Source organism: Kitasatospora sp. NPDC004745 (genome assembly GCF_042873275.1).
GTDB lineage: Bacteria > Actinomycetota > Actinomycetes > Streptomycetales > Streptomycetaceae > Kitasatospora.
Genome location: NZ_JBIALK010000013.1, coordinates 163,523 through 209,202, shown reverse-complemented (window position 1 = coordinate 209,202; position 45,680 = coordinate 163,523). Strand labels below are relative to the sequence as shown.

Below are 45,680 nucleotides of genomic sequence, written 5' to 3'. Positions count from 1 at the left end.
GGGGGGGTGGTGGGGGGGGGGGCCGGCGCCGGGGCGGGGGGGGCGGGGCCGCCGGGCGGCGGGCCGGGGGGGGGGGCCCGCCCCCCCCCCCCCCCGCCCCCCACCCCGCCGCGCCCCCGCGCGCACCCCGCCGTACCCCGCGCACCCCGCACCCCCGACCCGACCGCACGAGGCCCCGATGAGCACCGCCGTCGTCCTGTTCACCCAGGACCTCCGCCTGCACGACAACCCCGCCCTGCACGCCGCCCGCACCCGCGCCGACCAGGTCGTCCCGCTGTTCGTGCGCGACCCCGCCGTCGACCGGGCCGGCTTCGCCGCCCCCAACCGCCAGGCCTTCCTCGCCGACGCCCTCGCCGACCTCGACCGCGCCCTGCGCGCCGCCGGCTCCCGCCTCGTCCTGCGCCACGGCGACCCCGCCGAACAGACCGCCCGCCTGGCCACCGAATGCGGCGCCGACACCGTCCACGCCAACGCCGGCGTCTCCGCCTTCGCCACCCGCCGCGAACACGCCCTGCGCCGCGCCCTCGGCGAACGCCTCCACCTGCACGACGGCGCGCTCACCGTCGTCCCGCCCGGCCGCGTCACCCCCGCCGGCCGCGACCACTACGCCGTCTTCACCCCCTACCACCGCGCCTGGCAGCAGGCCGTCCGGCGCACCGTCCTGCCCGCCCCGCGCACCCTCACCACCCCCGACGGCCCCGCCAGCGACCCGCTGCCCACCGCCCCCGCCGGCACCTCACCCGGCCTGCCTCCCGGCGGCGAGAGCGCCGCCCGCCGCCGCCTGCACACCTGGGACCCGACCCCCTACGCCGACCTGCACGACGACCTCGCCGCCGACGCCACCTCCCGCCTCTCGCCCTACCTGCACTTCGGCTGCCTGTCCGCCACCGAGGTCCTGCACCACACCGCCCGCTCCGACACCCCCGGCGCCGCCGCCCTGATCCGCCAACTCGCCTGGCGCGACTTCCACCACCAGGTCCTCGCCGCCCGCCCCGACACCGCCCACCACGACTACCGCCCCCGCCCCTACGCCTGGTACGACGACGAACACGAACTGCGGGCCTGGCGCGAGGGCCGCACCGGCTACCCGATCATCGACGCCGCCATGCGCCAACTCGCCCACGAGGGCTGGATGCACAACCGCGCCCGCCTGCTCACCGCCTCCTTCCTCACCAAGACCCTGCGCCACGACTGGCGCCCCGGCGCCGACCACTTCCTCTCCCTGCTCGTCGACGGCGACGTCGCCAACAACCAGCTCAACTGGCAGTGGGCCGCCGGCACCGGCACCGACACCCGCCCCAACCGCGTCCTCAACCCGCTGCGCCAGGCCGACCGCTACGACCCCGACGGCGCCTACGTGCGCCGCTGGCTGCCCGAACTCGCCGACATCCCCGGCCGCGCCGTCCACCGCCCCTGGGACCTCGCCCACCGCCCCGCCGGCTACCCGGCCCCGCTGCTGCCCCCCGACGCCCTCACCGCCCGCATGCACGAAACCGCCTGAGCCCCGGCCGCCCCGGCCGGCTGCCGGTCATCGAAGGCCGCCGCCCCTTGGCGGGAGGAGACCAGGGCGATGGTCCGCCACAACTGATTCCCGTCCCGGGAACCAGCACCGTCGCTTGATCGTCCCTGATGACATGCCGTCAGTTCTCATTCTCGGAATCGACCCGCACGCGGTGCCCGGCATGGACGGGGCCGTCATCCGTGCGGCCCTCGACCAGGAGCTGACACGGTTCGGCGGCCACGCCATCGACGCGTCCATGGCGCTCATCGCGTTGGACGAGTCGGCCGAGTCCACGATGGTCACCGCACTGTCCGAGCGCGAGTGGGACGTCGTCGTCATCGGCGGCGGAATCCGCAAGCCGGAACCACTTCTGCCGCTGTTCGAGCAGGTCGTGAATCTGGTCCGGCGGCATGCGCCGAAGGCCGCGATCGCCTTCAACACCAGCGGAGGCGACAGCTTCGAAGCGGCCAAGCGGTGGCTGTGAACCCGGGCTCGGCTGACACGTCGACGTAGGGAGCCCGAGCCCCGGTGCCCGCACCAGCGCGCCAGCGGTCTGCCGGTGGCACGCGGCGATGGCGGCCGCCGTGTTCTCGGGCCCCACGTGACCTCCTCCTCGGTCCTGGCGTCGTGGCGGGCGAGTTCCCGGGCCCGGAAGGCAGTGGCCCGGACCCGGCCGAAACGCCCTGGGATCCGACGCCGACTACCGCCCCGGCGCGCGCAGGTCTGCGCCGTTCGGGGGTCTCCCGGTGGCCCGCGCGGTGTGCGCTGCCCGATCGTGGGGATGGCGTCGTGCCCGCGGCGCCTTCGCAGGACGGGAGACCGAGATGCCGAAGTACCTGGTCCGGGCCGGCTACACCGCTCAGGGCGCCGCGGGGTTGCTCGCCGACGGCGGTACGGGCCGGGTGGAGGCAGTCCGCAGGGTCGTCGCCTCCTGCGGGGGCACGCTGGAGTGGCTGGCTTTCGCCTTCGGCGAGACGGACCTGTACTGCGTGATCGAGCTGCCGGACGAGGAGTCGATGGCGGCCGTCTCGATGACGGTCCGGGCCAGCGGCGCCCTGCAGTCCAGCGTGGTCCAGCTGCTCACCCCGGAGCAGATCGACACGGCGGCCCGGCGGACGGTCGACTTCCGGGCGCCCGGCGCCTGACCACCTCCACGCCGGGGCTGCGCCGCTCGGGGCCGCCCGGCGAACCGGTGGCCTCCGCCCCGGCAGGCGCCCGGCATCGCACGGGCAGCCGGGTCGGGCCTCGCCCGCCATCACGCACCGACTCGTCAGCCGTCCGTGCGTCTGGTCCACTCGGTGGTGCCCGGGGGGTAGTCGTAGCCGGGGCGGTTGACGTCGGCGCTGGTGCGGAAGGGGGTGCCGCGGTTGTCGATGTGGGTGGTGCCGCGGCGGGTGCCGCTGGACCAGTCGAGGGTGAGGTCCCACCGGACGTCGTGCGCCTTGGTGTGGGCGGTCACGTAGAAGACCTCGGGGTCGGACTTGCTGACCTTGTAGGGGAAGTCGCGCTGGCCGCCCTTGACGGTGATCACGGGGCTTCCCCGGTCGAGGTCGATGTCGAAGGACTTGGTGTCGACCACGCCGCCGCAGCCGACGCCCATCGAGTAGTCGTTCCAGGCGAGCGGGGCGCCCTTGGCCGTGACGCGCACGTGCAGGGCCTCCAGGACGACGGTGTCCGCTCCGGTGCCCTGGACGGTGAGGGCGATCTCCTGTTCGCCGGAGGAGACCGCGCCGTAGGCGGCGGCCCAGCGCGGGGCGTCGCGCTCGGGCGCGGGCGGGCCGACGTGGGCGGGGGTGCTGTCGACGAGGAAGTGCTGGCTGCACGGGTCGTCGTAGACGTAGGGGCGGACGCCGACGGTGAGGGGCGTGGGCGCGTCGGTGGTCGGGGTGGCGGTCGGGGTGGCGGTCGGGGTGGCGGTCGGGGTGGTCGTCGGGGTGACGGGTGCCGCGGGGGTGGGGGAGACGGGGGTGGGGGAGACGGGGGTGGGGGAGACGGGGGTGGGGGAGACGGGGAGGGGTGTCTCGGGTGGGGCCGGCGCGGCCGTCGTCGCCGGCGTGGCGGCGGTGGTCCGACGGTCGGTCGCACCGTCGTCGTCGCCGCGGAGGGCGGGGCGCGCGACGATCACCGCCGTGGTCAGCAGGACGACGGCCACGGTGGAGGCGATCAGGGCGCCACGGCGGCGGCGCGGCGGTGCGGGCGGTGCCGGGTCCGCCGCCGTCGCGGTGACCGGCTCGCCGTCCGTGAACGGCACGGGCGGTGCGGGCGGTGCTGGTGCTTCCGTGGGGCCCGGGGCGTCCGGGGTCGGTTCCGGGGTCGGCTCCGGGGCCCGGTCCGTCCGGCGTGATCGGGCCGCGTCCGCCAGGATCCAGCTCCGGTGCAGTTCCACCAGCTCGTCCGGGGTCGCCCGGCACACCCGTGCGAAGCGCTCCGCCGACACGTACTCGTTGGGCAGCGCCGTGCCGTTGCAGTAGCGGTGCAGCGTGGACGTGCTCGTGTGCAGCCGCTTGGCCAGCGTCCCGTAGCTCAGCCCCGAACGGGCCTTCAGTTCGCTCAGCAGCCGCGCGAACTCCGCCGTCTCCGCGGCCCCCGTGCCCTCCACGACCTGCCCCCTTCGTCCCCCGGCGCCTCCCGGGCGTCCCGTTCCGGCGTTCCAGGCCCGTTCCACTCCCGCTGGTCAGAGCCCTGTTCGCCGTTCCACCCTACTCATCATGGCGTCAGGCGTAGCGGCCGGGACGGATCACCGCGCAAGCTTCGGCCATCCCACCGAACGCCCACCGAAAGGGGCCGGACCGTGTCCGTCCGCACCTCACGCACCCGTCTGATCACCGCCGCCGCGGGCGTCGCGCTCGCCGCCCTCTCGATGAGCGCGTGCGACGACAGCGGGGACATCGCGACGGCGACCGGCCCGACGCTGAAGGCCGCCGCCTCGCCCACGGCCGCGGGGGCCGGGACCACCGCCGGTGCCCCGGCCCCCGCCCCCGCGGGCGGGACCCCGGCCCCCGTGCCCCCGTCCGCCGCCCCGAAGCCCGCCCCCGCCACCACCGCCCCCGCCACCACCGCGCCCGCCACCACCGCGCCCGCCCCCGCCACCACCGCGCCCCCGGCCGTGCCGAAGAGCCCCGCCCCCGCCCCCGCCGCCGGGAAGCCGGGCGTCTGCGAGGGCTCCACCACCAAGACCGTCGCCGCCCCGCTGAACCGCCCCGTGAACCACATGCTGCTCACCGTCACCAACACGGGCTCCGGCACCTGTTACCTCTACGGCTACCCGGCGGTGCGCTTCGGCGAGGCGCAGGCCGTGCCCCCGGTCATCGAGGACTCCAAGCCGCAGGCCGTCGTCACGCTCAAGCCCGGCGAGTCCGGCTACGCCTCCGTCAACCTGTCCTCCACCGACGGCGGCAACGGCGCGCACGGCCACACCGTGACGTCCCTGGCGGTCTCCTTCCACGGCCCGTCCGGCAACGAGAGCGTCGGCGCGGCCGCCCACCCGGCGCTGCCCGCGGGCGGCAGCTACGTGGACGACTCCCTCAAGGTCACCTACTGGCAGCAGTCGATGGACGACGCCGTCTCCTGGTGACACCGCCACCACCCGGGCCCGACGGCAGCCCGCCAGGCGGCAGCCCGAGGACCCCCGGCGACCCGACAGCCCGCAGCACCCGGCCCGAAGCAGGAAGCAGGTACCCGCCGTGCACACCGCCACCCGCAGCCTCGCCCGTCTCCTGGTCGTCTACGTCGGCACGGCCTTCAGGGTCCTCTTCCTCGGCGGGCCGGACGACCCGGAACTCTCCCGGGAGGCCGGCGTCACCCGGCGCTGAGGCGCTCCCCGGCCCCCTGGCGCAGCCCCCGGCCCCCCGGCCCCCGGCCCCCCGGCCCCCGGCCCCCCGGCCCCCGGCCCCCGGCCCCCGGCCCCCGGCCCCCGGTCTCCCGGCCCCCGGTCTCCCGGGCGTCGGGCACCTGGCACAGGGTCAGTCCACCCGCCGGTCGGCGAGGGCGGCGACCCGGGTGAAGTACGCGCGCAGGAGCGCCTCGTCGCCGGGCGGGATCCGGGAGGACGGGCAGCGGGAGACCCGGAAGGCCTGCCGGTCGGTGCCGTAGAGGGCGGCGTCCGGATCGTGCACGACGCCGACGAACAGCTCGCCGGGCTTGCCCGGCTTCCGGTAGTGCACCAGCGCCCCGAGCCAGCGCAGCGGGACCCGGAAGCCGGCCTCGGCCGAGTCCAGGCGGAACAGCTCGAACACCCCGCGGTCCACGCGCAGGTGGAGGTTGTCGTAGTCGAGCGTGAGCGGGTCCATGAGGAGAACATAGGCGCGACGGCCGCCCCGCGTCCCCGTTACGGGGTTGTCCGGCGCAGGGACAGCACCGTGACGTCGTCGCGGCGCCGGCCCCCGCTCCAGTGCCGGGCGGCGCCGTCCAGGGCCTGCGGCAGCAGGGAGGCCGCGGTCGTGCCCAGGGCGGTCAGGCCCTCCTCGACGGGGTAGAACTCGCCGTCGCGGTCCTGGGCCTCGGTGATCCCGTCGGTCAGCAGCACCAGCACGCCGTCCTCGGGCAGCGCGAACCACTGCACGGTGCGCACCTCCCCGGCCAGTTCGGCCAGCCCCAGCGGCACCCCGGCGGCCAGGTCCACCGTCTCCACCCGGCCTCGGTGCAGCAGGTAGGGGGCCAGGTGGCCGCAGTTGACGGCCTGCACCTCGGGGCCGCGCTCCAGGCCGAGCACGGTCGCGGTGACGAACCGTTCGCTCTCCCCGGCCTGCGCCGCGTAGGCGTTGTGCCGTTGCACGGCGGCCTCCAGGGAGTCGGCGACGGCGGTCAGCGCGGCCTCGCGGAACGCCGCCTCGCGGAAGGCGCTCAGCACCGCGAAGCCCGCCCCGATCGCGGGCAGGCCCTTGCCCTGGACGTCGCCCACCAGCACCCGCGTGCCGTACGGGGTGTCGGCGACGTCGTACAGGTCGCCGCCGACCATGGCGTCCTCCTCCACCGGCCGGTACAGCCCGAACACCTGGACGTCCGGGGTGAGCACCGGCAGCGGGCGCAGCAGCTGGCGCTGCAGGGCGACGGCGCTCTGGCGCATCCGGAACAGCTGCCGCTCGCGCCCCATCCGCCGTGCGCACAGGGCCACCAGCGCGGCCTCGGCGCCCAGCACCGCCACCAGCGTCCCGGCCCGGGCCTCCAGCGAGGTCGGCGGGAACAGCACCGTGCTGACGGCCACCACGACGGCCACCCACACGGACACGGCGATCGTCTGCGCGAGGGTGCCCAGGCCGGCCAGCAGCGCGGGCAGGAACACCAGCAGCAGCACCAGCCGGGCGCTGGTCCCGGTCGCGGCCTGCGCCAGCAGCACCACGGCGGTGGAGGCCAGCACCCCCAGCACCACCGTCCGGTTGCCCGGCGCCCGTGCCTCGGCCTCGGCGCCGTACCCGTCCGCGCTACCGCCCACCCCGCCGCCCTCTCGCCGCCGCACCATCCTCCCAGGCATACCGGCGCCCCCGGCGGGCCGCCAACGGAACCCGCCTGTCCGGGCGAGCGCGGCCCCGGGGCCGGGCGGGGCCCGGGGCGGGTCCGGGTGCACCGCCGCGCGGCCCGCCCCCGTACGGGCCGCGCGGCGGTGTCCAGGCTCCCGGAGTGCCCACGGCGCTCAGCGCGCTCAGGCCCCCGGGGCGCGCCGGCCCAGACGCAGGTGGACGACGCAGGCCTGCACCCCCGCGGCCACCAGCACCGAGGGCGGCACCGCCCACGGCAGCAGGCCGGCCCACGCCAGCGGGGTCAGGACCAGCGCGCACAGCCCGAGCACGGGCAGCGCGGACAGCAGGGCGACGCGCAGGCGCACACCGCTCGGCATGACGCCGCGGGAGGTGACGCCGCGGGGCGGGAGACGGTCGGGTGCGGCGGCCGACGGCCGCGGTGCGGCGCTCATCGGGCCCTGCGGGCCTGGTCGAGGAACTCGCCCAGCTGCGCCCACTCGCCGGCGGGGGCGTCGGGGGTGCCGGAGAGGGCGGCCGGGTCCTCGCGCCAGGCGGTGCGCACCGCGGTGGACAGGGTGGCGTCGCCGCCGCTGAAGAGACGGCCGAGTTCGTCGAGGCGGTCGGCGATGCGCCGCACCCGCGGGTCGGTGGGCGGGGCTCCGGCGGTGCGCAGGGCTTCGGCGCGCCGGTAGAGCTGGGGCCACTCGACCTCCAGCAGGTAGTGGGTGGCCGGGCCGAGTGCGGCGGCGTGGTCCCGCAGGGCCTGCAGCTGGTCGTCGTCGAGGTGGCGGCGCAGGGCCTGTTCGGCGCCGGGGCCGGTGGAGGGGCCGGTGGCGCCGATGGCCTGGAGCAGGCGCAGCAGGGCGGCGGTGTCGGGGCGGCGTTCGGCGGTGAGTTCGGTGTGCAGGTGGGCGAGGCGCTCGTGCAGGTCCTGCAGGTGGGCGAGGGCGGTCTCGGTGGCGGTGAGGTGTTCGCGCACCAGCCGCACGGGGTCGACGCCGGCGTCCAGGCAGGTGCCGATGGTGTCCAGGCCCAGGCCCAGGCGGCGCAGGGCGAGGATCTGGTAGAGGCGGACGACGTCCTGCTCGGTGTAGGAGCGGTGCCCGGAGGAGGTGCGGCGGGACGGCTGGAGCAGGCCGATCTGGTCCCAGTGGTGCAGGGTGCGTACGGTCAGGCCGCTCGCCTCGGCGAGCGGGCCGACCTTCCAGGTCTGTTCGGTGGGCATGGCACGAGGATTCCTCCTGACGCCGCGTGAGGTGCAAGTCGGCGGGGTGCGGGGCGGGCGTGCGGGCGGGTTCCGGTGGGTCCTGGTGGGTCCGGGTGCGGGCGTCCGGCCCGGGGTTCAGGCGTGGGCGGGGGTGTAGTCGGGCAGGTCGATGTCGCCGGCCTTGGCGAACTGGGCGGCCATGATCGCGCGCAGCGGCCAGCGGCCCATCCAGCGCATGGAGGCGGCGCGCAGGCGGATCATCAGGGCGCTGTCGGGTGCGTAGCCGTGGAGGCCGCCGGGCGGCAGCTCCTGGGCGCGGGTGACGTAGGGGCGCATCAGGTCCTCGTAGCGGGCGTAGGCGGTGCGGTGGTCGCCGCGGGCTGAGGCGAGCTCGCCGGCGAGCAGGTAGGCGCCGACGAGGCCGAGGCTGGTGCCGAGGCCGGTGAGGGGGCTGGGGCTGTACCCGGCGTCGCCGAGCAGGGCGACGCGGCCGCGGCTGTAGCGCTCGAGGTGGATCTGGCCGAAGGAGTCGAAGGCGAAGTCGTCGGCCTCGCGCATGCCGGCCAGCAGCCGGTCGACCTCCCAGCCGGCACCGGCGAAGCGTTCGGTGAGCAGGCGCTGCTGGGCGGCGGTGTCGTGGCGGTCGTGGACCAGCGGGGCGCAGCGGAAGCCGAGGGAGGCCTTGACCTCGCCGGGCAGCCGGCCGGGGCGGGCGCCGGCGACCAGGCCGCCGGGGGCGTTGTACATCAGGAACCAGCCGTCGAGGTCGATCCGCGGGTCCCGGACGGTGAACCAGGCGTGGTAGCCGCCGAGCGGGCGGTAGTGGTCGCCCCCGGGGCCGAAGGCGAGGCGGCGCACGACGGAGTGCAGGCCGTCGGCGCCGATGACCAGGGAGAAGCGGCGGGCGGGGGCGTTCTCGAAGGTGACGGTGACGCCGTCGGCGTCCTCGGCGAGCGCGGTGACGGTGTCGCCGTAGCGGTACTCGACGTCGTCGGCGGTGGCCCGGTGCAGGAGGTCGGCGAGGTCGCCGCGCAGGATCTCGATCTCGGAGACGATGCCCTCGCCCTCGAAGAGTTCGACGGGCATGCGGGCGGTGAGCCGGCCGCGGCGGTCGACCAGGCCGAGGCCGCGCTGGTCGACGCTCAGGGCGCGGGCCTGGTCCAGCAGGCCCATCCGTTCGACGACGGTGCGCCCGGCGCCGCGCAGGTCGACGGCCTGCCCGCCGGGGCGGGGGGCGGGGGCGCGCTCGACGACGGTGGGGGTGAAGCCGTGGCGGCGCAGCCAGTAGGCGAGGGCGGGGCCGGCGATGCCGGCGCCGGAGATGAGGATGTCGGTGTTCTCCATGCCTCGGAATGTACGGCGTACGCGTCGGGCTCAACAAGCCCTGTAGTGCGGGTTTTTGGAATTGATGCACTAGTGCACTAGGGCGGTTGGGCGGCCGCCGGGGGAGCCCACGGCGGCCCCGGCGGCTACCGGCGGGGCCTTCCCGCAGGTCGCGGCCGCGCCCGGCACGGGGGCGGCGCGGCGAGGTGCACTAGTGCTCCTGCGGCGGGGCGCGGGTCCGCCCTGGCGGATGTCCGTCCTGCGGCAGACCGGGGCGTCGAGGCGGCCGGGCCGGGCCCGCGACGGCCTCGCCGAGCGCGCACTTGAGGGCGGCGACGTCCGCGACGAACCGGCCCTTCAGGTGGCAGGCGCTGCCCGCGGGCGGGCCGGGAACGGGCGAGGTCAGCCGCGGCCACTCCTGCCGCCCGCCGGGGGGCGAGCGCGCCCGCGCGTTGCGCTCGGCCGCGGCGCCCCCCGTACGCCTCCCGGACCGCGCGGGCGGCCGACGGCGGCCGGTCGGCCGGGCCCTCGCGCAGGGTCAGGTCGACCAGGGCGCCGCCGAGCACGGACGGGTCGAACCGCACGTCGTCCTCTCGCCGAACCGTGAAAACCGGGCCCGACGATATGCCGGGCGCGGCAGCGGCGGCGAGGGCTTTATCGGCAGCCCCGGGGGCGCGGGTCAGCCGCCCGGCTCAGCCGGCCGGGGCAGGGGCAGGGGCCGGGGGAGCGGACCGCGGGGCGCGGGCGGCCTCCTGGGCGGCCATCACCTCGTCGCCGTGCTCGAAGGCCCAGGCGCCGAACGCGTCGATCGGGGCCAGCAGCGTGCGCCCCAGCCCGGTGAGCCCGTACTCGACCCGGGGCGGCGCGCCCGGGTGCGGGCGCCGCTCGACCAGCCCGTTGAACTCCAGCCGCCGCAGGGTCTCGGTGAGGACCTTGGAACTGATCCCCCCGATCCGCGCCCGCAGCTCGACCGGGCGGGCCGGGCCGTCGCGCAGCGCCCACAGCAGTACGGCGTTCCAGGTGTTGGAGAGCAGGTCGAAGGCGAGGCGGGCGCGGCAGTCGGCGAGGAAGGCATCGGTCACGTACCAGATGGTGCCCGACCGGCCTCCTAGCGTGGAACGGACGGTCGGCGCCGGACCGGGCCAACGGCCCCGGCCGGCACGGGAGAAGAGGACACACGCGATGGAGATCGGCGTACTGGGAACCGGCAACATGGCCGACGCGCTCGCCACCCACTGGGCGCGCGCCAGGCACCGGGTGACCATCGGCGGGCGGGACGCGCAGCGGGCCGAAAGGCTCGCCGCCCGCATCGGCCACGGCGCGCGGGCGGCCGGTCTGCGCGAGGCGGCGGCCTGCGGCGAGGCGGTGCTGGCCGCACTGCCCTTCGGGGCGGGGGCCGAGGTGGTGCGGGAGCTGAGCCCGGAGCTGGCGGGCCGGGTGCTGATCGACTGCGCCAACCCGGTCGGGCCGGGCTTTCGCCTGCTGACGCAGGGCGGCCCCTCGGCCGCGCAGCGGCTGGCCGCGGCGGCGCCGCACGCCCGCGTCGTCAAGGCCTTCAACCTCTGCCACGAGGACGTCTGGCGGATGCGGCCGCCGGTGTTCGACGGCCGGCGGCTGGCCGTGCCGCTGTGCGGGGACGACGAGGCGGCCCTGGCGTGCGTGCGCGAGCTGGTCGTGGACGCGGGCTGCGAACCCGTCTCCGGCGGCGGCCTCGAACGGGCTGCGCTCCTGGAGGCGACGGCCGCGCTGTTCATCGCGCTGTGGGTCGGCGAGGGGGCGGACGTGCAGGCGATCGCGCCGCCGCTGGCGTACGCGACCGGGCCGGGAGCCGGGGGGGGGCGGCGGACGGCGGTGACCGGTCCGGGGGTGATCGGGGGTGACCGGCAGGTGGTCGGTGGGTGGTTGCATCCCGCGGGCTGCGCTGGCAAGTGATCGTCCGGCCGATTCGGGCCCGGCCCGGCGGGCCGGCGCGGCCGGGCGGCGGCCGGTGCGGAGGTGAACGCCCGGTCCGTCGAAGCGGGTGGGCCACGCCGCTTGACGCCATCGAATCTGGTGGTCCAGACCACCAGGGGAGCCTGGGTCAGTGCTCTCAACTCCCCTGGTGGGAGGTGGATGTGGCGGAGCGTCCGACCGCCTCCGACTCCGGTGATCGACTGTTTCCTGCCAAATTGGTCTCGACCATTGCCTCGAATCCGGGATTCCGGAAGGCTCACAGCCGCAACGCCGGGAGCGGACCCCGGCGTTCTCGTCAGAGGGAGGAAGACACCGACATGGCACTGCGCAAAGCGGTTTCCACCATGGCCCTGGCCGGACTGCTCACCGTCGCGGGCGGCCTGATGGCCGCCCCCGCCGCCCAGGCGTCCACCACGAGGACCACCGGATACACCTACATCGGCATGTACCCGAGCGGCGCCGCCTGCGAGGCCGCCGGCCGCGCCTACGTGACCCGCGGGGAGGCCGTCAGCTACTTCTGCGACGTCGCCCCCAACACGGCCCGCCTCTCGGTCTGGTTCTACTGACCGGTCCGGACGCCGGGCGGGCCGGGCCGCGCCGCCCGGCGTCAAACCGGCGGGCGGCTACCCGCCCGCCCGGCGTCGGTCCGGCGCCGACAACCCGCCCGCCCGGCGTCCGCCGGCGTCGGAAGCACCGCCGTCAGAGCTCCAGCGCGCCGATCTCGCGCACCGTCCCGGCGAGCGCCCGGACCAGGTCGTTCTCGGCGTCGCTGCGCCACACCAGCGCGTACGAGAGCGTCCCCATGTCGGGCACCGGCAGCCAGAGCACGTCGGACATCGACCAGTGGCGGGTGACGTGCGCCGGGAAGGGGTGGACGATCTCCCCGGTGCCGACCAGGTGGATCAGCTCGTCCGGGCCGGTGACCGGCTCGATGCGCTCGATCGTCCGGCCCCGCGGCGTGTGGAAGGACAGGTAGCCGTCCTCCCAGTAGTCGGGCATGTCGGGGGCGGTGGCGTGGGCGAAGTCGGCCAGCGCCTCGAAGGGGACGCAGTCGCGGCCGGCGAGTTCGTGGTCGGCGGCGACGGCCAGGACGCGGCGGTCGCGCAGCAGGACCGGACCGACCGTGAGATCGGACTCCTCCACCGGCAGCCAGGAGACCAGCACGTCCATGTCGCCCTCGCGCAGCCGGGCGAACGGGTCGATGAACGGCGCCCGGCGCAGCTGCAGCTCCCACTGCGGATGGCGGGAGCGGAAGGCCCGCCAGTAGCCGTGCAGGTCGGGCACGTTGAAGGGCAGCATGCCCACGCGCAGCCGCTCCGTCTTGCCGCGCACGGCCAGCCGGGCCCGCTCCAGGCTCGCGCGCAGATCCGCGTAGACCGGTTGCAGATCGGCGCGCAGCTGGTGGCCCAGCGGCGTCAACCGGACCTGGCGGCGGTTGGAGCGGTCGAACAGCAGGCCACCGAGCTGTCTCTCCTGACGGCCGATCACCTGGCTGACACGCGCCTGGGTGAGGTGCAGTCTGGCGGCGGCCCGGCCGAAGTGCAGCTCCTCGGCCAGGGTCAGAAAGACCTCGATGTCGCGTATCTCCATGGGCCGGCGGCCTCCCGTCATAAGCCTGAGTGATGGGATCCTACGGATCTTCGGCCTTGATGATCACTGCGGGTGGCCGGAAGATCGACGGTAGGGCCGACACCCGGCGACCGCGGACCAAGCCCGGCCGCGGGCCCGGGACTTCACCGCCCCACGCCCGCCCATGCCCGCCCGATCCAGGACAGGAGCGCACCACCCGTGCACACCGCCGACACCGCCGCCGAGGCCCCCGCCGGCACCACCGGCCGCATCTGGCTCATCACCGGTGCCAGCCGCGGCCTCGGCCACGCCTTCGCCCGCGCCGCGCTCGCCGCCGGCGACCGCGTCGCCCTCGTCGCCCGCACCCTCGCCCCGCTCGAGGAGCTCGCCGCCGCCCACCCCGGCCGCGTCCTGCCCCTGCAGGCGGACCTGACCGACCGCGCCGCGGCGTTCGCCGCCGTCACCGCCGCCGCCGACCACTACGGACGGCTCGACATCGTCGTCAACAACGCCGGAATGCTCTCCATGGGCATGGTCGAGGAGTTCACCGAGGCCGAGGCCCGGGCCCAACTCGACATCAACTTCTTCGGCGCACTGTGGATCAGCCAGGCCGTCATGCCCGTCCTGCGCCGCCAGGGCGCCGGCCACCTCGTCCAGGTCTCCAGCATCGCCGCCCTCGGCGGCTTCCCCAGCACCGGCCTCTACAGCGCCAGCAAGTTCGCCCTCGAGGGCCTCAGCGAGGCCCTCGCCACGGAGGCGGCCGCCTTCGGCGCCAAGGTCAGCATCATCCAGCCCGGCGGCTACTGGACCGACCTCTACACCGCCATGCACAGCACCACCCCCCTCGACGCCTACGCCCCGCTGCGCGAGGAACTCGCCAAGCAGTTCGCCGAGGGCTCCGTCGACAGCGACCCCGAGCTCGCCGCCACCGCCCTGCTCGCACTCGTCGACAGCGACCGGCCGCCGCTGCGCCTGCTCCTCGGCAGCATGGTCTACGACCTCGCGTTCGACATCGCCCGCACCCGGATGGAGACCTGGGCGGCATGGGAGCCGGTCAGCCGCGCCGCGGAGCGGGCGACCGCCGCACCGGGGACCGCCGCACCGGGGACCGCCGCACCGGGGACCGCCGCACCGGCGGACCGTGCGCCGGCGGACGGACCGGTGGCGGACCGCACCGGGGCCTGATCAGGGGGGCGCAGCATGTCGTTCCGCACCACGTCCGAGGTCGTCCACCGCTTCAACCGGGCCTTCATCGAGCACGACGCCTCGCTGCTCGCCGACCTGGTCGCCGAGGACTGCGTGGCCGAGGCCACCTGGCCCGCCCCCGACGGGACCCGCTACGAGGGGCGCGCCGCGTGCCTGGCGCTGTGGCGGGCGCTCGCCGAGGACCGCACGTGGCGGTTCGAGCCGGAGGCGGTGGTGATCACCGGTGAACGGGCGACGGTCCGCTGGCGCCACCACTACGGCGACGGCCCCGGCGACACGGTGCGCCGCGTCCACCTCACGCTGGTCCGGGACGGGCTGATCGTCGAGTGCCTGGGCTACAGCAAGTCCCCGGACGGCAGTTGAGCCTTCCGCCCCGGCCCCCGCCCCGCCCCCAGGGCCGGGGCGGGGGCCGGGCGGGTGCGAGGATGCGGGGGTGTACCGGTACCTGAGCGTCCGCTCGGACGCCCGCCACCGCGCGGGTGTGCCGGCCTGCGTGCTGGTGGAGCACCTGGACGCGGCGCCCGGCCTGCGCAGGAGCGACGCGGCCTGCTACCTGGCCGCCGACGGCCACCACTGGCTCAGCGTGGTCCTCGCCGCCTGCGACGACGCCGGGAACCACGCCGTCCACGAAGGCCGGGTGGCCGACCGGATCAACCTGGTCGAGCTGATCTGCTCCTCGGCCGACGGCCGCCCCGGCCACGACGCCGCACTCGCCCGGGCCACGGGGGTCGCCGACCTCCTCGGCTGGGAGGTGGTCGACTCCGACACCGGTGAACTCCTGCACGGTGGCGGCCCGTCGGCCGTCGCCGCCGCCGCGGCGGTCCCCGCGCAGGCCGTCGCCGCCGCGGCACGGTGCACCGCCGGCTGCCCGACCTGTTCGGGTGTCGACGGCGCGGCTGGGTCCGGATCCTGAGCGGACGCAAGGCTGACGGCAGTGCAGGGGACGCGGACCACGGCACGATCGGCGGCGGCTACGCCGACTACCTCCTGCGCCCGGACGCGCGGATCGAGCAGGCCCTCACCGCGGCCCCTGGGTACGGCCCGCACCGTGGTCGACCTCGGTGCCGGGGACGGGTCCTGCGAGTCGCCGGCGTTCGAGGTGACGGCGGTCGAGCCGTCGGCGTGACCTCCGTCCCGGCCCGACTCCGCCGGGCCGGTCTCACTGCGCCGTCCGACGCCGTCCCCTCAACTCGGCGAGCCAGAGCCGCACCTGCGCGTCGTCGTGGAGGTAGCAGCCGTGGCCCGCACCCGCGGGAAGGTCGATTCCGTGCAGCAGGCCCAGCGCCCACCAGGAAAGGTCGTCCCATCCCAGCTCGTCCCGCTTCACCCACCCCGCGGCCCAGCGGTCGACTTCGTCCCGGGTGCGGCGGCCCTCGACGAGTCCGACGAAACGGTCTTCGATCTCGTCGAGGTCCGGCTGGGGAACGGTGCTCACGGCCCGACCGTACACGCAGGGCGGACGGCGCCTGATGCGGCACCAGCGCTGTGGGTGCGCGTCGTGGCGCGCGCTCTCCGCCCGCGGCCGGCCGGTCCGCGGAGTCCGTCGATCCCGGCCGTGCGGGCCTCGGGGGCGAGCCCCCCGGGGGCCGGTCCGCCGTCGTGCAGCGGCCGCCGGGCGGCGGGAGGCGGTCGGGCGCGTCATCGCAGGTGACAAACCCGGCGACGCCGGCGGCCGTCGCCGGGATACTGGTCGCCCATGAATGAGGTCGAAGTCGTCGTCGCCCATTCCGAGCGCGCGACCCTGCGCATCGGCGACGTGTTCCTGAAGGTGGACGCCGATCAGGCGCGCATCGACACCGAGGTCGAGGTGTTGTCCCTCGCGCCGGTTCCGACCCCGCAGGTCCTGTGGCGCAAACCGCACGTCCTCGCGATCGCCGCGGTCCCGGGGGCGACGCTCGGGCGCCTCGGCGGGCCGTCGACCGGGTCGCCGGCGGCGTGGGCCGCGGCGGGCGCCGCCATCCGGCGGCTGCACGACGCACCGCCGCCGCCCTGGCAGGGCCGGGCCGGCCGCAGCGCGGTCGCGCTGGCGGCCGAACTCGACGAGGAGTGCGGGGCGCTCGTGACGAGCGGCCTGCTGCCCGCCGACCTGGTCACCCGCAACCGCCGGATCGCCGAGGCCGCGCTCCGGCCGCGGACCGCGGCGTTCACGCACGGCGACCTGCAGATCGCCCACGTCTTCGTCGACGGCGACGAGGTCACCGGCATCATCGACTGGTCCGAGGCGGGCCGGGGCGACGCCCTGTCCGACCTGGCCACCTTCACGCTCGGACACGAGGAGCGCCTCGACGACGTCCTCGCCGGCTACGGCACCGACGTCGATCGCGACGTGATCCGCGCGTGGTGGTCGTTGCGAAGCCTGCTGGTGGTCCGCTGGCTGAGCGAGCACGGCTTCGACCCGTTCGCACCGGGCTGTGAGGTCGACGTGCTGAAGTCCCGGATGTGAGGGGCCCGGGCCGGAGCCGTCCCCGCGCGGACGCGGCCGGAGCCGAGCGCTGCGCGGGAGACGTCCGGCAGGTCCGCGGCCCGCGGCCCGGACAGCGGCAGCCCGGCACGGGAGTCCTACGCGCCGTCGGGCAGCGGGGTCCGCTCGGGCCGGTCCTGCGCCGTCGTGGCCGTCGCGGCCGTCGCGGTCGGTTCGGCCGGGGCGGGGGCCGGGCGGCGGGTGCGCAGCGCCCAGGCGGCGACCGGCGGTCCGGCTGCGCCCAGGGCGGCGAAGAACACGCCGAGCAGCAGCCAGCCCGCCTGCCCGAGCCCGAGGACCGCCGTGGTGAGGACCAGCGGGGCCAGCGCCTGTCCGGCGTTGAAGCCGACCCCGAGGAAGCCCTGGTACTGCCCCTGGGCGTGGTCGGGGGCCAGGCCGAAGCCGAGCGCGTAGCCGCCCGAGGACTCCCACACCTCTCCGAGGCTGTGCACGACCACGGCGAGGACGGCGAGCCCCGGCGCGACCCAGACCGGAACGTCCGCCGTCAGGGCCATCAACGGGCAGCTGACCAGGAAGAGCAGCCCGGCGAGGCGCAGCGCCCGGCCGCCCTGGCCCGGGGTCTCCACCCGGGAGCCGATCCTGCTCTGCAGCAGCACGCACACCCCGCTGCTGACGGCGTTGACCGCCGCCACCGTCCAGCGGGGCGCGTCGGTGTGGGCGGAGAGCCAGATCGGCAGGAGCAGGGAGACGGTCTGGTACTGCAGGCCCATCGCGCCGTAGAGCGCGACGAAGGTCAGGTAGGGCCGGTCGGACAGGACGGCCGCGTGGTGGTGCTCCTCGGGCCGGGGCAGCGGCCGGTAGTTCGGGACGCCGCGCAGGGCGATCAGGGCGGCGCAGGCGAAGCTGGCGGCGTTGGCGAGGATGAGCGCGGTGTACGCCTGGCGGGTGCCGACCGACACGGCGACGGCGGCGCCGAGGGTGCCCGTCACCACGCCGAGGTTGACGAAGGTGCGCAGCTTCGCGCGGAAGGCGGCCGGGTGGTCCCCGCCGGCGCGGGCGACGAGCGCTCCGCCCGCGGCCCCGCCCGCCGTCGCCGCCAGGCGGTCCAGGGTGGCGATGAGCGTGAACGTGCCCCAGTCGTGGATGAGGACGAACGCGGCCATCGTCGCGGCCTGCAGGACGACGGCCGTCAGCCAGACGGTGCGCGGTCCGTACCGGTCGGCCAGGTTCCCGGCCGGGACCCCGGCCAGCAGCCCGACCAGCCCGGCGACGGTGAGGCCGACCCCGACCTGCGCGGCGGGCAGGTGCACCACCAGGGTGAAGTAGAGCACCGCGGCGGTGTTGAACAGCCCGTTGCCCACCCGGCTGACGAAGCTCGCGACGATCAGGGCGCGCTGCGGACCACCCGGCCCCAGCACGCCGGACATCCGTGACCCGGCGCTCTTCATGATCATGTCGAACAGGCTAACAGCGGCCCCCCGGGGCCCTTTTCGAACGGGGGCCGTCCGGGCCGCACCGTGCGGAGGTGTGCATTCACCGCACGGCGAGCGGGAGTTGGGGAAGGAATGCTCCATGGCGAAGCTCAGGCGCAACCGGTTCACCGGGCCGCCGATGATGTTCACGCTGCTGGCGGGGATGACGGCGCTGGGTGTCGCGGGGTTCGTGCTGCTGCTCGTCCACGGGGCGGGCGTCTGGGCCGTCGTCGGGATGGCCGCCGCCGTTGTGCTGGCCCTGGCCGGGGTGCTCGGCGCGCTGTTGCTGGCCATGATCCTCGACGGGTTCAAGAACAACCTGCGCTGAGCGGTCCGACGGGGTCGGGTCAAGGCGCCGGGAGCGGGTGCCCGTACACGGGAAGTCGGCCCGGCCGACTTTCCGCGCCCCCGCCACCGCCCGCCGGACGGCCCCCGGGGGCGTCACAGTGCGCTGTGGGCCAGGCGGATCAGGCCGCTGCGCATCCGCTGCTCGCCGAGTTCGGGCAGGAGCGCGGCGACGTGGTCGGCGGCCAGGGCGGCGAGCAGGGCGTGGGCGGTCTGGCCGGGGTCGGGGGCGGTGGCGAGCAGGATCGCCAGGTGGCGGTGCCAGAACCGGTAGGCCCCGATGCGGTAGCGGGCGCCGGGGGTGGCGGTCTCGGACATCCGGACCAGCGCCAGGTGCTCCAGCAGGTAGTCGAAGTACGCGTCGATGAACGCGGTCAGGCGCTCGGGTGCCGGGGCTCCGGGGCCGAGCGGCGGCGGCCCGTGCAGGATCCCCTCCTGGAGGACGCGCTCGCGGGCGTCCAGGAGGGCGACGGCGAGCCCCGACTTGTCGCCGAAGCGGCGGAACAGGGTGCCCTTGCCGACGCCGGCGGCCGCGGCGATCTGGTCCATGGACACGGCCTCGACGCCCAGTTCGGCGAAGAGCCCGGCGGCGGCGTCCAGGACCGCGGCCCGGTTGCGGGCCGCGTCGGCGCGTTCCTTGGGCGGCGGGGTGCGCAGCAGGTCGAGGGGGATTGCAGAACCGGACTGCGGTCCGTTACTGTCGTGAGCCATAAGAGGACTGTAGTCCGATTCCTTCGGAGGTAGCGACATGACCGCACTCATCACCCGTGACGACCTGGCCGCGGCGATCGAAGCCGACACCGTCACCGTCGTCGACGCGCTCGGCGGCGCCTACTACGACCAGCAGCACCTGCCCGGCGCGCTGGCCCTCGTCCTCGCCGACGTGGACGCCCAGGCCCCCGCGCTGCTGCCCGACCTCGACGCCGCGATCGTCACCTACTGCTCCAACCCCGCGTGCCCCAACAGCGGACAGGTCGCCGACCGGCTGACCGCCCTCGGCTACCGCAACGTGCGCAAGTACCGCGAGGGCATCCAGGACTGGGTCGAGGCGGGCCTGCCGGTCGAGACCGCCTGAGCCGGAGCGGGGCGGGAGGGTGGGGCGTGGGGCCGGAGGCGGGGGAGCGGGAAGTCGCCCCCGCCGACTTCCCGCTCCCCGCAGCGCCGGAGCGGCCAGTGCCGGGTCGCCCGGGCCGTTCGCTCCGGCCGTCCCGGGATCAGCCCGGCAGCCGGCTGCTGCAGCCCGACAGCCAGTCGCCCAGCTCGCCGTGCAGCGGGTCGTCGGCGCCCTCGGCCTCGCCCCGGCCACCGCCAGCCAGCACGCCAGCATCCTGGCCGAGGCCGGACTGACCGCCAAGGAGCGCCGGGGCGGCACGGTGGTGCACCACCTCACCCTGCTGGGCGAGGTCCTGCTGCGCGGCGGGATCACGGACGCCGCGCAGAGCGCGTCACGCCAGCTGGCGGGCGGCGGCGAGGGCTGAGGCGGGCCCCAGGGGCTTCCGGCGGAGCCACCCGGCGGGCTTCAGTTCCACGGCTCCCGGTGGGGGTCCTCGCCCAGCACCCGCGCGGCGGCCTCGCACAGGTCCGCGCCGAAGAGCTGGTTGCTGCCCCACTTGGAGCCCCACAGCTCGGACGCGGCCTCGGCCACGGCACGCCAGCTGTACTCCTCGTCGACCCGCCACGTCCGGATCCGGGCGGCCATCTCCGGGGTGAGCGTCGCCGGATCCACGATGCTGTGCGTCATGGCGCCGACCCTAGCGCCCGTCGGTGCCCGGCCGTCCGCCACCGGGCCGTCCGTGCCCGTTCCCGGCCGTCCGGCGAACTGGCCGGGCCTCCTGCGGCGTCTCCGCCACCTGCGGACGTGCACAAGCAACGAACCATGCGAGGAGCCCAGACGATGCCCCACCCCGGATCCGCCTCCGCCGAGGTCCCCGCCTACCTCCCCGGCATCGCCCGCGCCTTCCCCGCGGTCTCCTGCCTCGTCACCGACCCGGACGGGCGCATCCTGCTCGTCCGCAGCTTCAACCGTGAGCCGTGGGGCTGCCCCGGCGGCGTCATCGACCCCGGCGAGACCCCCGAACAGGCCGCGGAGCGGGAGCTCCTGGAGGAGACGGGGCTGCGCTTGAGCGCCGGGCGGCTGCTCCACATCGCCTGGGCCAGCGGCGACGGCAGTGACCTGCCGAACATGCCGGGCGTCCAGTTCTACTTCGACCTGGGCACCGTCCCGCTTCCCCACCCGCCGCTGCGCCTCCAGCCGGACGAGATCCGCGACGCCGCCTGGGTCGCCCCCGCCGACCTCCCCGCCTACACGGGCGCCCTGCGCCTCTCCCGGCTGCGCGCCGCCCTGGCCGCCCGCGCCGGCGGCGAGGTCCGCGTCCTCTCGGCCACCCGCGCCGAGCTGGCCGCGGACGCGGCGGCCTACGCCGCGACGCTGCGCACCGGGCCCGTCGGGCGCACCGAGTCCGCCGGGTAGGGCAGTCGGTGGCCCTGACCGGCCGGGTCGTCCGGCCGGCTCCTCACCCCTGCCCGGTGATCATCTCGAGCACGGCCCGCGCCGTGTTCCACCTGCCCGGCGGCCCAGGCACCGATGTCGGCAGCGGCGCCGCGGCGCCGCTGCCGACGTGCCGCTGCCGGCGTGCCGCGCCGTCAGCGGAAATGCTTCGCTGCGGCGGGGCCTGGTCGGGCACCATCGGCGGATGGGCATGTTGGATGCAGTCGCAGGCAGAGTCGCCGGCGGGGCGACCGTGGAGTTCCGACCGAGTGGCTCCTCGATGGTTCCCTTGATACGCAGTCGGCAACAGGTGGTCGTCGCGCCGGTCGACCCGTCGAAGCTGGACGTCGGAGACATCGTTCTCGCGCGGGTCGCCGGGACCGTGTACTTGCATGTGGTGTCGGCGGTGGACCAGTCCCGGAAGCGGGTGCAGATCAGCAACAACCGGGGACGCGTCAACGGCTGGACCAGCCATGACCGTGTCTTCGGCATCTGTCTGGCGGTCGAGGGTGCGACCCGGGCCGGGGCGGCGGGAAAGACGCTCGGGGTCACCCCTCCGGCAGCTCCCGGGCAGAAGCCCTCCTCGCACAAGCCGAATTGACGGTGTGTCCCCCAGCCGGTCGTCCACGCCCCGCGACCGGATGTCCGCGCTGCACACGGTGGTCGTCGACGCCTCGCCGGAGACCGCGGTGTTTGCCGGCGCCCCTCCGGAGCGGAAGCCCAGGACAGCTGCCCGCCACCTGCCGAACGACGGCATGCCCGGCCTCGGGCTATCCGGTGGGCGTTCGCTGCCTGCGCCAGCGGTCCCGGTGGAAGATCGGTTCGACGGCGACGACGCAGAACGCGTGCATGGGCCGGTCGGTGCGCCCGGGGTCGAAGAAGCCGACCATGTCGCCGAGGAAGCTCTCGCCGTGCCGGTGGACGTGGGGGTCCTGGGCGACGCGGTCGCCGACCGCGGTGAGCCAGTCGCCGATCCAGAACAGGACTTCGGCGCGGGCGGTGATGACGATCGTCCCGGCGCGCTCGGCGAATCGGGCGGGATGGCGATCGGCTCGGCGACGGACGTCGTCGGGACGGTCCGGAGCCCGTGCCGCCGGGGCGGTCACGCTCAACGGCGCCGAGCCACGGCGCATCCTGTGCCGCAGGTCGGGCCAGTCGGAAAGCCGCAGCCCCGTGTCCTCACGGGCCAGCAGCACGGGCAGCGGACGGGTGTCGCCGCCGGCCGGGGCCGTCGGTCGGGCGCCCGGCGGGACCGGGATGTGGATCGCGCTGTGCGAGCTCGCCGCGGCGACGCGGAACAAGGCACCGAGCCGAAGGAGATCGGCGCGGCTCACGCGCAGATACCCGACGTGGTGGTCGGGAGGGTGGACGAAAGTGTTGCGGAGCATGGGGCCGGTGCTCAGGATCCGGCTGAGACCGGATCCGGGATCGGCGACAGGATGGCTCGTGACCTGCAACCGCATCCGGCCTTCATCAACCCTCATGCGCGAGGTACGACACGCACGCCGGGCGTCGGCGACGGAGATCTCCGTAGGCATGGGAGTGATCATGACCGCCGACCGCCCGCCACCGCCAACGGGTTTACCGGCCCCCGCGCGAGGCCGGGCGCCCGGGGGAGCGCGGGAAGTCGGCGGGACCGACTTCCCGTGCAGCGGGGTGGAGCCGGCGGGCGGTGCGCTGCGCTGCGCCCGGGGGAGGGCTTCAGCTCGCCGGCTGCGGGTGGCCGCGGTGCGCGGTCCACTCGGGGGCCAGGACGGCCATCGTGTGGGCGTCGATCCATGCGCCGTCCCAGCACAGCGCGTCGCGCCGGGTGCCCTCGCGGACGAAACCGAGCTTCTCGTAGACGTGGTGGGCCCGCAGGTTGAAGGCGAAGACCTCCAGTTCGACCCGGTGCACGCCGACGGCCTCGAAGGCGTGGGCGAGGACGAGCCGGCTCGCCTCGGTGCCCAGCCCGCGGCCGAAGGAGCGGCGGTCGAACAGGCTGATCCGGAACGAGCAGGAACGGTTGCGGGCGTCGAGCTCCGACAGCACGACCTCGCCGACACAGGTGCCGGTGGCCCGTTCGACGATCGCCAGGTCCAGCCGATCGGCGTGCTCGGCCCGGGAGCCGTACCAGCGTTCCAGCGTTTCGAGGCCGAAGACCTCGTGGGTGCCGGTCAGCCGATCCGTTTCGGGGTCGGCAGCCACCGCGACCAGTGCGTCGGCCGTGCAGACCGGACGCAGGACCACGCGCTCGCCGGCGAGCGTCGGCTTCTCGGCGAAGGAGATCTCCGTAGACATGGCGACGATCATGACCGCCACCCGCCCGCCACCGCCAACCCGTTTACCGGCCCTCGCGCCAGGCCGGCGTCCTGGTCGAGCGTGACGAGCGGGCGGCGTGACGAGCGGGCGGCGTGACGAGGCCGCTCACGCAGGGGCAGGCAGGTCGATCCGCGCGAGCTTGGCCGGGTCGACCACTGCCGTGATGGCGGTGATCCGGCCGTCGGTGACGGTGAACGCGAGGACCGAGAGCGGGGTGCCGTCCTCGCGCCAGGAGAGGACGCCGGGACGGCCGTCCACGAGCGCCGCCCGGCCCAGGGCGGCCGCGCCGGCGGCCAGCTGCGCGCCGGCGGCGACCTTGGTGGCGCCGAGGGTGACGACCACGCCGCCGGGGGTGTCGATGGTGAGCCTCACCTCGGGGTCGAGCACGCGGAGCAGACCGTCGAAGTCGCCACCGCGGGCAGCCGCCAGGAAGGCGTCGACCACCTCGCGCTGTTCCCGGCCCGCGCGGGTCGGCCGCTCGGTCGCCCGAACCTTCCGGCGGGCACGGCTGGCGAGCATCTTGGCGGCGTCGGTGGACTTGCCGAGGATGCGCCCGATCTCCTCGAACGGCACCGCGAACAGGTCGTGCAGCACGAACGCCAGCCGCTCGCCGGGCCGGAGAGAGTCGAGGACGACCAGGAGTGCGAGCCCGAGCGAGTCGGCGAGCACCGCGTCGTCGTCCGGGGCGGGGGCGTCGTCGAGCGTGACCACGAGTTCGGGCAGCCGGTCGTCGTAGGACGCCTCTGGGCGGGTCCGGCGCGAGCGCAGGACGTCGAGGCTGATCCGGCCGACCACGGTGGTCAGCCAGCCGGAGAGGTTCTCGATGACCGCCGCGTCCTGGCGGGAGAGTCGCAGCCACGCTTCCTGGACCACGTCCTCGGCGTCGGCGTGCGAGCCGAGCACGCGGTGGGCGACCGCGCGCAGCCGGTCGCGCTGGGACTCGAACGCCTGGGCCACCGGGTCCGTCGAGCCGGTCTCGAACATGTTGTTACCTTCCCCGAATCCGTTCCGTCATGGGTGATGACGGGTCCGGACGGGCCCGGGTAACCGCTGAAGGAGCAGGACTGATGGAACCACGCCTCAAGGGTGCGATGAACCCCGACCTGATGACCGCGATCCAGCACCTCCACAAGGCGATAGCCGCCGGAGGTGTCGACCGGCGCCTCCTGTCGCTGGTCCACCTGCGCGCCAGTCAGATCAATGGCTGTGCGCCGTGCGTGTTCGCCACCGTCTCGGGCGCGAAGAAGGCCGGGGAGACGGACGAGCGGCTGCACCACGTGGTCGCGTGGCGCGAGACGCCGTTCTTCACCGACGAGGAGCGGGCGGCGCTCGCGCTGACCGAGGCCGCCACCCGCATCCAGGACGGCGCCCCCGGTGTGACCGACGAGATCTGGGATGCCGCCGCCGACCACTTCACCGGGGAGCAGCTGAACGCGATCATCCTGGAGATCGCCATGACCGGCTTCTTCAACCGGATCAACCACACGATCCGGGAACAGGCCGGCAGGAGCTGGTGAGCCCACCAGGGCGTCGTCCACGGGGGACGACGCCCTGGTGGCCGGCCGGCGCGGCGAGGGCCACGAAACCGGTGACCAGCGGGGCCCGTTTGAGGGGGAAGTCGGCGAGGCCGACTTCCCCCTCATGGAGCAGGGGAGGCGGGGCGGCGGGATCGCAGGCGCGGCAGGCGACTTCGCCGCCTGAGCTGGGTGGTGCGGCGGATTCGCGCAAGCTCAGGTGGAATCGGACCGGATGGTGTGGCGGACGAGCCGCTGGTGCTGCTTGAGACGGGCAGAGCATCGTCCGGCCACCCCCGGAGCGCGCCGCCCGGGGAGTCGCTCCCGTGTTGCTCAGCAGATGAACGGGCAGGAACGTGCTTGCAGGGACGGTGGAATGAGTGTGGCTCCGCACCCTTTGGGCTGCGGAGCCACACTCATCGTGGTGCCGGCCGGATTCCGCCGGTTGCCAGCCGCTGCGCTGGAGGACCTTTCAGTCCCTGTGCGGTCAGGCGTACTCAGTGACCCAGCGCTGCTCGGTGGGGTAGTCGGACGCGCAGCGCCAGAGGGTGAGGTAGGTGCCGTTGGCGTGGCTGCCGCCCTTGTTCGTCAGGCAGCGGTAGTCCGGGCCCGAGTAAGTGGTCCAGGTCCAGCCGGTGTCGAGGCCGAACTGCTGCGGGTAGTTGGTACCGCTGTAGTCGCAGTCCCACAGCGTCAGGACGGCGCCGTCGGTCTCGTAGCCGTTGCCGTACGGGGTCAGACACTTACCGCTCGCCCGGTTCACGAGCCGATAGCCGGGGCCGGCCACCTGCACGTCCCACTGCTGCAGAGGCGAACCGGTGCAGTCCCACAGGGTGATGATGGTTCCGTTGGAGGTGCCGTTGCCCTTGGGGGTGGCGCACTTCCCCGAGTACTTGTTCTGCAGGGTCCGCCAGTCCGCGGCGCTGGCCTGCGGGGCGATCGAGACGTTCATGACGACCGCGGCCAGGAGGGCCGCGAAGACAGCAAGAATGGACTTACGCATAATCAACTTTCCTGAGCGGAGCACACGGTACGCCCCATGTCCGGCCGTGGGCAGGCCGTCGGGCTCGACGGCCTGCGGCCAAGATCAAGTAAAACACCTGGCATCGTTGAAGGTTGTGCCCGAAACGATCACCGTTCCGTAACGACTCCATTGCCGCACGAGGGCGTAGCGGCGCTGGTCAGAGGCATGTTGAACCCGGGCCTGACGACTGTCGGGTCATCAGCTTCTCTGTCACCGCGAGCACTGTGAACGGCGAACGCACCAGTACGCATGTCCGGCTGATCACCACTCTGCTCGATCCCGATCGCCATCCGGCCGCGGACCTGGCAGCCCTTCACCATGAGCTGTGGGAGGCCGAGACGGCCTGCTTCGGCATGACGAGGCCCTGGTGTCCCACCTCGCCGCCCCGTGGGTGGGGCGGCGAGGCGGGTGTTGCTGTCAGTGGGCGTCGAACTCGCCGGTGTGGACGGCGGTGACGAAGGACTGCCATGCGTCGGCGGTGAAGGTGAGGGCGGGGCCGTCGGGGTCCTTGGAGTCGCGGATGGGCATGACGCTGGTGTAGCCGTCGGCGACCTCGACGCAGCCGTTTGACCCACCGCTGTAGGTGCTCTTGCGCCAGGTTGTGGGGTGGGTGTCGTTCATCCGGTGCCCTCCTGATCGAGCGTTGCTGAGGCTCACATCACGGTAGGGCCGGGAGTGGGAAGTCGGCGAGACCGACTTCCCACTCCTCACCAGACCCGCTGGCGAGCCGTGAATGCGCCCCACCTCGTCGCTCTCGTCCGAGCCGGAGCCCACTTCGAACGCGGCTATCTCGTGGAACGGTCGAACACGACCGCAGTATGAAGCATGAACAGGGTGGCGGACCTGCCTCGAAGTTGGAGATCATCCGATCATGTCGGATGACACGCCAGGACAGGACCTCCCAGCCGGCTTCGGGTTCCGGCCGTATCGGGGTGAGGAGGACCACGGTCCCATGGCCGCGGTGCGGCTGGGATGTGTCGAACGGGACGGGGTCGACACCCGTTCGGTTGTGGAAGGGCTCCCGACAGCGGCCGAGATCGCCGAGGCCTCTGCCAAGCTGGACGAGCCGTCCGAGAACCAGGTCCTGGTGGTACGCGACGGGAGCGTCGTCGGCTACTCGACGATCCGGTGGTGGCAGGAGCGGGACGATACGTGGCTTTACCTGCACCGCGGTTACCTCTTGCCCGAGCATCGCGACCAGGGCATCGGGTCAGCCATGCTGCGCTGGGCCGAAGAGCGGATCGGCCGGCTCACCGAAGACCATGGCACGGCTCGGACTGCAGTGATCGGTGCGAACGCCATGGTCTCCGAGCAGGACGCCACGGCGCTTCTGCTCGCAGCCGGCTACCGACGTGTCTTCAGCCTGGTCGAGCTGGAGCTGGGCGATCTGCAGCAGTTGCCCGAACGAGGCAGCGAACTCCCGGCCGGGATACGGACGGGGCCGATCGGGACCGGCCACTACCGCGCGGCCTGGAGGACGGTCGTCGAGTCGTACGCGGAAACCGGTTTCACTCAGAAATGGACCTTCCAGGACTTCGTCGACACCGCCGACCCGGCATGCTGGAGGGCTGCCTGGAGGGGGCAGGAGATGCTCGGCGTGGCCCTGTGCTCCATCCGCAACCACGACCACACCGTGGGCGAGGTGGAAGAGCTGAGCGTCCGAACGGACCAGCGACGCCTCGGAATCGGCCGGATCCTGCTGCTGGAAGGGCTGCGAAGCCTTCGCGAGCAGGGTGCAACGACGGCCAGGCTGTACACGGGCACGGCAAATCCCCACCGGTCCTACGATCTTTACGAGAGCGTGGGGTTCCGGAGACAGAACGAGTATGTCCGCTACCGCAAGCCACTCGCTTGATCGACCAGCCGTTGGACTGTCCGGTCGATCCACACTTGTCGTCGGCCATGTCATGCCCTCCTGCGCCATCCAGAGCTACCCCTGCCCAGGCTTCCCACTCCGGCGGTGGCTTGCCGGTTCAGTCGAACTCGCCGGTGCGGACGGCGGCGAGGAAGGAGCGCCAGGCGTCGGCGGTGAAGGTGAGGGCCGGGCCGTTGGGGTCTTTGGAGTCGCGGACCGGGACGGTGGCGGGGAGGCCGTTGGCCACCTCAATGCACTCACCGCCCTGGCCGCTGTGGGTGCTCTTGCGCCAGGTGGTGGGGTGGGTGTCGTTCATCCGGTGCCCTCCTGAACGAGTGTTGCTGAGCTCACATCACGGTAGGGCTGGGAGTGGGAAGTCGGCGAGACCGACTTCAGGGGTAGACCGCGAGCACCTCGCGGTCGTGGCCGGCCTTGAGGTTCATGTGGTGGGTGTCGGACCAGACCACTCGTTCACCAACCTTGAGGTAGAGACGGCCGTTGGGGGAGAAGCCTGGTGCCGTGCTGCCGTTTGCCCTGGTCGGGTTGAACCTGCTGGGGGAGTTCAGATCGCCTCGCCGCCCCGTGGGTGGGGCGGCGAGGTGGGTGTTGCTGTCAGTGGGCGTCGAACTCGCCGGTGCGGACGGCGGTGACGAAGGACTGCCAGGCGTCGGCATGGAAAAGGAGGGCAGGGCCGTGGGGATCCTTGGAGTCGCGGACAGGGACGATGTTTTGGTAGCCGTCTGCGACTTCGACGCACTGGCCGCCTTGTCCGCTGCGCGTGCTCTTGCGCCAGCGGGCGCTGGATAGGTCAAGATGCACTTTCAAATTCCTTCCGTACTATGCGGATCAGCTCAAGTGACGCGGCCAGCGGCAGCGCCTCGGCTTGCAGCCGATCGTAGTCTCTGGCCCAGCCTGCCAGGGTTTCGGCATCTCGCTCGAGAAAACCGCGCTGGTGGCTCTCCGAATACCCGAGCAACGAGCGGTTCGGCATCGTCAGCAGGGTTACCGGGTGAGCGAACGGTCGACTCTCCCCAAGGCCGATCGGGGCCACCTGGATGGTCATGTTTGGGCGGCCGGCTAGTTCTTCCAGGTGTGCCAACTGGTTGGCCATCACGGTCGGCCCGCCGACTGGGCGTCGCAAGCTCCATTCGTCTAGCACAGCCTGGACGAAGGGGGGCGAGGACTGGTTGAGCCGCTCCTGCCGGGCGAGGAGAAAGCGCATGCGCTCGTCGGCCTGCTGCTGCGTAACTGTCCCCCGTCTCACGGGTGCTTGCTCGTATGCGGCTGCGTAGTTTGGAGTCTGAAGCAGTCCTGCAACTACTCCGATCTCGAACAGCCGGACCGTAGTGGCCTCCGCCTCCCGCTCGGCGTACTCGGGGAAACCTTCTATGAGGATGCTGTGTTCGAGCTGGTCAAGCATGAGGGCGAGCGTGCCACCGGTGGTGAGGTACTCGTCCACGACCTCCACGAACCGACGGCTCGGCGGGCGGATGCCGCGCTCGATGCTGGAGATGTAGGCGCCGGAGTAGGAGATGGCCTCTCCGAGCTCCGTCTGGGTCAGGCCGCGTGCCTCGCGTGAGCGGCGGAGCTGGATCCCGAGGGCCGCATAGGGAGATGACGTGGGATCAAGATCCTTACGGTTCATGATGCTTCCCAACTGAACCATGCTGAACTGGCGACTTCAGATCCTTCCCTGCGAGGGGGTCGTTCCGCAACCATTTTCCACACAGAGCGTGAAAGATCGGCTGCGGAAGGTTATTCCCATGACGCATGACCAAGTGCCCGAGCTGCACGGCTACGGGGTTCGGTGGGACCCCGAGGGGCGGTGTTACCGGGTGCGGAACGAGATGACGGGGGAGTGGCTGTGCCAGGACTCCGGCGGGTTGAAGGGGTTCTCCTCCTTCACGGATGCCTGGAGTGCCTGGCGGGTGTTCGAGGTGCACAAGCGGCCGGGGGAGCACTGATGTCGACCCTCTCCCGCGTGACCGCCGACCAGCGGCGCCAGGCCGCCGACGCCCTGGACGACCTGACCACCGTGCTCGCCCTGGGCGGGGTGACGTTGCCCTCCGCTGAGGTGGACTGGGAGTACGGGCGCCGCACCGGCTGCTACCTGGTCGCTCTGGGGGCGGCCCGGGCGTCCGAGGTGCTGCGCATCGTCGACCTGCTGCGCAAGGGGCTGCGCTACGAGCGCCTGACGTATGACGACTGACCTCCTCGCCCGCCTGCTCTGGTGGGCCTGCTTCGCCCTGCTCCTGCTGTTCGTCGCCCTGAGGAAATGACCCCCTGATGCGCGATCCCCGCCTCCTCGCCAAGCCGCCCGTGTGCCGGCTCGGCTGCCTCGCCCTCGTCCGCAACCTGCGCGGCGACGTCCTGCTCGTCGACCCCGACTACCTGGACGGCATGATCCTCCCGGGCGGCCCGGCCCGGCCCAACGAGCCCCCGCACCTGGCCGCCGCCCGCCACCTGCACCACGACACCGGCCTGACCCTGAACCTGACCGCCGTCCTCGCCGTCGACTTCACCCCCGCCGACCGCCACCTGGAACGCCTCGCCCTGGTCTTCGACGGCGGCACCGTCACCACCGAGCGCCTCACCGTCCCGCCCCGCCACCGCAGCGCCCTGCTCGGCGCCCGCTTCGTCCCCGTGCGCCGCCTGCCCGACACCATGGCCCCCGCCCAGGCCGCCCGCCTCACGGAGGCCCTCTCCGGACGCTCCCTCCCCCTCCTCCAACTCGGTCAGCGGGCCGCCTGAAGGGCGTGCAGGAGGTCCTCGCCCAGGGCTTGGCCGGTGGCCGACTCGTCGGGCAGCCCGTAGTCGCGGTACCAGTCCGCCGGTGCCTCCGGGTGCGGGCCGCTGACGCCGACCCGCCCGGACCCGTACGGGGCGACGACGGCCGCGGCGCGCTCGTTGCCGTAGCGGGCGAGGACGTCCACGCCCGGGCCGTCGACGTCGAAGTACGGGCCGTCCTGGAAGTACATCCGCTGCGGGCGGCCGCGCCAGACGACGGCGACGAGGTGGTCCCGGTCGTCGGTGACGGTGGCGCCCGGAGTGCGGATGTACTGGCCGGAGTCGCCGGGCAGCAGGTCGTAGCCCGGGTCGCCGGCCAGGTAGCCGCCCATGCACAGCCCCAGGTAGCGGCCGCCGGCGCGGACGTAGTCGCGCACCAGGTCCGGGGTGAAGCCCGGCTCCTGGCGCAGCAGGCGCCAGGCGGTGCCGACCTCCTGGCCGTTGGTGCCGCCGGGTTGGGCGTACAGGGCGGCGTGGTCGAGCGCGCCGGGGCCGAAGTGCAGGTGCTCCTGCGGCCCGATGTAGTGCACGGCGTAGCCGTCGTGCTCCAGCAGCTGCCGGGCGGCCTCGGGGCAGCCGTCGCAGGCGGCCGGGCCGCGGTAGACGAGGGCGAGCGGGCGCCCGCCCAGGTCACCGGCGGGGTCGTCGTCCGTGCCGTCCGCGGAGGACTCGGGGGAGGCCGAGGAAGCCGGGGCGGCCGGGGCCGGTGGCGCGGGGGAGGAGCTGCACGCCGAGGCCGTGAACACCGCCACCGCCACCGCCAGGGCCGCCGCTGCCCGTCGAATCCGCCTCATCGCCCGCGCGCCCCCCCACCGTCGACACCCCTGGCCCTGCCGCGGCACGCGGTGTCGACCGCATGCCGACGGCGACGCTACGGGCCGTCCGGGGTGCCGTGCACATCCGCGGCCACGGACGGGTGACGGGCGGGCCCGCCGGCCCCGGGCGGCTACCCGGTGGCGAGCGTGCGCAGGGCGCTCGCAGCGCGTCGGCCTCGGCCGGCGGCAGCGCCGCGAGGAAGCCGCGGTCGGCCTTCGTCCGCACACGCTCGGCCCGGCGCAGCAGTCCCCTTCCCTGCGTGGTGAGTCGGACGATGGTGCGGCGCCGGCCGGACGGGCTGCGCCAGCGCTGCGCCCAGCCCCTCGACCCGCTGCGGAACTGAAGGCCGCAGCGCGCGGCTGTCGACGAGGGGGTGGGTCACGTTCGGCGCCGGGCGGCGGCAGGGGGTCAGCGCGGGCAGCGGGCAGGGGTCAGCGCGGGCAGGTGGTGTCCGCGGCGGGCAGGGCGCCGGTCACCAGGTAGGCGTCGACGGCCTGTTGGGCGCACGGGCTGTAGCCGCCGAGGTAGAGGCCGTGGGTGCGGCCGGGGACGGTGACCAGGCGCGAGCCGTGCAGGCGGGCGTGCATGGCGAGGGCCTCTGGGTAGGTGGTGTGGGTGTCGCCGGTGGACTGGATCTGCAGGGCGGGCACGGCGTTGTCCACCGTCACCGGGGTCTCCCGGGGCGCCTGCGGCCAGAACGCGCACGGCGTCGGGCCGTTGTAGACCGGGCCGAAGACCGGCTGGGAGGCGCGGGAGCGCTCGACGGCGGCGCGGTACCACTGCGGGTCGCGCGGCATGGCGACGTCGTCGCACAGGACGGCCATCGCGGAGGCCAGGTCGAGGTCCGCGCCGACGACACGCGGCTGGAAGACGACGGTCAGCAGCTCGTGCAGCCCGGGCGTGACCTGCACCGGCTTGCCGTCCGCGGCGTCGAGGAGCTGGCGCAGCACGGCGGCGTAGTCGGCGCCGTCGCGGTCGTCGCCCTGGCAGACGGTGAGCAGCACCGGCAGCAGGCGGCCGTCGACCCGGAAGCCGTCGACGGCTATCGGTGCGGCCTCGGCGCGTCGCACCAGGTTCTCGACGGTGGCGCGTACGGCGGCCGGGGTGGCGCCGAGGCCGTACTCGCCGTGGCGGGGGGCGGCCCAGGCGGCGAAGTCGTCGAGGGCCCGCTCGTGGGCGGGGCCCATGTCCTGGAACATCCGGATGCCGTAGCGGGCGGGGTCGGGGGCGCTGTCGAGGACCAGCCGGTCGACGCGGCCCGGGAACATCTGCGCGTACACCGCGCCCAGCAGCGAGCCGTAGGACTGCCCGAACCAGGAGGTGCGCCGCTCGCCGAGGGCGGCGCGCACGAGGTCGACGTCGCGGGCGATGTTGCGGGTGGTGAGGTGGGGCAGCAGGTCGGGGTACTTCGCCCAGCAGGCGTCGGCGTCGTTCTTCGCCAGGCGCAGGCTCTCCTCGAAACCGGACTGGTCGGTGCCCACCGAGCGCAGCCAACTGCCGCGCTCCAGGCCGCAGTCCAGGGCTCCGCTGGCGCCGGTGCCCCGGGTGTCCATGCCGATGACGTCGTAGGCGGCGGCCACCTCGGGCGCGGCCCGGGACAGCAGCGCGGCGGGCATGTCCAGGCCGCGGCTGCCGGGGCCGCCGGGGTTGGTCTGCAGGATGCCGCGGCGTTCGGCCGGGTCGGTGGCCCGGATCCGGGAGATCGCGAGGTCGAGGGTGCGGCCCCGGGGTGCGCGGTAGTCGAGCGGGACCTTGAGGGTGGCGCATTCGGTGCCGCTGGCGGCGAGCCCGGGATCCGCGCAGGTGGCCCAGGTGATCGGCTGGTGGCGGTAGGCGGCGAGTCCGTCGGGGCCGGTGACCTCACCGGGGGCGCTGTCGGCGGTGCTGTCGGGGGCCCCGTCACTGTCGGGGGCGGTCCCGGGATCGTCCGCGCGGGCCCCGGGTGGGGCGGCGGACTGCTGCGGGGCCGTGGACCGCTGCGGGGCGGCGGGCGCCGGTGCCGCCGTGGCGGCGAGGAGGGCGGCCGTGGACAGGGCGAGGGCGGCGAGTGCCGTGCGGTGTCTCATGCCGCCACCCTAGGTTCCCGCAGGTGTCGCTGATTGACCGTCAGTTGACGCCGAGGCGTCCGGAGATGGGCATCGCGGCGTGGGCGAGGAGGGCGAGCTGGATCCGGTTGCTGGTGCCGGTCTTGGCCCGGATGCGACGCAGGTAGGTGTCGACGGTGTGCGGGCTGAGCTCCAGGCGGCGGGCGATCGCGCCGTAGGTGGCGCCCTGGGTGAGGAGCTCCAGGACCTGGCACTCGCGCTGGCTCAGCCCGGCGATGGCGGAGGCGGCGGGGGCCGGCGCGGTGGGCGCGGCGGGTGCGGCGGGTGCGGGCGCGGTGGCGAAGGACGGGGTGGTGACGGGCATGTCGGAGCCTCTCTGCCGCGGGCGGGCCGGGACGGACCAGGACGGACCAGGACGGAACGGGACGGGACGAGCCGGGGCGGGCCGGGGAAGGCGGCCGGTCGGGGTGGGCCCGACCGGCCGGCGGCGCCACGTGCGCCGGGGGCGTCACATGATCGGCTTGCAGAGCGGGGTGTGGCAGCTGCCGCCCCAGGAGGTGTCCGCGATGTTCTTGGTGGCGCCGGGCGGCTGGAGCACCGGCGACGGCTGGGCCGACCCGACCGCCGGCCGGGTGTCCGTCGCCGCCGCGGCCGAGGCGGAGGCCGCGCCGCCGACCGCGGCGGTGAGCAGTCCGGCGAGCAGGGCGGTGGCGGCGACGAAACGCTTCAAGGGGTCCTCCAGGACGCGACAGGGGAGCGGGCGGCGGGCCGGGAGCCGTGATCGGCGGGGCCCGGCGGCCTGTGAACTAGCATGACGATCAAGGGCCGCCCGCGCCATCGATCGGGGCCCCACCGACAGCACTGGCAGCAAGATGACCGGGGGACGGAAGTGGACGTTTCACCCCAGACCCCGCCGCATCCGCCCCGGTCGGCCGCCACGGGCACGGGCCCGGGCGTCGGCCCAGGCCCAGGCCCCGGCGCCCTGGACGGGGCGGTACCGGCAGCCCTGCCCGTCCCCGTTCCCGTTCCCGTTCCTGTTCCCGCGCCGGCTCCCGAGCCGGCCGACGGTGCCGCCTACGCCTGGGTGCTGGAACACGGCAGCCTGGACGCGGCCGCCCTCGCCGCCCACCTCACCGGCCTCGGCCTGGACCCCGACGGCGCCGCACCCGCCCTCGAACGCCTCCTGGCCTGGCAGCTGGTCCACCGCGACCCCGACGATCCGCGCCTGGGCCGGGCCGTCGCCCCCGAGGCCGCGATGGCCGCCCTGGCCGCCCCCGTCGAGGCCGCCGTCCGGCGCAGCCGCGCCGAACTGGCCCACCGCCAGGCCCTGGTGGCCGGCTTCCTGCCGGTCCACCGGCAGACCGTCGCGGGCGGGAACGCCGCCGCGGACGGGCCCGCCATCCGCGCCGCCGGCGGGAACGCCGCCGCCGCCGACGCCCCCGGCGCGGACGACCCCCCGCAGCTGCAGGTCATCGCGACCCTGCCGGAGGTCCGCGCCGCCCTGGACCGCGCCTCCGCCGAGTGCCGCAGCGAGGTCCTCACCAGCCAGCCCGGTGGCGGCTCCCGCGTCCCCGCCGCGATGGAGGACGCGCTGCGGCGCGACCGCGTCCTGCTCGCCCGAGGAGTGCGGATGCGCACCCTCTACCACCACACCGCCCGCTTCAACGGCCCCAGCCAGGCCTACGTGGAGGCGGCCACCGCGCTCGGCGCGGAGTACCGCACCGCCCACGAGCTGTTCGGCCGGCTCATCGTCTTCGACCGCGAGCTCGCCTTCCTGCCCCTGGACGACGGCTCGTGGGGCGCCCTGGTGGTGCGTCAGGAAGCCCTGGTTGCGTACCTGTGCGAGATCTTCGAGCAGACGTGGACGCTGGCCAGGCCGTTCGCCGAGGCGGCCGAGGACGGCTTCGGGCAGGTCGCCCAGGAGCTCGACCAGACCATCGTGCGGATGCTCGCCGCCGGCCTGAAGGACGAGGCGATCGCCCGCCGGCTGGGCATGTCGCTGCGCACGGCCCGCCGCCACATCGCCGACATCATGGACGAGTTGGCGGCCGACAGCCGCTTCCAGGCCGGTGTGGCCGCGGCCCGCGCGGGGCTGCTGGACGACTGAGCCCCGGACGGAAGGCCCGTCGGGAAGGCCGACCCGTCCGCCCCGCGACGGGCCGGCCGAGCCCGCCCGTGTCACGTGATCCCGGGACCGGGAACCCGGGACTGTGCGTCAAGGCGGCCGCTGCGCACGATGGATCATCGGAGCGGGGGCGGCGGGAACCCGGCCGAGGCGGAGGTGAGGCGATGCTGTGGGGCGAGGAGTCGCACCTGCCGACCCTCCGGGACGACGACCTGCTGCAGGACGTCGTCGGCTTCCTGCAGCGCCGACTCGGCCACGGTCCCGCCCTGTTGTGGACCGAGGACGACGGCCCGGGCGGCGACGAACCGCCGTCCGCGCCGGACGCCCACCGACGGTCGAGGCACACCGCCGCCCTCGCCGCCGCGCTGCACGAGCGCCTCGGACGGCTCGTGGAGCCGGCCGCGGTCGGGGGCGCCGGAGCCCTCACCGGCCGGAGCGCGAGCAGCCTGTTACTGTTCCAGCGCCGCGGCGCCGGGCGCGTCCAACCGACCGGCCCCGGTGGGCGGTTCGGGCCGGACCGGGCGGACGGATCACCACAGACCGTCCGGCTGAGGCCCGGGCAGTGGCTGCTGCTGCCACCCGGCTGCGGCTACCGCCTGCAGTGCCGGCCCGGCGCCGAACCGCTGGTGCTGCGCATCCCGCTCACCGCCGGCAACGGCACGGCGCGCCCCGACACCCCCGGGCCGGCCGGCTGACCACACACCACCGCGCCACACCGCCCCCTCCCGGCCACCGGATCCCGCCTCCCCGGCCACCGGAACCCGCCTCCCCGGCATCCCCCCGGCACCAGGCCGACGCGCCCACCGGCGCACGGCCGCCCCACCGGGCCCGCCCGACCAGGGCGCGCCCACCCCCGTCCCGAAGGAGACCACCATGGGTACCCGCACCACCGCCACGACCACCACCTTCGCCGTCCTGGCCCGCCGGGCGGCGCTGTCCGTCGCCGCCGCGGCCGCCCTCGGCGCGGCGACCCTCGCCCCGGCGGCCGCCTCCGCCTCGGCCGGCCACGCCCCGACCGTCCACGGCCCGGTGGTGCGGACGCCGGCCGTCCACGGCCCGGTCGGCCACGGCACGACGCCCGACGTGCACACCGACCACATGGCCATCGACGACTGCGGCCACCACTGCCCCTCGCACATCAGCTGACCCCGGATCCCGGACCCCGCGGACGCGGGTCCGACGACAGACCCCAGGGGCTCCGGCGGCCGTCCAGGCCACCGGGGCCCCCGGCCCGCGCCCGCCCGGCCCGCGAGGCCCCGACGCCCGCCGCAACGCCCCGTACCGGCCGCCCCGCCCCCGACGAACCACCGGAAAGGACCCGCCACGGCCATGGACCGGCTCGAACGCTGCGTCGGCGACCCCGAGACCTTCCTGCGCCGGCACTGGCGCCGGGGCCCCGCCCTCCTCCACCCCGCCGACCCGCCCACCCGGCTCCTCACCCCGCAGGCCCTGTCCGACCTCGTCGACGGCGGAACGCTGCGCACCCCGTACGCCACCCTGTCCACCGCCGGGGGCGACCCCCTCCCGGAGGAACGGTTCTGCACTCCGCGGACCGTCACCGGCCACCCCCTCCAGGGCTGCCTGGACCCGGCCCTGGTCCGCACCCTGATCCAGGACGAGGGCGCCACCCTCCACCTGCACCACCTCGAACACTGGCACCCGGGCGTCCGGGAACTCACCACCGGCCTGGCCGAGGCGACGGGACGCCCGGCCGAGGCCTTCCTCGACCACACCCCGCCCGGACCGTACGGCCCCACCCACCGCGCCGACGGCGACCTCCTGGTGATCCAGCTCGACGGCACCACCCACCGGCGCGTCCACCCCGCACCCGCCGACCCCGCCTGGCGGCCCGGCCGCGAGGACACCCCCGGACCGTGCCTGCTGGAGACACCCGTCCACCCCGGCGAGGTGCTCTACGTCCCCGACGGCCACGCCCACACCGCCCGCGCCACCGGGCCCGCCCCCTCCCTCCAGCTGACCGTCGCCCTGCGCGAGGCCCGTGCCGACCACCTGCGCGCCCGGCTGCGCACCCTGCTCGCCGACAGGCCCGCCGACGGGCCCGCCCTGCCCGAGCGCCCCCTGGACGAGGCCGACCTGCTGCGCGCCGGCGCCGTCCTGCTGGACCACCTGCGCGCCCGCCTCGCCGCCGTCACCCCCGAGGACCTGGTCGCCGGGGCCCGCCGCACCGCCCACGGCGCCTGACCCGCCGCCCGGGCCGCCGCCCGAGTCGCCCGAGCCGCCCGGCGGCGCCCCGACCACCAGCCCCGGCCCGCCGGCCCGCCCCGAACCCGGCCCGCCCCGACCGCCCGAGAGCGAGACCCGCAGATGACCCAGAACTGGCTGCACCGCTGCGTGGCGGACGAAACGCACTTCCGCACCGCCCTGTGGCGCACCGCCCCGGCCGTGCTGCGCCCCGCCGACCCGCCGCTCGAGGTCCTCACCCGCCCCGAACTCGAGCGGCTGCTCGACCACGGCCTGCTGAGGACCCCCTACATCGGGCTCCACCAGGGCGCCGCCGAGCTGCCCGCGCACCGGTTCTGCCGCCCCCGGGCGGCGCTCGGCCAGGTGCTGGAGGACTGCGCCGACGGCCCGTCGGTGCGCGCCCTGGTCCGCGACGAGCGGGCCACCGTACTGCTACGCCACGTCGAGCAGTGGCACACCGGCGTGCGCGCACTCGCCGCCGGCCTGGGCGCCCGCCTCGGCCTGCCGGTGCAGGCGGACTGCGTCCTCGCCGCCCCCGGCGGCCGGGACCACCCGGGGCACGGCGAGGACGGCGACGTCCTGGCCGTCCAGCTCTGGGGCACCGGACGCTGGCGGGTGCACGCAGCCCCTGCCACCGAGACCGCCCCCGCGTCCGGCGCCGGGCCCGCGGCGGCCGGAACGGGCGAGCTGCTGCCCGACACCGTGCTGCGCCCGGGCGAGGTGCTCTACGTCCCGCGCGGCCTCGCGTACGCCGCCCGCGCCGAGGGCGGCGAGCCCTCCGCCCACCTGGCGCTGACCGTGCGCGAACCGGCCACCGCCGACCTGCGCGCCGTCGCGCAGGCGCTGCTCACCGAAGGCTGCGACCTGCCGGAGCGCCCGCTCGGCGAGGCCGCCCTCACCGCCGCGGCCGCCGACCTGCTGGCCCACGCCACCCGCGTCCTGGACCAGCTGACCCCCGCCGACCTGCTCGCCGTCACTCGCGCCGTCCAGCTCCGCGGTCTGTCCTGACGGCCGGCCGCCACCGGCCGCGCTCCGGAATTGACCCATGAAACCGAGGTGGAATTGCCACCTGCCCGTGGGTCTTTGGCGATCTAGTCTGATCACATGACGACGACGAACACCACCGCCACCGCCGCTGCCACCACCGACACCACCGACACCACCGCCGTCCAGGCGCCCACCACGGCCCCCGTGCTGACCCGCTGCGCCGAGGCCGAGATCTGCGCCGACCCGAGCAGCACCATGACCCTGCTCGCCGACTCCGCGCACACCGAGGGCGGCTTCACCAGCTACCGCTCGACCTTCGCCAAGGGCGCGGTCGGGGCCCCCGCCCACTTCCACACCAAGGCGTGGGAGCTGTTCTTCGTGATCAGCGGCTCGCTGCAGGTGCTGCTCGGCGAGGAGGTCACCGTCCTCGGCGCGGGCGACTTCCTGGCGGTGCCCCCGCACACCCCGCACGCCTTCGCCGCCGCCCCGGGCGCCGAGGCCGACGTCCTGTTCGTGTTCACCCCGGGCATGGACCGCTTCGACTACCTGCGCCTGCTGGGCAGCGTCATGCGCGGCGAGAGCGACCCGAGCGCCATCGCCGCCTCCGCCGAGCGCTTCGACAACCACTACGTCGACAGCCCCGCCTGGCGCGCCGCCCTCGCCCGGAACGCCTGAGCCCCGGACGGCCCGAGTGCCCCCGGACGGCCCGAGTGCCCGGGCCTGCCGGTGCCCGGGCCGTGGGTGGGTGCTCCCGACGGGCCGGGGCGGGCCCGGTGTGGAACGGTGGAAGCCGGGGGTCCTGGTGGTGAGAGGAGAAGCCGATGTCGTCGAAACGTCGTCGCAAGAAGAAGGCCCGGGCCAGGCGCGGTGCCAACCACGGCCGCCGCCCCCAGTGCTGAGCACCGGGGCGTGAGCGCCCGGCTCCGCATTCCGGCTCCCCAGCGCGGGCCGGGGCCCATCCGCCCCGGCCCGCGTTGCTGTGCGTGCGTCCTCTCCGTGCGTGCCGCCCCGTCGGCCACACCCGTCCCGCGAGACGGGCGACGTCCTCGGCGCCGGCGGGATCCCGATCCCCGCCCGGTGCCCGTCCGACCGGCGCGCCGTCCTTGCACCCGACCCTGCCGGGCCCGAACCGCGGTCGGGAACCCGACGTTCTTCCATGATCCCTCCTGGGAAAGCCGTGTGGCGAACAGTCAGGCGATGTCACGTCACATGTTTTTTCCGTCAGGGTCGTTCGCCCTGGAACACGGCCGTCACCGGGTGGGGATCCCGGCCGTCGACTCCCGCGGAATCCTCATGGCGGCGTTGTTCAAGTGCGCGAACCATCGTTCAACTGCGTTGCCGGAGCACCGGATAGCCTTGCGTGCGGCGGACCTTTCGCCGTCCACCTGCGGCAGCAGGAATGCTCTTCGCTCAGTGCTGGTCGTCGTGGCCCGGTGTCGGTGAGTCGGGATAAGGTCCCCTCAAGATCCCGCACATCGAGATCCTCAATGGGAGATCTGACATGAGCAGCAGCGCAAGCAAGCACGAGGGATTCTCGGCCGACGAACGGGCCGCGATGAAGGACCACGCCGAGGAGCTGAAGAAGGCGGCCAAGCGCGGCTCGAAGGCCGACAAGGCGGCTGAGGCCGAGCGGGACGTGCTCGCGAAGATCGCCGAGATGCAGGACTCCGACCGGGTCATGGCCGAGCGCGTCCACGCCGTCGTCACGGCCAACGCCCCGGTGCTCGCGCCGAAGCTCTGGTACGGGATGCCCGCCTACGCGCTGGACGGCAAGGTCGTCCTGTTCTTCCAGAGCGCCGAGAAGTTCAAGGCCCGCTACGCCACGCTCGGCTTCAGCGACCAGGCGAAGCTGGACGAGGGCACCATGTGGGCGGCCGGCTTCGCGCTGACCGAGGTCACGGCCGAGGTCGAGGAGAAGATCGCCGCGCTGGTGAAGCAGTCGGTCAGCTGACGCACGCCTGAACCGCATGTGACGCACCCCCGGTGGACGGGCCGGGCCCCGGTGGCCCGCGTCCTCCCGGGGAAGGACCGCCTGGGCCGACGGGGCCGGGCGGTCCCCGTCGTTTCGCCGGTGCCCCTCCGGCTCGGCACCGTCGGACTCGATGGCCCACTGGCGGTGGGCCGGCGGCATCCCTACGCTCGGTGCGAGTGCGCGAGCGGTCGCTGTTCGTGCCGGAGGTCCGATGGCGGAGCAGCGGGGGGCTGTGGGTCGTGGCGGGTACGGCATTCCGGTTCGCGGGGCTGCGGGAGCACGATCCTGACGGCTTCGGCGGGTTTCAGCTGCTGGCACGGCTGGGTGAGGGCGGGATGGGCCAGGTGTTCCTGGCCCTGTCGCCCGGCGGGGTGCCGGCGGCGGTGAAGGTGATCCGCTCGGAGTTCACGCAGGAGCCGCAGTTCGCCGAGCGGTTCGCTCTGGAGATCGCCGCCGCGCAGCGGGTGCGGGGTGCGCACATCGCCCCCCTGCTGGACGCGGACGCCCGGGCGGAGCGGCCGTGGCTGGCGACCTCGTACGTAGCCGGCCCTTCGCTGCGCGACCTGGTGCTGGGCACCCGCGGGCTGCCGGAGCGTCAGGTGCTGCTGCTGGCAGGGGGGATCGCGCACGCACTGGCGGACATCCACGCGGCCGGGGTGGTGCACCGCGACCTGAAGCCCGCGAACATCGTGCTGGACGAGAGCGGGCCCAAGGTCATCGACTTCGGGATCGTGAAGTCCCTGACCCAGTCGGTGACCTACTCCAGCCAGTCGACCCGGATCGGCACCCCGTTGTACATGTCGCCCGAGCAGGCGATGGGCCGTGCGGTGGGCCCGGCCTCGGACGTCTTCGCGCTCGGCTCCACCCTCTACTTCCTGGTCACCGGACGGGAGGCGTTCGGCGCGGAGAACGAGTGGGCGGTCGCCCACCGGATCGTCGCCGACACCCCGGACCTGGGCGCTGTCCCCGAACCGCTGCGCCGGCTGATCGCCGACTGCCTCGGCAAGGACCCGGGCCACCGCCCGACACCTGCCCAGGTCCGGCAACGGTGCGAAGCGCTCCTCGGAGGCGCGGCCGGCCCGGGAGCCTGGATGGGCATCGACGGGGCGCGCGAGGCGATCCGCGAACGCACCGACGCCCTGCGCGCGCTCACCACCCCGCAACCGCCCCAGACGGGCCGCACCCCCACCGGGCCCGGGACCCGGCCCGATCCCGGAGACGGCGACGAGCGGGAGCCCGACCGGCCACCGGGGCCGGCTTCACGGCCCGGCCCGCCCGGCGAACGCCCGCCGCAGCCGCCGGATCACCCCAAGGAGCGCCCTCCCGCAGAGCTCGTCAAGATCCTGCTCCTCATGGCGGCCGCCGCTCTCTTCGGAGCGGGCAAGAACCCGATGATGGAGCAGACCTTCACGCTCACCGCCGAGCAGAAGACGGTTCAGGTGGTCCTGGCCTTCGACTGGAAACACCTCTTCGGAGCGGCCAACGGCAGCCCTGACCCGAGTGACTGGCTGGTCGTCCCGATCGGCTTCATCGGGGCCGCCGTGGCGATCGTCCTCGCGGCGACCGGGCTGCCCCGCGCGGGACGCGAACCGGGGAAGCTGGCAGCCGTGGGAACCGGGATCTCCGTGCTCTGGGCCGGGCTGTCCATCCTCCTCCTCCTGGGGAGCCTCCAGGACCACAGTGGTGACTCCGGGTACACCGCCGTGAACAGGCGCCTCCTGACCGGCGGATGGCTGCTGATCGCCGCGAACGTCCTGGTCCTGGCCGCCGGCGCCGTCCTGATCTGGTGGGAGGAGATCAGGCCGACCCTGAAGCCGAACCGGAACTGACCGGGGCCGTCGACCAGAACGCGCCGGGAGCGGGCGAACGAGGGAGCGCGGCACCGCCCGGCCTGTCGTGCGGGGGTCCAGGGCATGGGTGACGTGGTGTTCCCGGGGCGCCTTCGCCGCTTCACCGCCCGAGCAGCCCCGGGCCCGCCGGTGGCTCGGCCCCGGGCCCGTCCACGGCGGGGGAGCGGGCGGAGTGGGCGGCGCGGGCCCGGGTGCGGACCTCGGCGACGGCCGGGCAGGTCGCGTAGACGCGGGTGAGGTGCGCCAGGTGGTCGGCCTCCGACCCCAGGGCCCGCGGCGGTTCGGCCGACGGGACGGCGGCCGGCACGGTGGGCGCCGCACCCGGGTCGGGCAGGGCGCCGGCGGCCGCGCGCTCCAGGGCGGCCGCCAGCGCCGCGGCCTCGGCGGTGGCCGCCGCCCGGTCGGCGGGCGGCGGGAAGCGCCGGGTCGCACCGGCGAGCCACTGCGCGGTGCGCGGGTCCAGGTGCTGGCGCAGGATCAGCCGGGCGTCGTGGATCTCGATGATCCGCCGGTACAGCGCGAACTGCGGGTCGCGCGGCGGCAGGAGCGCCGACAGCCGCCGGACCGGGACGAGCGCGATCTCCGGCAGCACGGTGTGCAGGTCCCGCCAGAGCGGGGCGAGCGCCCGGTGCCGGCGGTGGGCCAGCAGCCAGCCGCTCACGGCGGCCGGCACGACCGGCCACAGCGTCGCGCCCAGGCCCGCCCCGAGCAGGGTCACGCACACCAGTCCCAGCACGCCGCACAGGGCGTCCTCGGCGCCGTCCTGGGAGCCGGTGGCGGCCGCGCGCACCACGTCGTCGACGCCCCAGGCGGTCCACAGCAGGCCGGCGGCCACGCCCAGCACGATCAGCCGCAACCCGGTGCGCGTGGGTCCCGGCCCGCCGGACGCCCGGGTGAGCCGCAGGAGTTGACGCAGCAGGGCGGTGAGGCAGTGGGCGAGGTAGAGCACGCCGACGGCGCTGTACCCGGCCAGCGCCAGGTGGGCGCCGGTGGACGGCGCGGCGCTCAGCTCGCGGGCCCCCGGGCCGGGCGAGGCCAGGGCCAGCAGCGCCGCCCGCAGCGCCAGTATACCGGCGAGCACGGCGAGTCGGCGCCGCACCGCCCGGCGCCCCGGTTCGGGGGTGCACAGCGCCAGGGCGAGCAGCCGCACCGCGCAGGCCGCGCACAGCCGCAGCGCCTCGCCCACCAGCACCGGCACCAGGGGGACCACCGGCACCGGTGCGAACGGACCGAGCCGGTCGGCGAGTTCGACGCTGGGCGGGGCGAGCAGCAGCAGGGCGGCGGACAGCAGGGCGGCGGCGTGGCGGGTGTAGCGGGCGACGGCGCGCGGGCCGGTCCGGCGGCCGGGGGCGAGACGGCAGGTGCCCAGGGCGAAGAACAGGGCCACGCCGTAGACGGTCAGGCCGGTCACGGCCGTCCCGTCCGCGGCGTGGCGCCCGCGGAGCCGGCGCGCGGTCTCAGAGCGGCGCCCGGGCTCGGGTCGGCGCCCGGTGCTGCTGCGGGTGCGGTGCCCGGGCTCGGTGCGGTGTCCGGGCTCGGTGCGGTGTCCGCTGTCGGTTCGGGTGCCGGTGCGGTGCCCGTGCCCGGATCGGTGTCCGCCGGCGGCCGTACCGCGGGTGCGCCGGTGAGCAGGGCGTCCAGGGCGTCCAGGAGGTCCAGGCCGCCGGCGCGCGGTGCGGCGTCGGGGCCCGGCGGGTGGGCGGCGTCGGCCTCGGAGGCCCGGCTGAGGATCAGCGAGGCCAGCAACTCGGCCTCCCGCTCCTGGGGTTCGTCGTAGCAGGTGCGCCCGAGCACCCGCTGCACCAGCGCGGGGGACAGGTGCGGCAGCAGGGCGGAGACCGGGCCGAGCGGCGCCGAACCGGCGTGTTCCAGCAGCAGGTGGGCGATCTCGTGGACCAGGATGTGCCGGCGGTGCAGCGCGCTGGTGTCCGCGGTGTACAGGATGTAGTCCGTCTCCCGGGTGGAGACCAGCAGCCCGCAGGGCGTCCCGGCCCGGGCGGCCACCGGCAGCAGGGAGATCGGCCGCCCCCGCCGCCGGGCGAGCCGCTCCAGCAGCACCGTGGCGTCGAACGGGCTCGGCAGTTCCAGTCGTTCGGCCACCCGCCGGCAGCGCCGTAACGCCACCCGGTAGCACCTGTCGTCCCACACGCCGTGTTCCCTCCCAGCTCAGCGATCCCTCACCCCCCGATCCCCCGATCGCTCCGGGTCCCCCGACCCGGCTGCCCCCGATCCCCCCGACCCCCCGGGTCTGCGAACCCTGCTCCCACGGCCCCGCTCCCACGGCCCCGCTCCCACGGCCCCGGCCCCAGGGCCGCGGCCGGCCCCGAACCGTGGCCCCCGACCGTGGCCCCCGAGCGCCGTCCCCGGCGGTGCGCCGATCCCCCGATCGGCCCGCCCGCCGGGCCCGTCGTGCACCTCCCCGTGCGCCCCCGCCCGTCGGCCCTCCCGCCCTGCTCGCCGGCCCTGCCCGCCGGCCCTGCCCGTCCGCGGCCCCCGCCGCCGGCGTCAGGGCGCCTGGTTGCGGCGCGCCGCGTCCCGGCGGGCGATGACGTCGATCAGCTCGCTCACCGTGTCCAGGCCCTCGGGCGACAGCCCGACCGCGCGCAGCGCCAGGCTGCACACACCCGCGTCCCGCAGCGCGCCGAGCAGGGCGAGCTCCTTGGCGATCTCCGCGCCCTGCCGCTCGTCGAAGAAGTACGCCGGCGGCACCTGGAAGAACCGGGCGAGCGCCTCCAGGTGGCGCTTGGTCGGGTTGTCCCGGCGCCCGGTGCGCAGCTGCCACAGGTAGGTGGTGGAGAAGGACTCCCCGGTCGCCGCGCGGCAGGCCCGGGCGACCTCCTCGTTGGTGTACTGCTCGCGGTCGGGCCTGCGGACGGTCTGGAACAGCGCCTCGATCCGGGCCGCCAGCCCGGACGGCTCCGCCGGCCCGGACCGATCCGACGGCCCGGACGGTTCCACCCGTGCGGACGGCTCCGCCGGCCCGTCCTCCCGGGGCGACCGTGCCATGACCCACCCCACCCTTCCCCCGGCCGGGCCCCGCGCACCGCGCGCCCTGGTGGGCGCGCCGGGACCGGCCACGCCACGATAGCCCAACGGCATGAGCTGACGTGGATCCCAAGTCACCCGGGATTCACCTTGGTTGACCCTTCCGGAGGTGCCTGACATGCTGGACGGAAGGCGGCCCGAACGATCTGACGAGTCGTCAGACTCGTTCTTTTTGCCGACACTTGACGTTTCCCCCGGGGCGGCCGAACGATCTT

At 74.9% G+C, this 45,680-nt stretch carries 56 protein-coding genes and 1 pseudogene; 30 read left to right on the top strand and 27 right to left on the bottom strand.

Annotation, left to right across the window (positions count from 1 at the left end; all coding sequences use genetic code 11):
* Positions 1–178: 178 nt before the first annotated feature.
* The 3 genes from ACFYUY_RS22260 (at position 179) to ACFYUY_RS22250 (ending at position 2,646) form a co-directional block, all read left to right on the top strand.
* On the top strand, positions 179–1,501 hold the full coding sequence (locus tag ACFYUY_RS22260; RefSeq protein WP_387902776.1) for a cryptochrome/photolyase family protein: 1,323 nt from the start codon (positions 179–181) through the stop codon (positions 1,499–1,501).
* A 133-nt stretch (positions 1,502–1,634) separates the two neighbouring features.
* Positions 1,635–1,985, top strand: a complete 351-nt coding sequence (locus ACFYUY_RS22255) for a hypothetical protein (RefSeq protein WP_387902791.1) — start codon at positions 1,635–1,637, stop codon at positions 1,983–1,985.
* 340 nt (positions 1,986–2,325) lie between these two features.
* On the top strand, positions 2,326–2,646 hold the full coding sequence (locus ACFYUY_RS22250; RefSeq protein WP_360207008.1) for a GYD domain-containing protein: 321 nt from the start codon (positions 2,326–2,328) through the stop codon (positions 2,644–2,646).
* 125 nt (positions 2,647–2,771) lie between these two features.
* Here the strand turns inward: ACFYUY_RS22250 and ACFYUY_RS22245 are convergent, their stop codons facing one another.
* Positions 2,772–4,100, bottom strand: coding sequence for a helix-turn-helix domain-containing protein (locus ACFYUY_RS22245; RefSeq protein WP_387902774.1), 1,329 nt, complete (start codon positions 4,098–4,100; stop codon positions 2,772–2,774).
* Positions 4,101–4,292: 192 nt separating this feature from the next.
* Between ACFYUY_RS22245 and ACFYUY_RS22240 the strand changes: the two genes are divergently transcribed.
* The gene (locus tag ACFYUY_RS22240) at positions 4,293–5,075 is read left to right on the top strand and encodes a DUF4232 domain-containing protein (RefSeq protein ID WP_387902771.1); all 783 of its coding nucleotides are present in this window, start codon (positions 4,293–4,295) and stop codon (positions 5,073–5,075) included.
* Between the two features lie 109 nt (positions 5,076–5,184).
* Positions 5,185–5,313, top strand: a complete 129-nt coding sequence (locus ACFYUY_RS22235; RefSeq protein WP_387902769.1) for a hypothetical protein — start codon at positions 5,185–5,187, stop codon at positions 5,311–5,313.
* A gap of 150 nt (positions 5,314–5,463) precedes the next feature.
* Here the strand turns inward: ACFYUY_RS22235 and ACFYUY_RS22230 are convergent, their stop codons facing one another.
* The 6 genes from ACFYUY_RS22230 to ACFYUY_RS22205 form a co-directional block, all read right to left on the bottom strand.
* The gene (locus ACFYUY_RS22230) at positions 5,464–5,790 is read right to left on the bottom strand and encodes a hypothetical protein (protein WP_360207017.1); all 327 of its coding nucleotides are present in this window, start codon (positions 5,788–5,790) and stop codon (positions 5,464–5,466) included.
* Between the two features lie 38 nt (positions 5,791–5,828).
* On the bottom strand, positions 5,829–6,959 hold the full coding sequence (locus tag ACFYUY_RS22225; RefSeq protein ID WP_387902765.1) for a PP2C family protein-serine/threonine phosphatase: 1,131 nt from the start codon (positions 6,957–6,959) through the stop codon (positions 5,829–5,831).
* A gap of 180 nt (positions 6,960–7,139) precedes the next feature.
* The gene (locus tag ACFYUY_RS22220; RefSeq protein ID WP_387902763.1) at positions 7,140–7,409 is read right to left on the bottom strand and encodes a hypothetical protein; all 270 of its coding nucleotides are present in this window, start codon (positions 7,407–7,409) and stop codon (positions 7,140–7,142) included.
* On the bottom strand, positions 7,406–8,182 hold the full coding sequence (locus ACFYUY_RS22215; RefSeq protein ID WP_387902761.1) for a MerR family transcriptional regulator: 777 nt from the start codon (positions 8,180–8,182) through the stop codon (positions 7,406–7,408). The genes ACFYUY_RS22220 and ACFYUY_RS22215 overlap by 4 nt, the downstream gene beginning before the upstream one ends.
* Before the next feature lie 117 nt (positions 8,183–8,299).
* Positions 8,300–9,508: an FAD-dependent monooxygenase gene (locus ACFYUY_RS22210; protein ID WP_387902758.1), complete on the bottom strand. Its 1,209-nt coding sequence runs from the start codon at positions 9,506–9,508 to the stop codon at positions 8,300–8,302.
* 671 nt (positions 9,509–10,179) lie between these two features.
* A complete protein-coding gene (locus ACFYUY_RS22205) occupies positions 10,180–10,569 on the bottom strand; it encodes a helix-turn-helix domain-containing protein (protein WP_360207030.1) in 390 nt (129 codons plus the stop codon).
* Between the two features lie 100 nt (positions 10,570–10,669).
* On the opposite strand from ACFYUY_RS22205, the gene ACFYUY_RS22200 reads away from it, so the two are divergent.
* Entirely contained in the window at positions 10,670–11,419 is a 750-nt protein-coding gene (locus ACFYUY_RS22200) for an NADPH-dependent F420 reductase (RefSeq protein ID WP_387902755.1), read from the top strand.
* A gap of 338 nt (positions 11,420–11,757) precedes the next feature.
* On the top strand, positions 11,758–12,006 hold the full coding sequence (locus ACFYUY_RS22195; RefSeq protein ID WP_360207035.1) for a hypothetical protein: 249 nt from the start codon (positions 11,758–11,760) through the stop codon (positions 12,004–12,006).
* Between the two features lie 133 nt (positions 12,007–12,139).
* On the opposite strand, the gene ACFYUY_RS22190 is transcribed toward ACFYUY_RS22195, so the two are convergent.
* The gene (locus ACFYUY_RS22190; RefSeq protein WP_360207038.1) at positions 12,140–13,030 is read right to left on the bottom strand and encodes a LysR family transcriptional regulator; all 891 of its coding nucleotides are present in this window, start codon (positions 13,028–13,030) and stop codon (positions 12,140–12,142) included.
* A 198-nt stretch (positions 13,031–13,228) separates the two neighbouring features.
* Between ACFYUY_RS22190 and ACFYUY_RS22185 the strand changes: the two genes are divergently transcribed.
* From ACFYUY_RS22185 to ACFYUY_RS22175, 3 genes are all read left to right on the top strand, one after another.
* Positions 13,229–14,194 carry an SDR family NAD(P)-dependent oxidoreductase gene (locus ACFYUY_RS22185; protein WP_387902752.1) on the top strand — a complete coding sequence of 322 codons (966 nt, stop codon included), beginning with the start codon at positions 13,229–13,231 and terminating at the stop codon, positions 14,192–14,194.
* Between the two features lie 15 nt (positions 14,195–14,209).
* The gene (locus ACFYUY_RS22180) at positions 14,210–14,578 is read left to right on the top strand and encodes a nuclear transport factor 2 family protein (RefSeq protein ID WP_387902750.1); all 369 of its coding nucleotides are present in this window, start codon (positions 14,210–14,212) and stop codon (positions 14,576–14,578) included.
* Positions 14,579–14,648: 70 nt separating this feature from the next.
* Complete coding sequence (locus tag ACFYUY_RS22175) at positions 14,649–15,128, top strand: hypothetical protein (protein WP_387902747.1); 480 nt, start codon at positions 14,649–14,651, stop codon at positions 15,126–15,128.
* A 246-nt stretch (positions 15,129–15,374) separates the two neighbouring features.
* On the opposite strand, the gene ACFYUY_RS22170 is transcribed toward ACFYUY_RS22175, so the two are convergent.
* A complete protein-coding gene (locus tag ACFYUY_RS22170) occupies positions 15,375–15,650 on the bottom strand; it encodes a hypothetical protein (RefSeq protein ID WP_387902744.1) in 276 nt (91 codons plus the stop codon).
* Positions 15,651–15,911: 261 nt separating this feature from the next.
* On the opposite strand from ACFYUY_RS22170, the gene ACFYUY_RS22165 reads away from it, so the two are divergent.
* The gene (locus ACFYUY_RS22165; protein ID WP_387902741.1) at positions 15,912–16,658 is read left to right on the top strand and encodes an aminoglycoside phosphotransferase family protein; all 747 of its coding nucleotides are present in this window, start codon (positions 15,912–15,914) and stop codon (positions 16,656–16,658) included.
* A 116-nt stretch (positions 16,659–16,774) separates the two neighbouring features.
* Here the strand turns inward: ACFYUY_RS22165 and ACFYUY_RS22160 are convergent, their stop codons facing one another.
* The gene (locus ACFYUY_RS22160) at positions 16,775–18,091 is read right to left on the bottom strand and encodes an MFS transporter (protein WP_387902738.1); all 1,317 of its coding nucleotides are present in this window, start codon (positions 18,089–18,091) and stop codon (positions 16,775–16,777) included.
* A 118-nt stretch (positions 18,092–18,209) separates the two neighbouring features.
* On the opposite strand from ACFYUY_RS22160, the gene ACFYUY_RS22155 reads away from it, so the two are divergent.
* Entirely contained in the window at positions 18,210–18,437 is a 228-nt protein-coding gene (locus ACFYUY_RS22155) for a hypothetical protein (RefSeq protein ID WP_360207054.1), read from the top strand.
* Between the two features lie 113 nt (positions 18,438–18,550).
* Here ACFYUY_RS22155 and ACFYUY_RS22150 read toward each other — a convergent pair whose 3' ends face one another.
* The gene (locus ACFYUY_RS22150; protein WP_387902735.1) at positions 18,551–19,165 is read right to left on the bottom strand and encodes a TetR/AcrR family transcriptional regulator; all 615 of its coding nucleotides are present in this window, start codon (positions 19,163–19,165) and stop codon (positions 18,551–18,553) included.
* A 37-nt stretch (positions 19,166–19,202) separates the two neighbouring features.
* Here ACFYUY_RS22150 and ACFYUY_RS22145 point away from each other — a divergent pair, with 37 nt between their 5' ends.
* Together ACFYUY_RS22145 and ACFYUY_RS22140 are read left to right on the top strand one after the other, a co-directional pair.
* Positions 19,203–19,529, top strand: coding sequence for a rhodanese-like domain-containing protein (locus ACFYUY_RS22145; RefSeq protein ID WP_360207058.1), 327 nt, complete (start codon positions 19,203–19,205; stop codon positions 19,527–19,529).
* Positions 19,530–19,719: 190 nt separating this feature from the next.
* Positions 19,720–19,932: a winged helix-turn-helix domain-containing protein gene (locus tag ACFYUY_RS22140; protein ID WP_387902732.1), complete on the top strand. Its 213-nt coding sequence runs from the start codon at positions 19,720–19,722 to the stop codon at positions 19,930–19,932.
* 41 nt (positions 19,933–19,973) lie between these two features.
* Here the strand turns inward: ACFYUY_RS22140 and ACFYUY_RS22135 are convergent, their stop codons facing one another.
* Entirely contained in the window at positions 19,974–20,195 is a 222-nt protein-coding gene (locus tag ACFYUY_RS22135; protein ID WP_387902730.1) for a hypothetical protein, read from the bottom strand.
* Positions 20,196–20,348: 153 nt separating this feature from the next.
* On the opposite strand from ACFYUY_RS22135, the gene ACFYUY_RS22130 reads away from it, so the two are divergent.
* The gene (locus ACFYUY_RS22130) at positions 20,349–20,924 is read left to right on the top strand and encodes an NUDIX domain-containing protein (RefSeq protein ID WP_387902727.1); all 576 of its coding nucleotides are present in this window, start codon (positions 20,349–20,351) and stop codon (positions 20,922–20,924) included.
* Positions 20,925–21,147: 223 nt separating this feature from the next.
* Positions 21,148–21,543, top strand: a complete 396-nt coding sequence (locus ACFYUY_RS22125) for a S24/S26 family peptidase (protein ID WP_387902724.1) — start codon at positions 21,148–21,150, stop codon at positions 21,541–21,543.
* A gap of 169 nt (positions 21,544–21,712) precedes the next feature.
* Here the strand turns inward: ACFYUY_RS22125 and ACFYUY_RS22120 are convergent, their stop codons facing one another.
* The 3 genes from ACFYUY_RS22120 to ACFYUY_RS22110 all read right to left on the bottom strand — a co-directional run bounded on the left by ACFYUY_RS22120 (position 21,713) and on the right by ACFYUY_RS22110 (position 24,227).
* Positions 21,713–22,480 (bottom strand): hypothetical protein, encoded by a 768-nt coding sequence (locus tag ACFYUY_RS22120; RefSeq protein ID WP_387902722.1) that lies wholly within the window; start codon positions 22,478–22,480, stop codon positions 21,713–21,715.
* A 163-nt stretch (positions 22,481–22,643) separates the two neighbouring features.
* The gene (locus ACFYUY_RS22115) at positions 22,644–23,222 is read right to left on the bottom strand and encodes a GNAT family N-acetyltransferase (protein WP_387902720.1); all 579 of its coding nucleotides are present in this window, start codon (positions 23,220–23,222) and stop codon (positions 22,644–22,646) included.
* Positions 23,223–23,348: 126 nt separating this feature from the next.
* Complete coding sequence (locus ACFYUY_RS22110; protein ID WP_387902717.1) at positions 23,349–24,227, bottom strand: sigma-70 family RNA polymerase sigma factor; 879 nt, start codon at positions 24,225–24,227, stop codon at positions 23,349–23,351.
* Positions 24,228–24,310: 83 nt separating this feature from the next.
* On the opposite strand from ACFYUY_RS22110, the gene ACFYUY_RS22105 reads away from it, so the two are divergent.
* The gene (locus tag ACFYUY_RS22105) at positions 24,311–24,760 is read left to right on the top strand and encodes a carboxymuconolactone decarboxylase family protein (protein ID WP_387902715.1); all 450 of its coding nucleotides are present in this window, start codon (positions 24,311–24,313) and stop codon (positions 24,758–24,760) included.
* Between the two features lie 484 nt (positions 24,761–25,244).
* On the opposite strand, the gene ACFYUY_RS22100 is transcribed toward ACFYUY_RS22105, so the two are convergent.
* On the bottom strand, positions 25,245–25,760 hold the full coding sequence (locus tag ACFYUY_RS22100; RefSeq protein ID WP_360207086.1) for an RICIN domain-containing protein: 516 nt from the start codon (positions 25,758–25,760) through the stop codon (positions 25,245–25,247).
* A 438-nt stretch (positions 25,761–26,198) separates the two neighbouring features.
* Positions 26,199–26,402 carry a DUF397 domain-containing protein gene (locus ACFYUY_RS22095; protein ID WP_387902712.1) on the bottom strand — a complete coding sequence of 68 codons (204 nt, stop codon included), beginning with the start codon at positions 26,400–26,402 and terminating at the stop codon, positions 26,199–26,201.
* 36 nt (positions 26,403–26,438) lie between these two features.
* Between ACFYUY_RS22095 and ACFYUY_RS22090 the strand changes: the two are divergent.
* A pseudogene (locus ACFYUY_RS22090) lies at positions 26,439–26,603 on the top strand (IS256 family transposase); the annotation flags it as partial.
* A gap of 49 nt (positions 26,604–26,652) precedes the next feature.
* A complete protein-coding gene (locus ACFYUY_RS22085; protein WP_387902709.1) occupies positions 26,653–27,636 on the top strand; it encodes a GNAT family N-acetyltransferase in 984 nt (327 codons plus the stop codon).
* 118 nt (positions 27,637–27,754) lie between these two features.
* Here ACFYUY_RS22085 and ACFYUY_RS22080 read toward each other — a convergent pair whose 3' ends face one another.
* The 3 genes from ACFYUY_RS22080 to ACFYUY_RS22070 form a co-directional block, all read right to left on the bottom strand.
* The gene (locus tag ACFYUY_RS22080) at positions 27,755–27,952 is read right to left on the bottom strand and encodes a DUF397 domain-containing protein (RefSeq protein ID WP_387902707.1); all 198 of its coding nucleotides are present in this window, start codon (positions 27,950–27,952) and stop codon (positions 27,755–27,757) included.
* A 296-nt stretch (positions 27,953–28,248) separates the two neighbouring features.
* Positions 28,249–28,461: a DUF397 domain-containing protein gene (locus ACFYUY_RS22075; protein ID WP_360207094.1), complete on the bottom strand. Its 213-nt coding sequence runs from the start codon at positions 28,459–28,461 to the stop codon at positions 28,249–28,251.
* A complete protein-coding gene (locus ACFYUY_RS22070) occupies positions 28,445–29,281 on the bottom strand; it encodes a helix-turn-helix domain-containing protein (protein WP_387902704.1) in 837 nt (278 codons plus the stop codon). The genes ACFYUY_RS22075 and ACFYUY_RS22070 overlap by 17 nt, the downstream gene beginning before the upstream one ends.
* Before the next feature lie 118 nt (positions 29,282–29,399).
* Here ACFYUY_RS22070 and ACFYUY_RS22065 point away from each other — a divergent pair, with 118 nt between their 5' ends.
* The 3 genes from ACFYUY_RS22065 to ACFYUY_RS22055 all read left to right on the top strand — a co-directional run bounded on the left by ACFYUY_RS22065 (position 29,400) and on the right by ACFYUY_RS22055 (position 30,387).
* Complete coding sequence (locus ACFYUY_RS22065; protein ID WP_387902701.1) at positions 29,400–29,600, top strand: hypothetical protein; 201 nt, start codon at positions 29,400–29,402, stop codon at positions 29,598–29,600.
* Positions 29,600–29,845 carry a hypothetical protein gene (locus tag ACFYUY_RS22060; RefSeq protein WP_360207101.1) on the top strand — a complete coding sequence of 82 codons (246 nt, stop codon included), beginning with the start codon at positions 29,600–29,602 and terminating at the stop codon, positions 29,843–29,845. Before ACFYUY_RS22065 ends, ACFYUY_RS22060 begins: the two co-directional genes overlap by 1 nt.
* 77 nt (positions 29,846–29,922) lie before the next feature.
* Positions 29,923–30,387 carry an NUDIX domain-containing protein gene (locus ACFYUY_RS22055; RefSeq protein ID WP_360207104.1) on the top strand — a complete coding sequence of 155 codons (465 nt, stop codon included), beginning with the start codon at positions 29,923–29,925 and terminating at the stop codon, positions 30,385–30,387.
* Here the strand turns inward: ACFYUY_RS22055 and ACFYUY_RS22050 are convergent.
* The 4 genes from ACFYUY_RS22050 to ACFYUY_RS22035 all read right to left on the bottom strand — a co-directional run bounded on the left by ACFYUY_RS22050 (position 30,372) and on the right by ACFYUY_RS22035 (position 34,014).
* Entirely contained in the window at positions 30,372–31,217 is an 846-nt protein-coding gene (locus ACFYUY_RS22050; RefSeq protein ID WP_387902698.1) for a BPL-N domain-containing protein, read from the bottom strand. The genes ACFYUY_RS22055 and ACFYUY_RS22050 overlap by 16 nt on opposite strands.
* A gap of 453 nt (positions 31,218–31,670) precedes the next feature.
* Positions 31,671–33,305 (bottom strand): alpha/beta hydrolase, encoded by a 1,635-nt coding sequence (locus ACFYUY_RS22045; RefSeq protein WP_387902695.1) that lies wholly within the window; start codon positions 33,303–33,305, stop codon positions 31,671–31,673.
* Positions 33,306–33,345: 40 nt separating this feature from the next.
* On the bottom strand, positions 33,346–33,648 hold the full coding sequence (locus tag ACFYUY_RS22040; protein WP_387902692.1) for a response regulator transcription factor: 303 nt from the start codon (positions 33,646–33,648) through the stop codon (positions 33,346–33,348).
* A gap of 144 nt (positions 33,649–33,792) precedes the next feature.
* On the bottom strand, positions 33,793–34,014 hold the full coding sequence (locus ACFYUY_RS22035; RefSeq protein ID WP_387902690.1) for a hypothetical protein: 222 nt from the start codon (positions 34,012–34,014) through the stop codon (positions 33,793–33,795).
* Between the two features lie 354 nt (positions 34,015–34,368).
* Between ACFYUY_RS22035 and ACFYUY_RS22030 the strand changes: the two genes are divergently transcribed.
* The 8 genes from ACFYUY_RS22030 (at position 34,369) to ACFYUY_RS21995 (ending at position 42,399) form a co-directional block, all read left to right on the top strand.
* Complete coding sequence (locus ACFYUY_RS22030; protein ID WP_387902687.1) at positions 34,369–35,391, top strand: response regulator transcription factor; 1,023 nt, start codon at positions 34,369–34,371, stop codon at positions 35,389–35,391.
* Between the two features lie 182 nt (positions 35,392–35,573).
* Complete coding sequence (locus ACFYUY_RS22025; protein WP_387902684.1) at positions 35,574–36,104, top strand: hypothetical protein; 531 nt, start codon at positions 35,574–35,576, stop codon at positions 36,102–36,104.
* Positions 36,105–36,282: 178 nt separating this feature from the next.
* On the top strand, positions 36,283–36,555 hold the full coding sequence (locus tag ACFYUY_RS22020) for a hypothetical protein (protein WP_360207119.1): 273 nt from the start codon (positions 36,283–36,285) through the stop codon (positions 36,553–36,555).
* Between the two features lie 183 nt (positions 36,556–36,738).
* Positions 36,739–37,611: a JmjC domain-containing protein gene (locus tag ACFYUY_RS22015; protein ID WP_360207122.1), complete on the top strand. Its 873-nt coding sequence runs from the start codon at positions 36,739–36,741 to the stop codon at positions 37,609–37,611.
* Positions 37,612–37,734: 123 nt separating this feature from the next.
* Positions 37,735–38,619, top strand: a complete 885-nt coding sequence (locus ACFYUY_RS22010) for a JmjC domain-containing protein (RefSeq protein ID WP_387902680.1) — start codon at positions 37,735–37,737, stop codon at positions 38,617–38,619.
* Positions 38,620–38,715: 96 nt separating this feature from the next.
* Complete coding sequence (locus ACFYUY_RS22005; RefSeq protein WP_387902678.1) at positions 38,716–39,273, top strand: cupin domain-containing protein; 558 nt, start codon at positions 38,716–38,718, stop codon at positions 39,271–39,273.
* 826 nt (positions 39,274–40,099) lie between these two features.
* Positions 40,100–40,549, top strand: coding sequence for an iron chaperone (locus ACFYUY_RS22000; RefSeq protein ID WP_387902676.1), 450 nt, complete (start codon positions 40,100–40,102; stop codon positions 40,547–40,549).
* A 260-nt stretch (positions 40,550–40,809) separates the two neighbouring features.
* Entirely contained in the window at positions 40,810–42,399 is a 1,590-nt protein-coding gene (locus ACFYUY_RS21995) for a serine/threonine protein kinase (RefSeq protein ID WP_387902673.1), read from the top strand.
* Positions 42,400–42,520: 121 nt separating this feature from the next.
* Here ACFYUY_RS21995 and ACFYUY_RS21990 read toward each other — a convergent pair whose 3' ends face one another.
* From ACFYUY_RS21990 to ACFYUY_RS21980, 3 genes are all read right to left on the bottom strand, one after another.
* Positions 42,521–43,831, bottom strand: coding sequence for an MAB_1171c family putative transporter (locus ACFYUY_RS21990; RefSeq protein ID WP_387902671.1), 1,311 nt, complete (start codon positions 43,829–43,831; stop codon positions 42,521–42,523).
* On the bottom strand, positions 43,828–44,568 hold the full coding sequence (locus ACFYUY_RS21985; RefSeq protein WP_387902668.1) for a hypothetical protein: 741 nt from the start codon (positions 44,566–44,568) through the stop codon (positions 43,828–43,830). The genes ACFYUY_RS21990 and ACFYUY_RS21985 overlap by 4 nt, the downstream gene beginning before the upstream one ends.
* A 357-nt stretch (positions 44,569–44,925) precedes the next feature.
* The gene (locus ACFYUY_RS21980; protein ID WP_387902665.1) at positions 44,926–45,426 is read right to left on the bottom strand and encodes an XRE family transcriptional regulator; all 501 of its coding nucleotides are present in this window, start codon (positions 45,424–45,426) and stop codon (positions 44,926–44,928) included.
* Positions 45,427–45,680: the final 254 nt, after the last annotated feature.

Excerpts from the sequence above, each read along its gene's own strand:
- ACFYUY_RS22215 (WP_387902761.1), bottom strand. The coding sequence starts at position 8,182 with ATGCCCACCGAACAGACCTGGAAGGTCGGCCCGCTCGCCGAGGCGAGC.
- ACFYUY_RS22025 (WP_387902684.1), top strand. The coding sequence starts at position 35,574 with ATGCTGTGGGGCGAGGAGTCGCACCTGCCGACCCTCCGGGACGACGAC.
- ACFYUY_RS22210 (WP_387902758.1), bottom strand. The coding sequence starts at position 9,508 with ATGGAGAACACCGACATCCTCATCTCCGGCGCCGGCATCGCCGGCCCC.
- ACFYUY_RS22070 (WP_387902704.1), bottom strand. The coding sequence starts at position 29,281 with ATGAACCGTAAGGATCTTGATCCCACGTCATCTCCCTATGCGGCCCTC.
- ACFYUY_RS22110 (WP_387902717.1), bottom strand. The coding sequence starts at position 24,227 with ATGTTCGAGACCGGCTCGACGGACCCGGTGGCCCAGGCGTTCGAGTCC.
- ACFYUY_RS22015 (WP_360207122.1), top strand. The coding sequence starts at position 36,739 with ATGGACCGGCTCGAACGCTGCGTCGGCGACCCCGAGACCTTCCTGCGC.
- ACFYUY_RS22160 (WP_387902738.1), bottom strand. The coding sequence starts at position 18,091 with ATGATCATGAAGAGCGCCGGGTCACGGATGTCCGGCGTGCTGGGGCCG.
- ACFYUY_RS22190 (WP_360207038.1), bottom strand. The coding sequence starts at position 13,030 with ATGGAGATACGCGACATCGAGGTCTTTCTGACCCTGGCCGAGGAGCTG.
- ACFYUY_RS22050 (WP_387902698.1), bottom strand. The coding sequence starts at position 31,217 with ATGAGGCGGATTCGACGGGCAGCGGCGGCCCTGGCGGTGGCGGTGGCG.
- ACFYUY_RS22125 (WP_387902724.1), top strand. The coding sequence starts at position 21,148 with ATGGGCATGTTGGATGCAGTCGCAGGCAGAGTCGCCGGCGGGGCGACC.
- ACFYUY_RS22010 (WP_387902680.1), top strand. The coding sequence starts at position 37,735 with ATGACCCAGAACTGGCTGCACCGCTGCGTGGCGGACGAAACGCACTTC.
- ACFYUY_RS22115 (WP_387902720.1), bottom strand. The coding sequence starts at position 23,222 with ATGTCTACGGAGATCTCCTTCGCCGAGAAGCCGACGCTCGCCGGCGAG.
- ACFYUY_RS22145 (WP_360207058.1), top strand. The coding sequence starts at position 19,203 with ATGACCGCACTCATCACCCGTGACGACCTGGCCGCGGCGATCGAAGCC.
- ACFYUY_RS22195 (WP_360207035.1), top strand. The coding sequence starts at position 11,758 with ATGGCACTGCGCAAAGCGGTTTCCACCATGGCCCTGGCCGGACTGCTC.
- ACFYUY_RS22135 (WP_387902730.1), bottom strand. The coding sequence starts at position 20,195 with ATGACGCACAGCATCGTGGATCCGGCGACGCTCACCCCGGAGATGGCC.
- ACFYUY_RS22005 (WP_387902678.1), top strand. The coding sequence starts at position 38,716 with ATGACGACGACGAACACCACCGCCACCGCCGCTGCCACCACCGACACC.
- ACFYUY_RS22040 (WP_387902692.1), bottom strand. The coding sequence starts at position 33,648 with ATGCCCGTCACCACCCCGTCCTTCGCCACCGCGCCCGCACCCGCCGCA.
- ACFYUY_RS22180 (WP_387902750.1), top strand. The coding sequence starts at position 14,210 with ATGTCGTTCCGCACCACGTCCGAGGTCGTCCACCGCTTCAACCGGGCC.
- ACFYUY_RS22020 (WP_360207119.1), top strand. The coding sequence starts at position 36,283 with ATGGGTACCCGCACCACCGCCACGACCACCACCTTCGCCGTCCTGGCC.
- ACFYUY_RS22065 (WP_387902701.1), top strand. The coding sequence starts at position 29,400 with ATGACGCATGACCAAGTGCCCGAGCTGCACGGCTACGGGGTTCGGTGG.
- ACFYUY_RS22150 (WP_387902735.1), bottom strand. The coding sequence starts at position 19,165 with ATGGCTCACGACAGTAACGGACCGCAGTCCGGTTCTGCAATCCCCCTC.
- ACFYUY_RS22105 (WP_387902715.1), top strand. The coding sequence starts at position 24,311 with ATGGAACCACGCCTCAAGGGTGCGATGAACCCCGACCTGATGACCGCG.
- ACFYUY_RS22055 (WP_360207104.1), top strand. The coding sequence starts at position 29,923 with ATGCGCGATCCCCGCCTCCTCGCCAAGCCGCCCGTGTGCCGGCTCGGC.
- ACFYUY_RS22045 (WP_387902695.1), bottom strand. The coding sequence starts at position 33,305 with ATGAGACACCGCACGGCACTCGCCGCCCTCGCCCTGTCCACGGCCGCC.
- ACFYUY_RS22095 (WP_387902712.1), bottom strand. The coding sequence starts at position 26,402 with ATGAACGACACCCACCCCACAACCTGGCGCAAGAGCACCTACAGCGGT.
- ACFYUY_RS22250 (WP_360207008.1), top strand. The coding sequence starts at position 2,326 with ATGCCGAAGTACCTGGTCCGGGCCGGCTACACCGCTCAGGGCGCCGCG.
- ACFYUY_RS22120 (WP_387902722.1), bottom strand. The coding sequence starts at position 22,480 with ATGCCTACGGAGATCTCCGTCGCCGACGCCCGGCGTGCGTGTCGTACC.
- ACFYUY_RS22255 (WP_387902791.1), top strand. The coding sequence starts at position 1,635 with ATGCCGTCAGTTCTCATTCTCGGAATCGACCCGCACGCGGTGCCCGGC.
- ACFYUY_RS22080 (WP_387902707.1), bottom strand. The coding sequence starts at position 27,952 with ATGAACGACACCCACCCCACCACCTGGCGCAAGAGCACCCACAGCGGC.
- ACFYUY_RS22155 (WP_360207054.1), top strand. The coding sequence starts at position 18,210 with ATGGCGAAGCTCAGGCGCAACCGGTTCACCGGGCCGCCGATGATGTTC.
- ACFYUY_RS22165 (WP_387902741.1), top strand. The coding sequence starts at position 15,912 with ATGAATGAGGTCGAAGTCGTCGTCGCCCATTCCGAGCGCGCGACCCTG.
- ACFYUY_RS22000 (WP_387902676.1), top strand. The coding sequence starts at position 40,100 with ATGAGCAGCAGCGCAAGCAAGCACGAGGGATTCTCGGCCGACGAACGG.
- ACFYUY_RS22230 (WP_360207017.1), bottom strand. The coding sequence starts at position 5,790 with ATGGACCCGCTCACGCTCGACTACGACAACCTCCACCTGCGCGTGGAC.
- ACFYUY_RS22220 (WP_387902763.1), bottom strand. The coding sequence starts at position 7,409 with ATGAGCGCCGCACCGCGGCCGTCGGCCGCCGCACCCGACCGTCTCCCG.
- ACFYUY_RS22100 (WP_360207086.1), bottom strand. The coding sequence starts at position 25,760 with ATGCGTAAGTCCATTCTTGCTGTCTTCGCGGCCCTCCTGGCCGCGGTC.
- ACFYUY_RS22060 (WP_360207101.1), top strand. The coding sequence starts at position 29,600 with ATGTCGACCCTCTCCCGCGTGACCGCCGACCAGCGGCGCCAGGCCGCC.
- ACFYUY_RS22085 (WP_387902709.1), top strand. The coding sequence starts at position 26,653 with ATGTCGGATGACACGCCAGGACAGGACCTCCCAGCCGGCTTCGGGTTC.
- ACFYUY_RS21980 (WP_387902665.1), bottom strand. The coding sequence starts at position 45,426 with ATGGCACGGTCGCCCCGGGAGGACGGGCCGGCGGAGCCGTCCGCACGG.
- ACFYUY_RS22200 (WP_387902755.1), top strand. The coding sequence starts at position 10,670 with ATGGAGATCGGCGTACTGGGAACCGGCAACATGGCCGACGCGCTCGCC.
- ACFYUY_RS22225 (WP_387902765.1), bottom strand. The coding sequence starts at position 6,959 with ATGGTGCGGCGGCGAGAGGGCGGCGGGGTGGGCGGTAGCGCGGACGGG.
- ACFYUY_RS22130 (WP_387902727.1), top strand. The coding sequence starts at position 20,349 with ATGCCCCACCCCGGATCCGCCTCCGCCGAGGTCCCCGCCTACCTCCCC.
- ACFYUY_RS22260 (WP_387902776.1), top strand. The coding sequence starts at position 179 with ATGAGCACCGCCGTCGTCCTGTTCACCCAGGACCTCCGCCTGCACGAC.